The sequence below is a fragment of the Tabrizicola oligotrophica genome (assembly GCF_011008935.1).
Classification (GTDB): Bacteria; Pseudomonadota; Alphaproteobacteria; order Rhodobacterales; family Rhodobacteraceae; genus Tabrizicola_A; species Tabrizicola_A oligotrophica.
The window spans coordinates 164927-220680 of the sequence record NZ_JAAIVJ010000006.1 but is presented as its reverse complement, the minus strand read 5'-3'; the positions used below and the strand labels follow the sequence as shown (position 1 = coordinate 220680).

The window sequence follows — 55754 nt, the reverse complement described above, 5'->3', positions numbered from 1 at the left end:
GATCATTGCCGTGATCGGCGGTGAAGATTGCCAGATCGTCGGGCCGCAACCGGGCGAGAAAACCGCCAGCCCGGCTGTCGAACCACTCCAGCGCCCGGGCATAGCCAGACACATCACGCGGATGGCCATACAGGCTGTCGAACTCGACAAAGTTGGCAAAGATCAAGGAAACCTCCTCCGCCTCGGCCGCCAGCCGGTCGAGATGATCGAAAAGGTCAAGATCGCTCTTGCCCTTCCACAGCTTGCCAATGCCCCGCATCGAAAAGATGTCGCCGATCTTGCCGATGGCGTGGGTTGCCCGCCCGGCGCCCGCCACCCAGTCCAGCAGCGTCGGCGCCGGCGGCGCGATGGCGAAATCGCGGCGGTTCGCCGTGCGCTTGAAATTGCCGGGGCCGCCGGTGAAGGGCCGCGCGATCACCCGCCCGACCTTCATCGCATGCAGATGCGGCGCCAGATCGGCGCAGAGTGTCAGCAGGCGATCCAGCCCGAAGGCTTCCTCATGGGCGGCAATCTGGAACACACTGTCGGCGCTTGTATAGCAGATCGGCCAGCCGGTCCGCAGATGTTCCTCGCAATGCTCGGCGATGATCGGCACGCCCGAGGCATGGCAATTGCCAAGGATTCCCGCCGTTCCGGCGAGTTTGCACACCAGTGCAACCAGATCCTCGGGGAAGGCCGGGATGGTGTCGGGGAAATAGGTCCAGTCCCAGGGCACCGGCACGCCGGCCAGTTCCCAATGCCCCGAGGGCGTGTCCTTGCCGCGGCTCACCTCGGTTGCCGCGCCCCAGCGGCCCTGCGGCACGGCGCCAAGCCCCGGCGCCGCCACGCCCGAAGCCAGCTCGATCGCCGCCCCCAATCCAAGGGCGTCAAGGTTCGGCAGGCGCAAGGGGCCGGTGCGCCCGGTCTCGGCCCGGCCCTCGGCGCAGGCCAAGGCAATATGGCCCAGCGTATTGGCGCCCGCGTCGCCAAAGGCAGCGGCATCCGGCGCACCGCCGCACCCCACGGAATCCATGACGATCAGAAAAGCGCGCGCCATCAGGTGATCCTTTTCAACACCAGCGGCGGCTCGGCCACCGGCGACGGTCCCAGCCCATAGGCCGCCTGCACCAGGGCGATCGCCTCGTCGGCCTGCGCCTCGGTCGCGGCGTGCACCATGCACAAGGGATCGCCCCTGCCGATTTCATCGCCGATCCCGGCAAGATCCGACAGGCCCACGGCGGGGTTCACGCGGTCGCCCTCGCGCTGGCGGCCACCGCCAAGGCCGACGACGGCCAGCCCCAGCGCTTGCCCGTCGATGGTGGTGACAAAACCCGCCGCCGGGCAGGGTACGTCGCGGATCACGGTTGCCGCGGGCAGCCGGTCGGGCCAGCGGTCGACGAAATCGGCAGGCCCGCCCTGTGCGGTGATCATCCGGCCGAACCATTCCGCCGCCCGCCCCGAGCGCATCACCTCTTCCACCCGCCGCGTGCCATCCTCGGCGCTGTCCGCAAGCCCGGCCAGCACCAGCGCCTCGCCGCCCAGAAGCGCCGTCACGTCGAACAGTGCGGCGTTGACCGAAGTGCCGGTCAACGTCTCCATCACCTCGATCACCTCCAACGCGTTGCCCGCCGCCGTGGCCAGCGGTTGCGTCATGTCGGTAATCAGCGCGCTGGTCTTGCAGCCCGCGCCCTTGGCCGTCGCCACCAGCGACACCGCGAGCGCCTCGGCGTCCTCCGGTGTCTTCATGAAGGCGCCCGAGCCGCATTTCACATCCAGAACAAGAGCTTCCAGCCCAGCCGCCAGTTTCTTCGACAGGATGGAGGCCGTGATGAGGTCGATCGACTCCACCGTCCCCGACACATCGCGGATCGCGTAAAGCCGCCGGTCGGCCGGGGCAATTTCGGCGCTGGCCGAAACGATGGCACAGCGGATGTCTTTCAGCTGGGCGCGCAACTGGCCTTCGGACAGCCCGGTGCGAAAGCCGGGAATGGCCTCCAGCTTGTCCAGCGTGCCGCCGGTATGGCCCAGCCCCCGGCCGGAAATCATCGGCACATAGGCGCCGCAGGCCGCCAGCGCCGGGGCCAGCAGCAGCGAGACGCAGTCGCCGATCCCGCCCGTCGAATGCTTGTCCAGGACCGGCCCCGGCATGTCCCAGTGCAGCACCTTGCCGCTGTCGCGCATGCCCGTCGTCAGCGCCACCCGCCCCGCCTCGCCGATGCCTTTCAGCAGCACCGCCATTGCAAAGGCCCCGGCTTGGGCATCCGTCACCGTGCCATCCGCCAACCCCGCCGCGAACCAGCGCAGCGCCTCGGGCGCCGGCGGCTTGCCGTCGCGGATGGCAGCGATGATGCTGCGGGCGTCCATCTCAGGCGCGGTCCATATGGGCCATGGTGAATACCCCGGGCAAAAGCTGCGCCACAGTCACGGTCCTTTCCTTGCCGTCGGTCGTGGCCATGGTGACGCGCACGTCCTGATCGGCAAATTCGGCGATCTTCTGCCGGCAGCCGCCGCAGCAGGGCACCGGCTCGGGGCTGTCGGCGACGACATAGATCTCGGCAATCCGCGTGTCGCCCGCCGCACACATCGCGGCAATCGCCCCGGCCTCGGCGCAGGTGCCTTCGGGATAGGCCACGTTTTCGACATTGCAGCCGACATGCACCGCGCCCGAGGTGCTGCGCAGCGCCGCGCCGACCTTGAAGCGTGAATAGGGCGCATAGGCCCGCTCGCGCACCGCCATCGCTGCCTGTCTCAGCTCCATCGCACCCTCCATCGTTTGCGGAATGCTAGACCCGCCCCGCCCCATGGCGCAAGCTGGCCAAGATCAGACCATATGAAGACCAAGGCCAAATGCCGCTGCCAATTCCCGGCGATTTGCGGCAGATTGCGAAAACTCTTGCGGCAATCCGCAGGTTGGCGGAGTTCAAAAACCGGTTTAACGGTAAACAAAATGCTTTCGGGAGGGGATTGAATGGAAGAGACACGGGCCGAGAATCTGCGTCAGGCGGCGCTGGACTATCACGAGTTCCCGAAACCCGGCAAACTCGAGATCCGCGCCACCAAGCCTCTGGCCAATGGCCGCGACCTCGCCCGCGCCTATTCCCCCGGCGTCGCCGAGGCCTGCCTTGAAATCAAGGCCGACCCGGCCACCGCCTCGCGCTACACCGCGCGCGGCAACATGGTGGGGGTCGTGACCAATGGCACCGCGGTTCTGGGCCTTGGAAACATTGGCGCTCTGGCCTCCAAGCCGGTGATGGAAGGCAAGGCGGTGCTGTTCAAGAAATTCGCCAACATCGACTGTTTCGACATCGAGTTGAACGAGCCCGACCCGGTGAAGCTGGCCGAGATCGTCTGCGCGCTGGAGCCGACCTTCGGCGCGATCAACCTTGAGGACATCAAGGCGCCGGATTGTTTCATCGTTGAACAAATCTGCCGCGAGCGGATGAAGATCCCGGTGTTCCATGATGACCAGCACGGCACCGCGATTGTCGTCGGCGCCGCCGCCACCAATGCGCTACATGTCGCGGGCAAGGCCTTTGCCGAGATCAAGGTGGTCTCGACCGGTGGCGGCGCGGCGGGGATTGCCTGCCTCAACATGCTCTTGAAACTGGGCGTGCGGCGCGAGAACGTCTGGCTTTGCGACCTTGCCGGCCTTGTCTACCATGGCCGGACCGAGCAGATGACCGACCAGAAGGCGGAATATGCCCAAGGCCACGCCCCGGCCGCGCTGGATCAGGTGATCGAAGGCGCGGATCTCTTCCTTGGCCTGTCCGGCCCCGGCGTGCTGACGCCCGAAATGGTGGCCAAGATGGCCCCGCGCCCCATCGTCTTTGCCCTTGCCAACCCGACGCCGGAAATCCTGCCCGACGCGGTGCGCGCCGTCAGCCCCGAGGCAATCATCGCCACCGGGCGCAGCGATTTCCCCAATCAGGTCAACAACGTCCTCTGCTTCCCGTTCATCTTCCGCGGGGCGCTGGACGTCGGCGCCACCCAGATCAACGACGCGATGCAACTGGCCTGCATCGAGGGCATCGCCGCGCTGGCCCGCGCCACCACCAGCGCCGAGGCAGCCGCAGCCTACAAGGGCGAGCAACTGACCTTCGGCGCACAATACCTGATCCCGAAACCGTTCGATCCCCGGCTGATCGGCGTCGTCGCCAGCGCGGTTGCCAAGGCGGCGATGGAAACCGGCGTCGCCACCCGGCCCATCGCCGACCTTGACGCCTATCGCAAGAAGCTTGACGGCTCGGTGTTCAAGTCGGCGCTGATGATGCGCCCGGTCTTCGAGGCCGCCCGCAAGGCCACGCGCCGCATCATCTTTGCCGAGGGCGAGGATGAGCGCGTCTTGCGCGCCGCCAATGCGATGCTGGAGGAGACCACCGACAAGCCGATCCTGATCGGCCGCCCCGACGTGATCGCCACCCGCTGCGAGCGCGCCGGCCTGCCGATCCGCCCCGACCGCGATTTCGAAATCATCAACCCGCAGCATGACGCGCGCTACCGCGACTACTGGCAGACCTATCACGAGCTGATGGAACGGCGCGGCGTGACGCCCGACACCGCCCGCGCCGTGCTGCGCACCAACACCACCGCGATTGCCGCCATCGCCGTGCATCGCGGCGATGCCGACAGCCTGATCTGCGGCACCTTCGGCCAGTATCTGTGGCACCTGAAATATGTCCGCGAGGTGCTGGCGCGCGGCGGCTTGCGCCCGCATGGTGCGCTTTCGCTGATGATTCAGGAAGACGGCCCGCTGTTCATCGCCGACACCGCCGTCAATCCGGTGCCGACGCCCGAGCAGATCGTGGAAACCACCATCGGCGCGGTGCGCCATGCCAAGCGCTTTGGCGTGCGGCCCAAGGTGGCGCTGTGCAGCCATTCCTCCTTCGGCAACCTCGACAGCGATTCCGGCCGGCGGATGCGGGCGGCGATGGAGATTCTGGACAGCCGCGAGGTGGATTTCACCTACGAGGGCGAGATGAACGTCGATGCCGCGCTCGACCCCGAGTTGCGCGGCCGCATCTTCCCGCATACCCGCATGGAAGGCGCGGCCAATATCCTGATCTTCGCCTTCACCGATGCCGCCTCGACCGCGCGCAACATGCTGCGGATGAAGGCGGGGGGCCTTGAGGTCGGGCCGATCCTGATGGGCATGGGCAACAGGGCGCATGTGGTGACCCCCTCGATCACCGCACGCGGCCTTCTGAACATGTCGGCCATCGCCGGCACGCCGGTCTCGCATTACGGCTGATCTTCGCAAATCCGGCCGGCGGGGTTTGCAAACTCTGCCGGCTTTCGCTGCATCCTTCAAATCTGGCGGCAGTTTGCAAAACTTTGCCGCCGATTTCCGCCGATTTATGCAAACTTTTTGTCGCAGGCGCGACGCAAAACTTGCCCGACTCAACCGGCATTGCGTAACACTCGCGCAGACCCTGGGAGGAGGTATACCATGGGATACCGTGATATCTATGACGGCTGGAAGGCCGATCCCGAAGCCTATTGGCTCAAGGCCGCGGCCGAGATCGACTGGGCCGTGCCGCCGACCAAGGCGCTGAACGATACCCGTGCGCCGCTTTACGAATGGTTCACCGACGCCCGGGTCAACACCTGCTGGAACGCCGTCGACCGCCATGTCGAGGCCGGGCGGGGCGACCAGCTCGCCATCATCCATGACAGCCCGGTCACCCGCACCAAGCACGCCATCACCTACCGCGAATTGCAGACCCGCGTGGCCAGCCTTGCCGGCGCGCTGCGCGCCAAGGGCGTCGAAAAGGGCGACCGCGTCATCATCTACATGCCGATGGTGCCCGAGGCGCTGGAGGCGATGCTGGCCTGCGCCCGGCTGGGTGCCATTCACTCGGTGGTGTTCGGCGGCTTTGCGGCCAATGAACTTGCCGTGCGGATCGACGACTGCACCCCGAAGGCGATCATCGCCGCCTCCTGCGGCATCGAGCCGAGCCGCGTGGTGCATTACAAGCCCCTGCTTGACGCCGCCATCGACATGGCCAGCCACAAGCCCGAGTTCTGCGTGATCCTCCAGCGCGAACAGGAAGTGGCCAGCCTGATCCCCGGCCGCGATGTGGCCTGGCACACCTTCCAGTTCGGGGTGGAGCCGGCGGACTGCGTGCCGGTCGAGGGCAATCACCCGGCCTATATCCTCTATACCTCCGGCACGACCGGCGCGCCGAAGGGCGTGGTGCGCCCGACCGCGGGGCATCTCGTCGCGCTGAACTGGACCATGCGGGCGATCTACAATTGCGGGCATGGCGATGTGTTCTGGGCCGCCTCGGACGTGGGCTGGGTCGTCGGCCACAGCTATATCTGCTACGCCCCGCTGATCGCCGGCTGCACCACCATCGTCTTTGAAGGCAAGCCGGTTGGCACCCCCGACGCCGGCACCTTCTGGCGGGTGATCGCCGAACACAAGGTGCGCAGCTTCTTCACCGCCCCGACTGCCATCCGCGCCGTCAAGCGCGAGGACCCCGAGGGCACGCTGGTGGGCGACTATGACCTGTCGAACCTGCAGGCCCTGTTCCTCGCCGGCGAACGCGCCGACCCCGACACGATCCTCTGGGCGCAGCGCCATCTGAAGGTACCGGTGATCGACCACTGGTGGCAGACCGAAACCGGCTATGCCATTGCCGCGAACCCCTTCGGGATCGAGCCGCTGCCGGTCAAGATCGGCTCGCCTTCGGTCGCCATGCCGGGCTTTGACGTGCAGGTGCTGGACGAGGGCGGCCATCCGGTTGCCCCCGGCACGCTGGGCGCCATCGCCATCAAGCTGCCGCTGCCCCCCGGCACCCTGCCAACGCTGTGGAACGCCGAGGAGCGGTTCAGGAAAAGCTACCTCGCCCATTTCCCCGGCTATTATGAGACCGGCGATGCGGGCTATGTCGACGCGGACGGCTATCTCTACATCATGGCGCGCACCGATGACGTCATCAACGTCGCCGGCCACCGGCTGTCGACCGGCGCGATGGAGGAGGTTCTGGCCAGCCACAAGGATGTGGCGGAATGCGCCGTCATCGGCGTGGCCGATGATCTGAAGGGCCAGTCGCCGCTGGGTTTCCTCTGCCTGAACAAGGGCACCAACCGGCCGCATGCCGAAGTGGTCAAGGAATGTATCAAGCTGATGCGCGACCAGATCGGCCCCGTCGCCGATTTCAAGCGCGCCGTGGTAGTGGACCGGCTGCCGAAAACCCGCTCGGGCAAGATCCTGCGCGGCACCATGGTCAAGATCGCCGACGGGCAGGACTGGAAGATGCCCGCCACCATCGACGATCCCGCCATTCTGGACGAGATCACCGAGGCGCTGAAATCGCTCGGGCTGGCGGGCGGCATTTGAGCCGCGGCAATGTAAAAGGCTGACTGGACAATGGCGTGGCTTGGGGTAACCTTGCCACGTCATGCGCACGATATGTCCCGACTGCAAACCGGCCTGCGGCACTCCCCGCGCCTGCGGCCGGGATTTGCGTGGCCCCGGCATCAGGAGGCACTCATGATCGGTGGTAAGGCCCGATCTGCGCCCGCCCCTGACGATGACGGCCTGACCTTGGCGCTTCTGGGCCATGACCTTCGGGCCGCCTTGTCGGAAATGCGGGTCGGACTGCATTTTCTGAACGGGCTTGGGCTGCCGGATCAGGTGAGAGAACCTGTCGAGCGCTGCCGCGCAGTGGGCGAGCATCTGTCGCGTCTGATCGACCAGTCGATCATGGCCTGCCTTGGCGAAGCGCCGCCCGGGATGACCAGCCCGGCAAGGGTGGAAACGGAGGGTTTTCTGGAGTCGCTGCGGCAACGCTGGACCAGCCTTGCCGCCGAAACCGGGCACCGCTTTGTACTGGTTGCGGCGGGCGACCTGCCCGAGAGCTTCTTCATCGACCGCACCGCCCTTGAACGGGCACTGAAGAACCTTGTCGGCAACGCGCTGACCCACGCGCCACCGGGTCAGGTCACCCTGACCTTCAAGATCAGCGGCGGCGATCTGCTGCTGATTGCGGTCGAGGACGACGGCCCCGGCTTTCCCTCCGCCCATCTCGGCGCGATAGAGCGCGATTTCACCCTGCCGCCCGAAGCCCGCCGTCCCGGCGGCGGCCTTGGCCTGCAGTCGGTCCGCCACCTGATAACTGCGATGGGCGGCCGTTGCTCTGCGCGCAACAAGCTGACGGGGGGGGCCGAGGTCAGGATTTGCCTGCCGCTGGCAACGGCCCCTGCCGCAAGGCACGACGACCTGCGGCTCGCCGTACAGGCCCCGCTGCTGGCGCTGCCGCCCGATCTGAGCGGAACCCGACTGCTTCTTGCCGATGACAGCGGATCGACCCGTGACCTGGTGGGGGCGCTGGCGCAAAGCATCGGGGCTACCATCGACAGCGTCGACAACGGGCGGGCCGCGATTGACCGCCTGCGCCGCGCGCCCTTGCCGGATGTTCTCATTCTGGATGACGAAATGCCCGGCGCGACAGGGGTCGAGGTGCTGACCTGGCTGCGCGCGCAATGCGGAGGCCTGGGAGTGCTGCCGGTGCTTGCCCTGACCAGCCACATCAGCGCGCACGAGATCGCCCGGCTGACCCGGGCTGGCGCGACGGAAATCCTGTCAAAGCCGGTCCTCTGCCCGCTGGAACTGGGTCGCGCCCTGCGCCGGGCGCAGCGGCAGGACGCCGCCGCAACGCCTGCCGGCTGCCCCGTCCGTCACGACGAATGGCAGGCGCTGGAGCGGCTGGTGCAGCTGGCCGGGCCAGACGCCGCGCCAGACCTGCTTCAAAGGTTGCAGGAAGACCTTTCCGCCGCCGGCCGCGGGTTGTCGGTCGCGGCCACCGGCGATGATCTTCCGGCGATCCGCGCCCATAGCCATGTGGTCATTGCCCTTGCCGGCACTGCCGGCTGCACCGCGCTGCACGAAAAGGCGGTGGCGCTGAACGGCATGGCGCACGACCGCCAGCCGATGGACCGCATTGCCGCCGTTGCCCTGGGACTTGAAGCGGACATCGTCGGCCTGGTTGACCGCGTGGGCCGGCTGGCGCGTCAGTTGACCGGCGCCGCAGGGACGGACAGCCCATGACCGCAACCGCCGCACCCACCCGCCGCCCGCCTTTGCTGCTGATCGAGGACACCCTGTCGCTGCAGATGGTCTATCGCGCGGTTCTGCAGGGCGCGAATCAGGATGTCCTGACCGCCTCCACTGCCGCCGAAGGCCTGAAGCTGTTCACCGAAAGCGGCGCGACGACCGTTCTGCTTGATCTGGTGCTGCCCGACCGCGACGGGCTGAACCTGATGCAGGACATGTTGCAACTGCGCCCGACAACCAATGTCATCGTCATGACCGCCCATGGCTCGGTCAACAAGGCGGTGGAAGCGATGCGGGCGGGCGCGCATGAGTTTCTGGTCAAACCCTTCGATGAGACCCGTTTGCTGGCGGCCATAGCCAACGCGCGGGGCGCCCCCCCCGCCGGCGCCAAACGCCGGACGCCGATGCAAGCCACGCCACCCGACCTGCCCCCCGCCGCGACATCTGCCGCCGCCGCCGGCTTCATCGGCTCGTCGGACGCCATGCGGCGCATCCACCAGATGATCGGCTCGGTTGCCCGCTCCATGGCCACCGTTTTCATCACCGGCGAAAGCGGCACCGGCAAGGAACTGTGCGCGCTGGCCGTCCATGCCGCCTCGCCGCGCGCCTCCGGTCCCTTCATCGCGCTGAATTGTGGCGCGATTCCGCAGGACTTGCTGGAATCCGAGGTGTTCGGCCATATGAAGGGCAGCTTCACCGGGGCAATTTCCGACAAGCCGGGCGCGGCGGCGGCGGCCGATGGCGGCACGCTGTTTCTGGATGAAATCTGCGAGATGGCTCCGCCCCTGCAGACCAAACTGCTGCGCTTCCTGCAGACCTCGACCGTGGTGCCCGTGGGGGCCACCAAGCCGCGCAAGGTCAATGTCCGCATCGTCTGCGCCACCAATCGCGACCCGCTGGAGGCCGTGCGGCGCGGCGAGTTCCGCGAAGATCTCTACTACCGGCTCTTTGTCGTGCCCTTGCACATGCCCCCCCTGCGCGAGCGCGGCGATGATGTGCTGGAGATCGCCGAAACCGCCCTCGCGCGCTTTGCCAGCGAAGAGGGCAAGCGGTTCGACGGCCTCAGCCCCGAGGTGCGCACGCTGTTTCGCGCGCTGCGCTGGCCCGGCAACGTGCGGCAGGTTCTGAACGTCATCCGCAACATCGTCGTGCTGAATGACGGCGGCCCGGTCATGCCCGAGATGCTGCCCGAGACGCTGGCACAATCGAATGACCCGACGCCAAGCCAGCCGCTTGCACTGGCCCCCGCGCGGCCGCCAACCGCCCTTGAGGACCTGATCGGCCTGCCGCTGGCCGAAATCGAGCGGCGGGTGATCGAAGAAACCCTTGCCCGCCACGGCGGTTCGGTGCCGCGGGCCGCGCGCGTTCTGGAGGTGTCGCCCTCGACGCTTTACCGTAAGATCGAAGGCTGGACCAGAAGCTAGGCCGTCAGGAACACCCGGACCGCCGCCTCGAATTCACGCGGGCGGTCGGCGTGCAGCCAGTGCCCTGCCCCCGGCAGTTTGGCAAAGCGGGCCTTGGGGAACTGGGCGCGGATTGCATCGCGATGTTCGGGCAGGACGTAATGGCTTTCCGCCCCGGTCAGGAACAGCGCCGGCTTGTCGAATACCCCCGGCGTGCCGGGCCAGCCGACGATCTTGTCCATCTCGGCCTCCAGCACATCCAGATTGAGCCGCCAGCGCGGCCCGCCCTCGGCCTTCAGATCCAGCGATTGCAGGAAAAAGGCGCGCAGGCCGGGATCTTCGACAAGGTCCGAGAAACGGCGATCGGCCTCGCCCCGCGTCGTGACCCCGGCCAGATCCAGCGCGCGCATGGCCTGGGCATGCCGGCTCTGGTCGTGGGCATAGGCCACCGGCGCGATGTCGGCCACCACTAGCCGACGCAGCAAATGGCCTTCGGTCAGCGCCAGCTGCATGCTGGTCTTGCCGCCCATCGAATGCCCCAGAAGATCGACCGGCCCGCCAAGCCCGGCGATGACCTTGGCCAGATCGGCTGCCATTTCCGGGTAGGACTGGCTGTCCGCCCATGGTGAGTTGCCGTGGTTGCGCATGTCGACGACGATCACGTCGCGGATGTCGGCAAGCCGGCGGGCAATCACCCCCCAATTTCGCCCCGAGCCATAAAGCCCATGGGCAATGACCAGCGGCGGGGCGTCACTCGGGGTTTCGGCGCGGTGCAGGATCGTGGCAAGCATGGCACGGGTTCTAGCCGCCCCGGTCCCAAAGAGCCAGAGCCGTTGCGTCGCGGCGGGGTCGGCCCTATTGCTGACCCAAGCAAGGAGCCTCTGATGAGCGCGATTTCCATCCAGCAGATGTCGGACCGCATCGCGGCCTTGATGGAAGACCGCCTTGGCGCGCGCGGCACCGGGCTTGCGGCCAAGCTTGCCAGCCGCGGCAGCCGCCTGCCGCGCAAGGTGCGCAAGGCGGCGCAGGATCTCGCCCGTGAAGCCGAGAAGGCGCAGAACCCCAAGCTTCTGTTGCAGGTCGACCATGACGCGCTGGCGCAGAACTACGACCTGTGCCTGCACCACCTGACGCGGCTGAAGCCCCGGTCGGGCTGGCTGGCCGGCATGTGGGCCTCGATCGTCCTGTCGCTGCTGGCTGTGGTGCTGGTGGTTCTGGCGCTGCTGCGCTGGCGGGGGTTTCTCTAGGCTCTGTCCGGCCGGTCCCATGAAAAAGCGCGGCCCCGAAAGGCCGCGCTTTGCATTGCCCGCAAATCCGGGCACGCGTCAGGCAAGCTGCGCGGCAACCTCGTCGGACATGTCGAAGTTGTGGGTGACGGTCTGCACGTCGTCATCCTCTTCCAGCATGTCGATCAGCCGCATCAGCTTTTGCGCCGTGTCGAGATCAACCTCGGTCCGGGTCTGCGGCTTGAAGATGATCTTCGCTTCCTCGGACTCGCCCAGCGCCTTTTCCAGCGCGTCGGACACGTCCGACAGGCTTTCCACCGAGCAATAAATCCAGTGGCCTTCCTCATCGGATTCCACGTCATCGGCGCCCGCATCCAGCGCCGCCATCATCACGTCATCGGCGCTGCCGGCCTTGGCCGGATAGGAAATCTCGCCCACGCGGTCAAAGCCGTGCGACACCGAGCCGGTCTGCCCCAGATTGCCGCCGCATTTCGAGAAATAGCTGCGCACGTTCGAGGCGGTGCGGTTCAGGTTGTCGGTCATCGCCTCGACAATGATCGCAATGCCGTTGACGCCATAGCCCTCATAGCGGATCTCGGTGTAATCCGCCGCATCGCCGCCCGAGGATTTCTTGATCGCGCGGTCGATCACGTCCTTCGGCATCGAAACCGCCTTGGCCGCCTTCACGGCCAGACGCAGGCGCGGGTTCTTTTCGGGATCAGGGTCGCCCATCTTGGCGGCGACAGTGATTTCCTTCGACAGCTTGGAAAACATCTTCGAGCGCAGCTTGTCCTGCTTGCCCTTGCGATGCTGGATGTTTGCCCATTTGGAATGGCCAGCCATGACCTGAAACTCCGGTAATCTCGGTGATGGGGCCGTCTACACCACCGAGCCCCCCGGCGGCAACCCCCACCGGGGCAGCGTAGGGTGGGCGGTTCTGCCCGCAAGGGCAGGTTCGCCCACCACCCGGTCAGGGGTAAAGCGGCCAGAAAACCGGGATCAGCGCCGAACACAAAATCCAGGTGATGAGGTTCAAGGGCACGCCGACCTTGGTGAAGTCGAGGAACTTGTAGCCCCCCGGCCCGTAGACCATCATGTTGGTCTGATAGCCGATCGGAGTGGCAAACGCCAAGGTGGCCGAAAACATCACCGCCACCACGAAGGGCCGGGGGTCCGCCCCCAAAGCCTGCGCCAGTTCAATCGCAATCGGGGTGAAGATTACCGCCACTGCATTGTTCGACAGGAATTCGGTCAGGATCAGCCCGATCAGATAGATCAGCAGGATGGTGGCAAAAGGCGACAGGCCATCCATCCACGGCCGAACCGCCGTGACGATCATCTCCACCGCGCCCGAGCGGTCCAACCCCTCGCCCACCGCCAGCATGGCGAGAATCATCGCCAGCAGGCTGCCGTCGACAAACTCCAGCGCCTCGTCGCTGTCGATGCAGCGGGTGACAAGGATGGTGGTCACCGCAAGGAAAGCCAGCACCAGAATAGGCGCCAGATCGAGCGAGGACAGCACCACCACCGCCAGCAGTGCGCCAATGGCAATCGGGGCCTTGCCGCGACGATAGGCCCGGGTTTTCGGATGGCTGACATCAACCATGTCCATTTCGTCCGACAGCCGCTTGATGTCTTCGATCCGGCCTTCCAGCAAGAGCGTGTCGCCGACCTGAACCACCAGCTCATCCAGCTGGCGGCCGATGTTCTGGCTGCGCCGATGGGCGGCCAGAACATAAACCCCATAGCGCCGCCGAAGCCGCATTTCGCCCAGGGCGCGGCCGATCATGTGGCAACCGGGGGTGATAAGCACCTCGACCGTTTCGGTTTCCACCGACGACAGCTTGTCGACCACCCGCATGTCGGTGCGGCTCTGCATGCCCAGAAGCTCGGTCATCTCGGTGCGCAGCACGACGCGGTCGCCCGACTCCAGCGTCACCGCCTGCAAATCCCGGCGCAGCGACAGATCGCCCCGCAGCACGTCGATCACCCGCACGCCCGAGCGTTTGAACTGCTGCACCTCCAGAACCGGAGTACCGATCAGCACCGAATCTTCCGGGATGGCAACCTCGGTGAAGTATTTCATCCGCTTGCGGTCGCCCAGAAGCGTCGCCATCGACTCGCGCACCGGCAACAGGTGGCGGCCGATGGTGGCCATGTAAAGCCCGCCCACCAGCGTCACGGTGATGCCCAGGGGCGCAATTTCGAACAGCGAGAAATGCGCCATGCCGGCATCGGCGGCCACGCCGTCCACCAAAAGGTTGGTCGAGGTGCCGATGATCGTGATCATGCCACCCAGAACCGTCATGTGGCTGAGCGGGATCAGGAATTTCGACGCCGCCGTGTTCAGCCGCGCCGCGATCTGGATGACGACCGGGATCATTACCGCGACAAGCGGCGTGTTGTTCATGAAGGCCGAAGCCACAGCGACAAAGCCGAACAGCACGATCACCGTGGTCTTGGGCCGGTTGCCGACATGGGATTCGGCCATGCCGATCAGCATCTCCACCGATCCCGTGCGCACCAGTCCGCCCATCACCATGAACATCAGCACGATGGTCCAGGGCGCGGGGTTCGACAGCACACCCACCGCCTCCTTGACCGGCAAAAGGCCCAACAGGACCATCGCCGCCGCCCCGGCAATCGCCGTCACTTCCACCGCAAAGGTTTCGCGGACGAAAAGAACGAACATCAAGGCCATGATGGCCAGTGCCACGAAGGGCGCGAGATCTGCACTGATGGCCAATCCGAACATGCTGTCCTTCCCCGTTTTGCCGCCGTTCTAAGGCAAAGCGCGGGAAAAGAGAAGAATATTCTCTACCAACTTTGTCGAGTTAAGCCGATCCCCGCTCGCGCGGGTTGACCAGCATCAGACCGCCCAGCATCAACCCGGCCGCAGCCCAGACCCAGGGGCTGAAGCTTTCACCCAGCAGAACCATGGCCCAGACAATCCCCGAAGCGGTGGTGAAATAGGCCGATTGCGAGGCAAAGACCGAACCGGCGCGGGCGGCGAGCCAGACGAAGCTGGCGTAAAGCAGCGCATGCAGCGCCGATGACCCGATCAGCGCCCACTCGGCGCGACCGGGCGGCATGGGCATCGGAAACCAGTGCCCCAGGGCCAGCATGATCGGCCCGCAAAAGACCAGCCCCGCCAGCGAGGCCCCGAACATCGCCTGAATGGCATCCAGCCCACCCGTGCCGCGCGCCGCGACATAGGTGTTTTCCAAGGCGTAGAACAACGGCCCGATCATGGCGACGGGCAGGAAGGCCACCATGGCACGCTCGGGCAGGCTGGCCTGCGGCAGGGCGATCAGCAGAACTCCGGAAAGCCCCAGCACGATGCCGACGATCCGCCGCATCGAAAACCGGTCCATGCCCAAGGCCAGCGCAATCGGGAAGGCAATGAGCGGAATGGTGGCGATGATGATCGACATGATGCCCGCCGGCAGCCGCGCGACCGACAGGTAGAAGGTATAGTTCGGAATGAGCGTGCCAAGAAAGGCAACCACCACATAAAACTCCAGCGCGCGCCGGGTCATCGGCAGGCGCTTGCCGCGCAGCACAGTCAGCACGCCCAGTACCGCGACGCAGACCACCAGCTGCCAGAAGATCAGCCCGAACGGCGCATGCCCGGTCGAGGCGGCGATCTTGCCCAAAGGCTGGGTCGAGCCCCAGCCAATCCCGATCAGCGCCAGAATCGCGGCATAACCGGTGCGAGAGGGCTGACCGACCGACAGCATCATGGCCCGATGGCCTCCAGCCGCCCGCCCTGCCGCACCGGCACGATGCGCAGCGCCTTGCCGGTGCGGTCATCAGTCTCGACATAGACGCCCGACAAGGTGGCAGGACCGGCCGCAGGCTCGAACCGGGACGAGGCCATGCCGGTGATGAACCGGCGCAAGGGCTCCAACTTCTCCATGCCGATGACCGAGTTGTAATCGCCGCACATCCCGGCATCGGTGAGATAAGCGGTGCCGCCGGGCAGGATCATGTGATCGGCGGTCGGCACATGGGTATGGGTGCCGACGACAAGGCTGGCCTGCCCATCGCACCAATGACCCATCGCCATTTTCTCCGAGGTCGCCTCGGCATGAACGTCGACGATGGCGGCCTGCACGGTCGCGCCGATGCGGTGGGTCTTGAGGATGGTTTCAATCGCCGAAAACGGGTCATCGAAGGGCCGCTTCATGAACACCTGCCCCAGCACCTGCACCACCAGCACCTTGCGGCCCGAGGTGGCGTCAAAGATCTTCACCCCGCGCCCCGGCGCCACCTTGGAAAAGTTCAGCGGCCGGATGATGCGGGTGTCGGCTTCGCAATATTGCAGCATGTCCTTCTGGTCGAAGGCATGGTCGCCGAGCGTGATGCAATCGGCCCCGGCCTGAAACAGCAGCCGGGCATGTTCGGCGGTCAGCCCCGCGCCTTGGCTCGCATTCTCGCCATTGACCACGACGAAATCCAGCCCCCAGCGCGTGCGCAGGGCCGGCAGCATTTCGGTAACGACCGCGCGACCGGCGCGGCCCATGACATCGCCAAGGAACATCAGTTTCATGGGGTGCAGCCTTAGGCCGCCCCCGCGCTGCGCGCAAGTCTGCCCCCGACGCTCCTCGTCGGTCTTCGACCGCACGTCGCGGCCCTCATATGACGAGCGGTCGAAGACCGACGAGGAGTTGCGGTTGACGCGGGCCTTTGCCACTCTGCCCGGATGGCCCTTCCCCCCGCCCTAGTCCAGTGGTTCGCCGCCCAAGGCTGGCAGCTTCACCCGCATCAGCAGGCCATGCTGGCCCGGCGGGCGGCGAGGTCGACTCTCCTGATCGCACCGACGGGCGGCGGCAAGACGCTGGCGGGCTTCCTGCCCTCGTTGGCCGAACTGGCCGCCGGCCATGCCGGGCTGCACACGCTCTACATCTCGCCGCTGAAGGCGCTGGCGGCAAACATCCGCCGCAACCTGCGCCGCCCGGTCGAGGGCGCCGGGCTGCCGATCCGCATCGAGGACCGCACCGGCGACACCAGCCAGACTCAACGCCGCCGCCAGCGCGCCGACCCGCCGCATATCCTGCTGACCACACCCGAAAGTCTGGCGCTTCTGCTCAGCTACGAGGACGCGCCGCGCATCTTCAACGGCCTGCAACGGGTGGTGGTGGACGAGTTGCATGCACTGGCCGAATCGAAGCGCGGCGACCAGTTGATGCTGGCCCTTGCCCGCCTGCAAACCCTTGCCCCCGGCCTGCGCCGCGTCGGTCTTTCGGCCACTGTCGAAGACCCGCCCGCCTTGGCTGCCTATCTGGGGGCGGGCACCGAGATCGTGCTGGCCGACACCGGCCCCGACCCCGAGATTGCCATGCTGGACACCGCCATCCCGCCGCCCTGGGCCGGTGGTGGCGGGCGCCATGCGATCCCGGAAATCCTGAACCAGATCACCCGTCACCAGACCACGCTGATCTTTCACAACACCCGGGCGCAGGCGGAAATCTTCTTTCACCACCTTTGGCTCGCCAACACCGGGGATCTGCCGATCGGCATCCACCACGGCAGCCTCAGCCGCGAGCAGCGCGAGCGGGTCGAGGCCGCGATGGTCTCGGGCGCGCTTCGGGCGGTGGTCTGCACCGGCAGCCTTGATCTGGGCATCGACTGGGGCGCGGTGGATCTGGTCATTCAGGTTGGCGCGCCAAAGAACATCAAGCGGCTGGTGCAGCGCATTGGCCGCGCCAATCACCGCTACAACGCGCCCTCCAAGGCGCTGCTGGTGCCCGCCAACCGCTTTGAGGTGGTGGAATGCCAGGCCGCGCTGGAGGCCGCCCGCGACCACGCCCTGGACGGCGAGCCGCGCGGGCCGGGGCCGCGCGATGTCTTGTGCCAGCATATCCTTGCCACCGCCTGCGCCGGGCCGTTCGATGCCGATGCGCTTTTCGCCGAGGTCGTCACCGCCGGCCCCTATGCCACCCTGACGCGCGCGGACTTCGACGACTGCCTGACTTTCACCGCCACCGGCGGCTATGCCCTGCGCGCCTATGACCGCTGGCAAAGACTGATGCCCAAGGCGGGGAAATGGACGCTGCGCGACCCGCGCGCGGCGGCGGTGATCCGGCAGAACCTTGGCACCATCGTCGACACCGAGACACTCAAGGTGCGCCTCGGTCGGTTCGGCACCGCGCTCGGCGAGGTGGAAGAAGCCTTCGCAGCCAGCCTGACACCGGGCGACACCTTCCTGATCGGTGGTCAGATCGTGCGCTATGACGGCCTGCACGAGATGACCGTCGAGGTCAGCCGCTCACCCGGGCGCGATCCGAAGGTCGCTGTGTTTTCCGGCACAAAATTCGCCACCTCCACCGTGCTGGCGGACCGGATTCTTGACATTTTCGCGCAAGGACGCTGGCCCGACCTGCCCCGCCACACCGCCGAATGGCTGGCGCATCAGGCCGAGGTGTCTCAGCTGCCGCAGCCCGGCCGGCTGCTGGTGGAAAGCTTCCCGCAGGACGGCCGCGAACATCTGTGCGTCTATGGCTTTGCCGGCCGCAACGCCCAGCAGACGCTTGGGCTTCTGGTGACCAAACGCATGGAGGCGGCGGGTCTTGCCCCCTTGGGCTTCGTCGCCACCGACTATGCCACGCTGATCTGGGGGCTGGAGCCGGTGCTGGACGCCGACCCGCTTCTGCAATTGCAGGGGCTGCGCGACGGGCTGGAGGGCTGGCTTTCCGGCAATGCCGTGATGAAACGCACCTTCCGCAACGTGGCGATCATCGCCGGCCTGATCGAGCGCAGCCATCAGGGCCGGCGCAAGTCAGGGCGGCAGGCGACGTTTTCCTCCGACATCCTGTATGACACGCTGGCCCGCCACGACCCCGAGCACCTGCTTTTGCGCCTGACGCGGGACGAGGCGATGCGCGGGCTGATCGACTTTTCCCGGCTGGAAGGCATGCTCGCCCGCATCGAGGGCCGCATCGACACGCGGCGCCTGCCCCGTGTAACCCCCCTTGCCGCGCCGCTGTTTCTGGAGCCGGGCAAGGTGCCGGTCGAGGGCAAGGGCCGCGAGTGGCTGGCCGAAGACGCCGCCCGCGCACTGTTGCGCGCCGCGGGTCTGGATTGAATTTCCCGAACGCGCTTGGCATGAAGCCGCATGACCTACGCCTTCCCCCTTGGCCACGCCCGTCTGACCGCCCTGCCCTCGGGTGCGCTGCATTGGCCGGACGAGCGGCTTCTCTGCGTCTCGGACCTGCATTTCGGCAAATCCGAACGGCTGGCCCGCCGCGGTGGCGCACTGTTGCCGCCCTATGAAACCCGGGCGACGCTGCTGCGGCTGGAGGCCGATCTTGACGCCACCGGCGCGCGGGCCGTCATCTGCCTCGGCGACAGTTTCGACGATCTGGCGGCGGCGGAGGGGCTGGACGAGACGGACCGGCTCTGGCTGCTCCGGCTGATGGCGGGGCGGGACTGGGTCTGGATCGAGGGCAACCATGACGCCGGGCCAACCGATCTGGGCGGCAGCCATCTGGCCGAGCTGCACCGCGCCGGGCTTGCCTTTCGCCATGTCGGCGGCGGCGCCGGACCGGAGGTTTCGGGCCATTATCACCCCAAGGCCCGTCTGGCGGGCAAGGCGCACCGCGCGTTTCTGCTGGACGAAAACCGGCTGGTCCTGCCGGCCTATGGCACCTTCACCGGCGGGCTCTGGTGCGATGACCCGGCCCTTCAGGCCCTGATGGGCCCCGGCGCGCTGGCCATCGTGACCACACCCACGCGCTGCCTGCCCATCCCTATGCCGCGGCGGCCTTGATCGGCAGCAGATCCGCGACCGCGGCCTCGACCTTGTCGCGGTTGTTGCGGCTGACCGGAATCTGTTGGCCGGTTTTCAGATGCAGTGTCATCTTGCCGGCCACGCGGTCCAGCCGCGCGACCCCGGCCCATGCCACCCAATGCGACCGATGCACCTGCGCGCCGGCAACGCCATCGACCTCGGCCATGGCGTCGGAAAGCCGCATCAGCAGGCTTGTCGCCCCTGTGCTGGTCAGCACATCGACATAGTGGTCGCGCACGGAAATCGCCCAGATCTCTCCCCGTCTGTCCGCGTCAAGGCGGCGCGCAAGCCGGGGCTCGGCCCGGGGTTCCGGAACCGGCAAGGCAGGGTCGGGACCAGCGACAGGCGCCGCCTCGGGCACCTTGGCCGAGATCCGCAGGGCGCAGATCCCAAGGGACAGAGAGGCGACCAGCAGGAAGATTTCCACGGCGCTGTGCCGCGCGCTGAAGATCGGCGGGAACACCGTCCTGAACAGCAGAAACAGCGGCGGGCACAGCAAGAGGCAATTCAGCACCAGCGCCAGAAGCGACCCCTTGAGCGTGCCGCGCTGTGCAAGCGTGCCATGGACCAAGGCCCGTACCGCAGTTCCGACGACGACCGACAGGCCGATGATCGGGGACCAGAACAGCACGCGCTCGGAAACGGTCAAGGTGCCGTAGCTGCCAAACGGTCCGGCAATGGCGACGGCCATGGCAATCGTCAGCCACAGAACCCACGGTACGGCTGACCGAAGGTCCGACACAAACTCTCCGAGGAACGCCCCCATACACACCCCGAACTCAAAGCAACATTTTCGGACACCTATCCGACAATGTGCAACTGATCAATCGCTTCGCCCGGGGTTTGCAGGGGCGTTCCTTCTGGGGACGGCTGGCCTCAGGCGGTCAGGCCCTTCGGCTCCGGCAGGCCATTGGCGCGGCAGCACGAGGTCAGGGTATTGGCCAGCAGGCAGGCGATGGTCATCGGACCGACACCGCCCGGAACCGGGGTGATGGCGCCCGCAACCGCGGCGGCGCTTTCATAATGCACGTCGCCGACCAGCTTGGCCTTGCCGTCGCGCTCGATCCGGTTGATGCCGACGTCGATCACGGTGGCGCCCGGCTTGACCATATCGCCGGTGATCATCTCGGGCCGGCCCACGGCGGCAACCAGAATGTCGGCCCCGCGGCAGACCGCGGCCAGATCCTTGGTGCGGGAATGCGCGATGGTCACGGTGCAGCTGTCCCCCAGCAGCAGTTGCGCCATCGGCTTGCCGACGATGTTCGAGCGGCCCACCACGACGGCGTTCAGCCCCGCGAGCTTGCCGTGATGGTCGCGCAGCATCATCAGGCAACCCAGAGGCGTGCAGGGCACCATCGACTTCTGCCCGGTGCCCAGAAGCCCGACGTTCGAAATGTGAAAGCCGTCGACGTCCTTGGCGGGCGAGATGCGGTTGATGACCAGCTCGGAATTCAGATGAGCCGGCAGCGGCAACTGCACGAGAATGCCGTGAACTTTCGGATCGGCGTTCAGGCTGTCGATCAGCGCCAGCAGAGTCGCTTCCGAGGTCTCGGCGGGCAGGCGATGTTCGAAAGAGGCCATGCCAACTTCGATGGTCGAGGCGTGCTTGTTCTTGACATAGACCTTCGAGGCCGGGTCTTCGCCCACCAGAACCACGGCAAGACCGGGCTGGATGCCGTTTTCCTCGGCCAGCTTGGCGACATGTGCCGCCACCTGCGCCCGCACACCCGCCGCAAAAGCCTTGCCGTCAATCACCTTGGCCGTCATGTCATCTCTCCCTTACACCGCAGCCGCGAAAGCCGCGCGATAATGTTCCAATTGCATCCGGGTGGCCAGCACCGCGTTCTTCATCAGGATCGCCACCGTCACCGGGCCAACCCCGCCCGGCACCGGGGTAATCCAACCGGCCACCTGCGCGCAGCTGTCGAAATCGGCGTCACCCACCGTCTTGCCGCGGCCTTCTGAATCGTTCACCCGGTTGATGCCGATGTCGATGAGCGCGGCCCCCGGTTTCAGCATCGCGCCATTGACCAGCCCCGGCTTGCCCACCGCGACGAACACCGCATCCGCCGCGCGGGAATGCACCGCGACTTGCCGCGTCATGTGGTGGCAAACCGTAACGGTGGCGCCAAGGCCCATCATCAGGAAGGCGATAGGCTTGCCGACAATCTCGGAATGCCCAATGACACAGACGTCCAGCCCTTCCATCTTCAGAGGCAGGGTTTTCAGGATTTCGACCGCCGCCACCGCGGTACAGGGACCAAGCGTCAGGTCGTTGTAGACGATATTGCCGATGGACGAGGGGTGCATGCCCTCGACATCCTTCAGCGGATGCACCGCCTTTTGCAGCGCCTTGACCGGGATATGCGCCGGCAACGGGCGCTGGATGATGATGCCGTTGACACGCGGATCGGCGTTGAGGCCGGCAATCACGCCCTGCAACTGCTCCAGCGAAATGGTTTCGGCATAGTTGCGCGCCTCAAAGGCCACGCCGGCCGCTTCCGCCGATTTCTGCTGGTTGCGGACGTAAAGTTCGGCCGCCGCCACATCGCCCACCGAAATCGAGATCAGCCGCGGCGCCCAACCCGCGTCGGTCAGCGCCTGTGCCTCGGCCCGGGTTTCGTCGCGCATCCGCGCCGCGATGGCCTTGCCGTCGATGATCGTTGCCGTCATGTCACCCCGTCAGGGGCGCGCGGCCCCGAGTATCCGTTCCTCGCGCGCGATCGACCAGTCGATCAGCCGCCGCCAGAGGTCTTCGACCAGATCGGGGTCCAGCGCCTGCGCGGCAGCCTCGGCGCGCACCGAGGCGACCACCTCTTCCACCCGTTCGTCGATGCGGGCGGGCAGGCCGATCCCCTGTTTCAGCTCTACCGCGCGGTCGATATAGCCCGCGCGGGCCTTGAGTTGCGCCACGATCCCGGCATCCAGCGCGTCAATCGCCGCGCGCAGTTCCGTCATGTCGTGGCAGTCCTGCGGAGCCTTCATCGCCAGTCCTTCCATGCGTGGGGCGTGAGGTAGACCCTCACGCCCGGAAGTTCAAGGCAGCGAGGCCCGGATCAGAACAGGCCTTCGACGTGGCCTTCGTCATTGAGGCGGATCACTTCGGCCGACGGAACCTTGGGCAGGCCCGGCATGGTCATGATCTCGCCGCAGATGGCGACGATGAAGCCCGCGCCTGCCGAGAGCCGCACTTCGCGGACAGGCACGGTGTGACCGGTCGGCGCGCCGCGCACGGTCGGGTCGGTGGTGAAGGAATACTGGGTCTTGGCGACGCAGATTGGCAGGTTGCCGTAGCCCGCCGCTTCCCAGGCCTTCAGCTGATCGCGGATCGACTTGTCGGCGATCACGTCATCTGCATGGTAGATGCGCTTGGCGATGGTCTGCAGCTTCTGGAACAGCGGCATGTCATCGGGGTAGAGGGGCGCGAAGTTGGCCGCGCCCGATTCCGCCAGCGCCACGACCTTGTGGGCCAGATCCTCGATCCCGGCCGAGCCCATCGCCCAGTGCTTGCACAGGATCGCCTCGGCGCCCTGCTCGGCCACATAGGCCTTCACGGCAGCGATTTCGGCATCGGTGTCGCTGTAGAAGTGGTTGATGGCGACCACAACCGGCACGCCGAAGGATTTGACGTTGCCGATGTGGCGGCCAAGGTTCGGGCAGCCTTTCTTCACGGCTTCGACGTTTTCCGCACCCAGATCGGCCTTGGCGACGCCGCCGTTCATCTTCATGGCGCGGACGGTGGCGACGATCACGGCAGCGGCGGGCTTGAGGCCAGCCTTGCGGCACTTGATGTCGAAGAACTTCTCGGCGCCAAGGTCGGCACCGAAGCCGGCTTCGGTCACGACATATTCACCCAGCTTCAGCGCGGTCTTGGTGGCGATGACCGAGTTGCAGCCGTGGGCGATGTTGGCGAACGGGCCGCCGTGGACGAAGGCCGGGTTGTTTTCCAGCGTCTGCACCAGGTTCGGCTGCATCGCGTCCTTCAGCAGAACGGTCATAGCGCCGTCTGCCTTGATGTCGCGGGCATAGATCGGGGTCTTGGCGCGGGTATAGGCGACCACGATATCGCCCAGACGTTTCTGCAGGTCTTCCAGATCGTTCGACAGGCAGAGGATCGCCATGACTTCGGAAGCGACGGTGATGTCAAAGCCGGTCTGACGCGGGAAGCCGTTCGACACGCCGCCCAGGTTGACCACGATGTCGCGCAGCGCGCGGTCGTTCATGTCCATCACGCGGCGCCACACCACGCGGCGGGCGTCGATTTCCAGCTCGTTGCCCCAGTAGATGTGGTTGTCGATCATCGCCGACAGCAGGTTGTGAGCGCTGGTGATGGCGTGGAAGTCGCCGGTGAAGTGGAGGTTCATTTCCTCCATCGGCACGACCTGCGCCATGCCGCCGCCCGCAGCCCCGCCCTTCATGCCGAAGTTCGGGCCAAGCGAGGCTTCGCGGATGCAGATCACGGCCTTCTTGCCGATGCGGTTCAGACCGTCGCCCAGACCCACGGTGGTGGTGGTCTTGCCTTCGCCGGCCGGGGTGGGGTTGATTGCGGTGACGAGGATCAGCTTGCCATCCTTCTTGCCGGCGAGCGACTTGATGAACTCCTGGCTCACCTTGGCCTTGTCATGGCCGTAGGGAAGAAGGCTCTCGGAGGGGATGCCCAGCTTGGCCCCGATCTCCATGATGTTCTTCTTCTTGGCTTCGCGTGCAATCTCGATGTCGGTTTTGAAGGCCATTCTACTCTCCCAAGGGGGCGGACTATCCCGTTTCCGACGTGATAGCGGGCAACAATGGCTTTGGAAGGTGTTTTTCCGACCTGTCCCGCGCGATTTTCGCCAGCGCGCGTTTCCGATGGGAAATCCGCGGGCAGCGGCAGGGGAAAAGCGACACACCGGGCGGCCTGCGATCTTCGACGGGCATACCCAATCGAGGGGATTGGTCGGCAATGATTCCATGCTAGCGTTCGTGCGCTCCGGGTGGCCCCACGCCCTTTTTGACACGAGGTTTTCATGGCCGATGACATTTACACCATCGACGCTCTCGCCACAGGGAGCGAGACGATCACCATCACGGATGACGGAACGGGCAGCGACTGGCTGGTCTATAGCGGCTCCTACGCGAGCTATGCCGAAATCGACCTGAGCTGGTTCGTGGATTCCGGCATCAGCCAATCCGCCGAAGGGCTTTATTTCACTGTCACAGGCGGGCACCGGCTGGTGATCAACGGCCTGATCGAAAACGCCCGGGGAACCACCGCCGAGGACTGGATCAGCGGGAATGAGGCGGACAACCTGCTGTACGGCGATTTTGACGCGACGGGCGCGGGCGGCAATGACACCATCAACGGCGACGCCGGCCGGGACACGATCTATGGCGGGTCAGGCCTCGACTCGCTGGAGGGCAGCTATGACGATGACCTCCTTCATGGCGATGGCGGGGCAGACACCGTCTCGGGTGGCGCCGGCAACGATACGGTACTGGGCGGCGAAGGGGCGGATTGGCTATACGGCGGCGCAGATGCGCGCGATGTGGTGAGCTATGCCGATTCAACCGATGGCGTCTATATCGAGATCACCTATGGCTCCACGACCATCGCGACCTCGGGCTTTGCCGAAGGGGACCACCTGAACGGCTTTACCGATGCCATTGGCTCGGCCTATGGCGACAGGATTACCGACACCGTGGTCAACACCATCGCCTTTGGCTACAACGCCAACCGCTTTTACGGCGGTGGCGGTGCGGACCTGCTCAACATGGGCGGGGGGAATGACAGCGGCTACGGCGGCGATGGCCGGGATTCGGTCAATGGCGGAGTGGGCGATGACCTTCTGTTCGGTGGCGGCGGCAACGATGACGTCGACGGCGGCACCGGCGCCGACGTGGTTTACGGCGGCGATGGCTATAACCGGCTGATCGGCGGGGCGGGCCAGGACCGGGTGATCGGCGGCGGACTGCGCGAAACGCTTTACGGTGGCGCAGGCGACGATACGCTTCTGGCGGGTGGCGGCAACGATCTGCTGTTTGCCAATGAAGGCAACGACCGCGTTCTGGGCGGTGCCGGCGATGATCTCCTGTTCGGTCTGGCGGGAAAGGACACGCTGATCGGCGGCGCGGGGGCGGACGAATTCAGATTCATCAGTGCCACGGACGGCGGTTCGGATGCGGCCAGTCGTGACGTGGTGATGGATTTCAACCGGTCACAGGGCGACCATCTGGTCTTCAGCATCGCCGCCGCCAGCCTCGATTTCATCGGCCAGCAAAGCTTTACCGGTCAGGCCGGCGAGGTGCGGTTCATCGTCACCGCCCAGGGCACGCGCGCTTTCGCCGATCTGGATGGCGACCGGATCACCGATCAGGCGTTTGACGTGCTGGGAGTGTCGCTTCTGCAGGAAAGCGATTTCGTCCTGTAAGGCGGATTTCTTCCAGTCAGGCGCACCTGATCGCAAGACATTCCGCACATGACCAGCGGCTTGCCGGTGCTGAGCTTCCTTCAATCTGCATCGGATTGCCGGAAATCAGCCATGGCCGGCGCGGGCGGCGTCGAGATGCGCCCAGACCCGCTGGTCGGGGATATGCAGCCGGATCGTCTCGCCAAGGGTGAAGCTGCCCTCGCGCTCCACCCAGGCCGTGACGCCGCGGCGATGCTGGGCAGAAGGTTTGTAAAGCTTGCCAAAACCGGCATGCCGGTTCTCGATCGGTCGGGCGGGCAGCGTGCAGGGCCGGTTGTTCATGTCGACGACCAGCGTCGCCCCGTTCTCGCCCTGCAACCGCGACGAGGGCGGCAGGTGACTGAGATCGGGGATGCCCTCGATCACCATGGTCGCGCCGACCAGCGCCGGGTCCAGCGCCGCAAGGCCCATGGCGGCGGCAGTTTCGGCCAGTTCCTCAGCCGACAGGATGGTGAATTGCCGGGTGTTTCGGATCTCGGTATCGCGCGGATACTGGCCCAGCACCCGGCTGCAGGAGGCCCGGGTCAAACCGCCATGCGCCTCGCCCTCCGGCCCGGCAAAGCTGGCGCGCATGGTCGCAAGGCTTTCGCTTTCCAGCGCGGCGTCGCGGTCGGCCACGCGGCCCAGCCAGGTGATGCGGCCGGTGAATTGCGTCGGCTTCAGGGCGCTCATGGCATCTCCAGCACGAAAAAGGTACGGCGGAACGGAAAGACGACGCTACCATCGGCCTCCAGCGGATAGGCCGAGCCAAGCGCCTCGTCATAGGCGCTGGTGAAATGTTCCGCCTCGGCCTCGGTCAGCTTTTCCAGAAAGGGGCGCATGGCGGTCGCGCCGGTAAAGGCCCGGACGGGATGGCCCTGGCTTGTCGGGTCAAGGCTTTGCACATAATCGCTTTCCCAGGCCGTGACTTGCCCAAGCCGGCTCAGCATCCGGTGATAGTCGACCGCCGGCGCAACCGGCGGCCTGTACTGGCCAAAATCGAAGCGGTCAGGGAACATCGCTGCCGCGATGTCGCGCAGGAACCGGTGCGAGGGGGCAAGGAACTGCCGCGGCATCTGCACCGCCAGCACGCCGCCCGGCGCAAGGTAGCTTGCAAGGCGCGGCAAAAGGCGGCCGTGATCGGGCAGCCAATGCAGCACGGCGTTGGAAAAGATCAGCGCAGGCGCGGTCTCTGGCCGCCAGTGGGCAATGTCGGCCAGGGTTTTCGCGGCATAGCCCGCGGCCTTGTCCAGCATGGCCGGAGAGCTGTCCACGCCCAGCAGACTGCGCCCGGCAAAGCGCGCGGCCAGCGCCGGAGCCGCCGCGCCATCGCCGCAGCCAAGGTCAACCACCTCGCCCGCCGGCAGGTCTCCCACCTGGGCCATGAGGTCAAGCGCGGGGCGCAAGCGCAAACCCCGGAACCTTGCATAGGCTCCGGGGTTCCAGTCTTTTGCGCCTGCGCTCAAGCCAGCGGCTCCGGCGAGGGGTCGGGGGCCGCCTTCGGTTTGCGGGCCCGCGTCTTGGGGATCGAGACCACGCCATCGCCTCCGCCGGTCGCCGGCGGCGGTGCATCGTCGGCGTCAGGCGTCGGCTTCTCACCGGCGATGACGCGCTTGATCTCGTCGCCGGTCAGGGTCTCGTATTCCAGAAGCCCCTTGGCCAGCCGCTCGAATTCTGCGGATTTTTCAGTCAGGATGCGCAGCGCGGTGTCATAACCCTCGTCGATCAGACGCTTCACCTCGCCTTCGATCAGCTGTTTGGTTTCCGCCGAAACCGACAGCCCCGCCGTCTTGCCCTGATAGCCCTCATGCGCCTCGGCATAGTCGATGTTGCCGACCGCCTCGGACATGCCCCAGCGCAGCACCATGGCCCGGGCAAGCGCCGAGGCCTGCTGAATATCGCCCGACGGCCCGTTCGACACCGCCTCCTCGCCCCATTTGATGATCTCAGCGGCCTTGCCAGCCATGGTCATGGCGATCTTCTGCTTGCACTCGTCCTTGTGCCAGTTCAGCCGGTCGATCTCGGGCAGGGAAACCACCATGCCCAAGGCCCCGCCGCGCGGAATGATCGTGGCCTTGTAGACCGGATCGCATTTCGGCAACGCCATACCGACGATGGCGTGGCCGGCCTCGTGATAGGCGGTGTGTTCCTTCTGCTCCTGCGTCAGCACCAGCGAGCGGCGCTCGGCCCCCATCATCACCTTGTCCTTGGCGGCCTCGAAATCGGCCATGGCGACGAAACGACGGCCCAGACGCGCGGCAATTAGCGCCGCTTCGTTCACGAGGTTGGCCAGATCGGCGCCGGAAAAGCCCGGCGTGCCGCGCGCGATGACGCGCAGATCGACATCCGGCCCCGAAGGCACCTTGCGGGCATGTACCGACAGGATCTTTTCGCGGCCCTTGATGTCGGGGTTCGGCACATGGATCTGGCGGTCAAAGCGGCCGGGACGCAGAAGCGCCGGGTCCAGCACGTCCTTGCGGTTGGTGGCGGCCACAATGATGACGCCATCATTGGCCTCAAACCCGTCCATTTCCACCAGAAGCTGGTTCAAGGTCTGCTCGCGTTCGTCATTGCCGCCGCCCATGCCGACACCACGGGCGCGCCCCACCGCGTCGATCTCGTCGATGAAGACGATGCAGGGCGCGTTCTTCTTGGCCTGTTCGAACATGTCGCGCACACGGCTTGCGCCGACGCCGACGAACATTTCCACGAAATCCGAGCCGGAGATGGTGAAGAACGGCACGCCCGCCTCGCCGGCAATCGCCCGCGCCAGCAGCGTCTTGCCGGTGCCGGGCGGGCCGACCAGCAGCGCCCCTTTCGGAATCTTGCCGCCAAGGCGCGAGAATTTCTGCGGATTGCGCAGGAATTCGACGATTTCCTCAAGCTCTTCCTTGGCCTCGTCGATGCCGGCGACGTCGTCAAACGTCACCCGGCCCTGCTTTTCAGTGAGAAGCTTGGCCCGCGATTTGCCAAAGCCCATGGCCCCGCCACGCCCGCCGCCCTGCATCCGGTTCATGAAGAAGATCCAGATGCCGATCAGCACGATGAACGGCAGCCACAGCGAAATGAGCGACATGAAGCCGCTGGATTCCTGCGCCTCGGCCTTCACTTCGACGCCCTTTTCGATCAACCGCTCGGTCAACCTGGGATCTTCCGGGGCAACCGTGGCAAAACGGTTGCCATCCGTGGCGGTGGCCACGACCCGCTCGCCATCAATCGTGACGGAGGCAACCTCGCCCTTGTCGACGCGCTGCACGAATTCCGAATAGGACACCGAGCGCGAGGCGGTCGTGGTCTGGCTGCCACCGAAGGCATTGAAGAGCGCCAGGATCAGGAGAAAGAGCGCGACCCAGAAGGCGATGTTTCGTGCGTTACCCACGAATAAACTCCAAGTTCGAGGCCGGTCCGCCCGCGTCTGCCAATCAAGGCATGCGGGCAGCACCGGCGGATATTCCTAAGATAGAGATAAGTTCACCGGGTTCAATGCGATAAGATGAACTCGGCGAAGGGTTGTGGCAGACGCGCCGTGTACCCCGCCCCGACCCCCGCCAAGGGCGCGGCCACAAGCGTCTCACCGACCCAAAGTGCAGGTGTCGTCGCCAGCACCGCCGCCGGGCCGTGGTGGCGCCACTCGGGGCACAGCCGCAAACCTTTTGCGCCCAGCGGGCCAAGGGTCGCGCCCTGCACCGCAGGCCCCTGCAGCGTCCAGCGCCCGTCCCAGATCCCGGCCTGCGCCACCGTGCCACCCACCGCCCGCCCCTCGCGCGCCATAGTCAGGCGGTCCTTGGCCCAGAAGAACCGAACCCCGCCCAGCGTCGCCTCCTGCCTTCCGGCCAGCCGCGCCCGCAGCCGGTCAAGCTGGGCTTCGCGCGGGGGGTGAGACGCGCCTGCAATCCAGCGCAGCGCGCCGATCAGCAGGCGGCGGTGCAGATCGTCCGTCAGACCGTCCAGCACCTCGCCATCAACCTGAAGGCTGCCCGCCAGCTCGCCGACATGCCTGCGGGCGATGTCGGCAACGCTTGCCTGCAGGGCCTGCCGTGACATGGCGAGGTTGCGCACGCTGTGCGCGATGGTCCCAGCGTCCAGCCCGAGCGGGGCCAGCGCCGCCAGCGTCTTGCGGGTCCGTGCGCGGGCATAGCGATCATCCTCATTCGTCGGATCGTCCACCCAGCCGATGCCCTCAGCCGCCAGATAAGACCGCAGCGCCGCGCGCATCACCTGCAAGAGCGGACGGTGAAACCGGATGCCCTGCGCCTGAAACTGCGGACGCAGCCCTGACAGCCCATCCAGCCCCGCCGCGCGCGCAAGCGTCATCAGGAAGGTTTCCGCCTGATCGTCGGCAGTGTGGCCGAGCAGGATATCGGTCACCCCCCGACCCCGCGCCCAAGCGGCCATCAGGTCGATGCGGGCCTGCCGGGCCTGCGCCATCAGATTGCCGGTTGGCGCGGGGCCATGCCAACGAAGGGTCTGATGCGACACGCCATTCGCGGCACAGAACGCCGCGACCTGCGCGGCCTCTGCAGCACTTTCCGGCCGCAGGCCATGGTCCACGGTGAGCGCAAGGACGTGCTGCGGAAAGACTCGCAGCGCAAGGTGCAAGAGCGCCATGGAATCGCCGCCGCCGGAGACAGCGACACCAATCCTGCCCGGGGGCCCGTCGGGAAAGGTCGCGGAAAGCGCGGTCAGAAGCCCGGCCTCTGGCACGCCGTCCGATGGGGTCACTGACAGCCCAGACCCTGCCGGGCCAGATCGGCATTGGTGGCATGGATCGTGCCGGGGAAGCGGTTCGGCACCTCGGCCAGCGTCACGCAGGCATCGGGCACCTGCCCGAGATCACCCAGCGCCTGCCCCAGCTTCAGCAGGGATTCGGCGGCAAAGTTGCCATCGGGCTTGCCCGAGAAGGCATCGAGATAGGCCCGCGCCGCGCCGGCCTTGTCGCCAAGCTGGCCCAAAGCCTCGCCGCGCAGGAACGCGGCTTCCTGGCTCAGTGGCCCGCCAGGATAGGATTGCGCAAAGGTCGCAAAGAGGTCCGCGGCGGTGCGAAAGTCACCGGTGCCGAGCACCTCCTTGGCCCGGTCAAAGTCGGCCTGCTCGCCCATGGCCAGTTCCGGGCCGGCCTCGCCGGCCGGGGCCGGTTCGGCGCCGATCACCGGCTCGACCGGGGCCGGGGCGGCACCCGCATCGCCGCCAAGGGTCGGGGTTTCCGGCAGGTTCGCCGGATCGCAGCCCTCGGTCACTTCGCACAGCCGGTATTCCATGTCGCCGATGCGGTTGGTGCCGTCGGTCACCACCCGGTTCAGGCGCAACTCGATCTCCTCGGCCCGCGAGGTCAGGCGCATCAGCTCGGCCTCGATGGTGTCCAGCCGCTGCAGCGTGTCACCGCCGCCAAGCGTGACCCCCGAAGCCCCGGAGGCCACGGTTTCGGCCTTCAGCGCGTTGAACTCGGCCATGAGCTGGCCGAGTTCGGTCTTGATGTCGGCCAGCGTCTGCGCCTTGTCCTGCGCATGGGCAGGGACGGCCAGAAAGGCGGCGGAGAGAACCAGCCAACGCAACATCGGATCAGGCCCCCGAACCCATCGACAACACCGTCACCGCGCGGCGGTTGCGGCTGTAGCAGGCTTCTTCCGAGCAGACCTCAAGCGGGCGTTCCTTGCCGTAGGAGATGGTCTTCATCCGGCCGGCGGCCACGCCCTGGCTGCCCAGGAACTGCTGCACGGCGGCGGCGCGGCGGGCGCCGAGCGCAAGGTTGTACTCGCGGGTGCCCTGCTCGTCGGCGTGGCCTTCGATGATGATGGCATAGTCGCTGTTCGTCGCCAGCCACTGCGCCTGGCCCTGCAGGATGACGCGGGCCTCGGGCGACAGGGTGGACTGGTCGACGGCGAACAGCACGCGGTCGCCGACACTCTGGTTGAAATAGGCAATCGAGCGCGGATCGTTCGGGTCGCCCAGCCCGGTGGTGTCGACAAAGCCGCCGGCATTGGCGCCGGGGCCGCCCGCGCCGTAGCGGTCGGGGTTGTTGCAGGCCGCCAGGCCAAGGGCCGCGACAAGGAGGAGGGCTTTGGGCATCAGGGTCATGGGGTTGTCCTTATGGATCTGGGTTTGCTCGATTTGCGGCGATGTTAGCAGGTTCTTTTCCGGCTGGGAATCAGGTGCGTTCACTTGGCAGGGCCCCGCTCATCGGCCCCGCAGGGGCAACGATGAGCCTCAGGGCAGAAGCGGCGACCAGGCCGGGTCCGAGGCCGGGCCATCGGTCGTCACCGGCTTCAGGTTGCGGCCCGAGATGTCGACCGAGAACAGCTGCGCCTGCCCGCCCGCGCCGGCGCTTTCGCGGGTGAACATCACCACGCGGCCATTCGGCGCCCAGGTCGGGCCTTCGTCAAGGAACGAGGCGGTCAAGAGCCGCTCTTCGCTGCCATCGGTGCGCATCACGCCGATGTGGAAGCGGCCCTCGTTCTGCTTGGTGAAAGCGATCATGTCGCCGCGCGGCGACCAGACCGGCGTGCCATAGCGGCCCTTGCCGCCCGACACCCGCACCGCCTCGCCACCGCCGGCCGACATCACATATATCTGCGGCCCGCCCGAGCGGTCGCTTTCGAACACGATCTGGCTGCCATCGGGGCTGAACGAGGGCGCGGTCTCGATCGAGGGCGCATTGGTCAGTTGCCGCAAGCCGCCACCACCGACGTCCATCGCGTAGATGTCGGTATTGCCGCCCTGTTCAAGGCTGAACACCACGGTGCCACCATCGGGCGAGAAACGGGGCGCGAAGGTCATGGTGCCGGGAACCTCGCCCAGCGAGCGGGTTTCAAGGCTGCCGACATCCATCAGGTAGATCTGCGGAAAGCCCGAGGCATAGGAGGTGAACAGGATCTTGTCACCACTCGGCGAAAAGCGTGGCGCCAGCACGATCGAGGACGAGTCGGTCAGATAGGCGACATTGGCGCCGTCATAATCCATCACCCCCAGCCGCTTTTGGCGCTGGTTCTTCGGACCGCTTTCGGCAACGTAAACCACGCGGCTGTCGAAATAGGGGCCCTCGCCGGTGATCCGGCTGTAGACCGCATCGGCCACCTTGTGCGCCATGCGCCGCCAGCTGTCGGGGGTGCCGGCGAATTGCAGCCCCTCGCCAAGGGGCTGGCCGGTGAACACGTCGAACAGGCGGAACTTGACCACGATCCGGTCGCCCGAGGCCTGCACCGCGCCGACGATCAGCGCCTGCGCGTTGATCGCCTGCCAGTCATTATAGGCGATGGGCGCATCGAAGGCGGTCACACCCGAGATATGCGCCTCGGCCGGGATTTCGCGGAAAAGCCCGGTGCCGGCCAGATCGGCCGCCACGACGCGGCTGATGTTGCTGGCATAGTCTCCCGCCCCGCCCTCGTCGACAAAGGTCGGGATGGCGAAGGGCATCGGCTCGATCACCGGGCTGTCGATGACGATGTTCAGCTCGGCCATGGCCGGCGCGGCCACCAGACCGGCGACCCCGATCATCAGGGCAGCGGAAAGGGATTTCAAAGCGGTCATGTCTCGTCCTCGTTTGTCACGGGGTTTTTTCGGATCTGCTCTCGTCTGCCATTCTGCCCGCAGGCCGGGCGGGATGGCAGGGGGAATTTTGCGCGGCGGTCCACCATCTCAGCGCAGCCTCATGCCCGAGGCGTCGAAGGTCAGGTTCATCACGTTCCATTCGCCGTATTTCGCCGGGTCAAGCTGATAGCCGGGCTTGCCGCCACAGCCCTTGACACCACGCACCACGGCGCGCTTGGCCGCCTCAAAGGCCTGCTGGGCTGCCGCCTCATCGCCACCCTCAAAGCCCGTCATCTCGATGGAGGGGCCGATGGGCGTGCCGTCCTCGTTCATCTCGACCCGCATCACCAGCTTCACGCGCTGCGCAGCGGAGGAAAGGCTGCCGATGTTCCAGCACGAATTGATCGCCACCCGCACGCCATCCTTCTCGCCTGCCGTCATCGGCGGGCCTTCGGGCAGGCTGGCGTCGGCGTTGCTCGATGTCTCGGTGGCCGCCGCTTCGGCCAGAGCCGCCGCAATCGCCTCGGCCTCGGCATCGGACTGCTCGACGGGCTCCTCGGCCGGGGCTTCTTCGGTCGCCTGCGCCTCCGGCTCAGTGGTCTCATCGGCCTGCACCTGCCGTTCGGGCCGCGATTGCGGCCGGCGTGAGGCGGTCGGTGCCAGTTCGGGCGCATCGGATTCGGTGGCGTCGGGCGCGACTATGGCGGCGCTTTCCTCAGGCGCGGCGGCCGGTTCGGTGGTTTCCACCACCTCGGCCTCGGGCGCGGCCTGATCGGAGACCTCGGGCGTCGCCTCGTCGGCCACTTCGGGCGTGTCCTCGGGGCTTTCAACCGGTACGTCGGTGATGCGCTGCGCCGGGCGGGGCTTCGGCTTCACCGTGCTTTCCGGCACCGGAATCGGCTGTTCTTCCTCGGCCACCTGCGGCGCGGGTTCAGGCACCGGCAAGGGCTGGACCTCGGGCGCGACCGGCACCTCCTCGGGCAGCACCTCTTCCATCGGCACCGGCTCGGCAGGTGCGTCCGGCTCGGGCGCGGGTTCGGGTTCCGGCAGCGGCTCTGCCTCGGGCAAGGTGGTGTCGATCGGCTCGGGCGCCTCGACGGCGGGCGGCTCTTCCGAGGGCGCGGCCTCGAGGTCAGGCTTCGGGGCCGAGGCCATCATCGCCTGATACTCGCCCTCGGTCAGCAGCGAGACCTCGGCGACCTCCATCGGCGGCATGTCCTTGGGCGCGAACAGCCAGTCGCCCATGATCGCCCAGAGGATCACCCCAAGGTGACCCACAGCGGAAATGGTCGTGGCCTTGTCCAGCTTGCCCAAATTCATCGCCGGGCCTCAGTTGCCGTCCATCGACGGGCCGCCGGCATCGGTCACCAGACCGATGTTGTTGAACCCGCCCGCATTCAGCGCCCCCATGACCTGGGCCACCCGCTCATAGGCCAGCGCCCCGTCGGCGCGCAGGAACACCTTGTCGGAGGTGCGTTCGGCGGCAATGGCCGCGAGCTTCGGAATGAGATCGACATCCGAGACTTCGGTCGATTGCAACATGATCAGCCCGTCGGCGGTGATCGAGATGGTCAGCGGTTCCTCTTCCTCGTTCGGCATGGCGTTCGCCGCCGTATCCGGCAACTCGATCGGCACACCGACCGTCAGCATTGGTGCCGCCACCATGAAGATGATGAGCAGAACCAGCATCACGTCCACGAAAGGCGTGACGTTGATCTCGCTCATCGCGGTCGAATGGCCGCGGCGGCGGCCGCGCCGGCCACCCCCGCCCGATTTTTTCATGACCCCGGCGCCCATCGGTCAGGCGTCCAGCTGGCGCGACAGGATGGTGGCGAATTCGTCGGCAAAGGCCTCGTAATTGCCAAGGATATGCTCGCTGTCCGAATTCAGCTTGTTGTAGAACACCACCGCCGGGATAGCGGCGATCAGGCCGATGCCAGTGGCCAGAAGCGCCTCGGCAATGCCGGGGGCGACGACGGCCAGGTTGGTATTCTGGCTGATGGCGATCTGTTCGAAGCTGTGCTTGATGCCCCAGATCGTGCCGAAAAGCCCGATGAACGGCGCGGTGGAACCGGTGGTGGCCAGAAAGCTCAGCCCCTTGTTCAGCAGTTCGCTTTCGCGCGAAATTGCCACGTCCATCGCCCGGTCGATCCGCGCCTGCGCCCCGGCGATCAGCCCGCCGTCCTGCCGGTGGCTGCGCCGCCATTCCAGCATGCCGGCCGAAAAGATCTTCTCGGATGCCCCCTGCGGGTCGCCGCCGATCTTCTCGAACAGCTCGTCCAGAGGTTCGCCCGACCAGAAGGCGCGGTCGAACACCGAAGCCTCGCCCCGAGCGGTGCGGAACAGCAGGTGTTTCCTGATGATGATCGCCCATGACCAGAAGGACATGATCATCAGCCCGATCATCACGAATTTCACCGTGATCGTCGCGCGTGCAAATAGGGCGAACATGGAGAAATCAATCTCCGCCGCCATTCCGATGGCTTCCGTTTCCATTACGCCTGCTCTTTTGATGCGGGTCTACGCCCGCCTGATACAGCTGATTCTAGCAATATTTGAGGGGGATTGCCAACACATCTGCGTCAATGGCGGGAACTCGCCGGAATTGTCGCGCCAGACTGGCTGGGTGTCGGGAATGGCCCGCTCAATGGCGCATCGGTGCCAGCGCGCCGCGCACCTCGGCCGGAATGCGCGCCGCCTGACCGCCCTCGTGCAGGCAGACCAGCGTGACGGCGGCGGTAAAGAGGCGCTCTTCACCGCGCCAGACTTCCTGCCGAAGTTCGATCCGTGCCCCGCCCAGCGCCAGAAGCTCGGTCGTGACCTGCAACGCGTCGTCGAACTTCGCCGGTTTCAGATAATCGGCCTCCAGCCGGCGCACCGCAAAGACGATGCCCCGCCCCGCCTTCAGCGCCGCCTGATCCACCCCGCGCGCCCGCACCCATTCGCTGCGCGCCCGCTCGATGAATTTCAGGTAATTGGCGTAATAGACAATGCCGGCAAGGTCGGTGTCTTCGTAATAGACGCGGATGGGGTGGCTGTGGGCGGCGAGCTTGGCGGTCATGGGCGCTCCTTTGCGGTCAAGGCTAGTTTGGCCGCACGGGAACGTCCACCCTTGCGGCGGCGCCCCTGCATTCCGACATCTTGGGCGCAAAGGAGTATCCCCATGATCCGTGCCCTGCTTGCCACCACCCTTTTCGCCCTGCCCGCCCAAGCCGAGGAGATCGGCCGCGTCGGCGTCGACTGGGTCGGCAATGATATCATCATCGAAGCCATCGCCGACCCCAAGGTGCAGGGCGTGACCTGCCATGTCGCCTATTTCGACCGCTCGATCTATGATCGGCTGACGCAGGGCAACTGGTTCGAGGATCCCTCCTATTCGGCGGTCGATTGCGTGCAGACCGGCCCGGTGGTGCCGGGCGCCATCGACAAGGGGCCGGAGGGCGAGACGGTGTTCTCCGAACGTCAGTCGCTGATCCTGAAATCGCTGAAGGTGACGCGGATCTATGACGAGAAGAACCGTGCGCTGATCTACCTTGCCCATGCCAATGAGGTGACGCAAGGCTCGGGCAAGATGTCGATCTCGGTCATTCCCCTGCCGTGATCCGGGCCAGTTCCGCCGCGTTCTCGGACAGCGCCGCCATGCCTTTGGGCGTCAGACCGTAAATGCCCTTGGCCTGCCGCTCGAACCAGCCATAATGATCATCGCGCATCAAGGTGGTGGCGCGGGCCGTTCCGGTGGCGCGGGCCACCTCGGCCCCTTTCATCGCGCCCCCCGCCAGCGCCTTTGCGCAGCGCAAGGCATCCTGCCGATAGGCCGTCATCCGCGTGACGCCGGTGCTGCCGCCCTGATTGGGATCGCCGACCCGGCGCTGAAACTCGCGCAGCAGCCGGCCGGCGCGGGCGGGATTGCGGCGCGGCTGATAGGGGCCGGGGTCAAGATGCGCCTCCACCCCCTGCCCCGGGCTGACGGCCAGAAGCCCAAGGCCAAGACGCCGGCACAGCGCGACAATATCCTTGTAGCGCGCCGGCCACCCCTTTTTCGGCGCGGGGACGGCGAGATAGACCGTGTCAAACAGCGCCTGCCGCGCCACACCCTGCAACACCAGCGCCAGCGAGAAGGAAAGCTTCATCTCGACAATCACCGGCGGCTCATCCCCCCGCACCGCCATCAGATCGCAAGCGCCGATCTCGGCCTTGACCTCATAGCCCTGCGCCTGAAGAAAGGCCTTCAGGTCCGGGTAAAGGTCGGCCTCCTTCACAGCCGCGCCGCCAGCCGGTAGGCATGCGACGGGTCACTGGCAACGGCGGGCAGCACCTTGTCATAGGCGGCGCGGATCACTGCGGCGATGTCGGGCCGCAGGATCACCGCCTCGCCCGCCCGGCCGAGGGGCGAAGTCGTGGCAAAGGCCTCCTCGCCCCAGAGCAGGATCACCTGCACCGCCTCGTTCAGCGCCAGTGTCTCCGCCGGCATCTCCGACAGCGCCGCATCCATGCGCAGGAACACGAAGGCCGCCTTGATCGCACCCGTCGCGTCGAACCGGAAGGCGCGATACTGGTTTGCCCCGCTTGCCGCCAGCCGGGCGCAGAGTGGCGCAAGGTCGGGGATCAGCCGCTCAAGGTTCGGCACCTGCGGCAGCTCCGCCCAGTCGCGGAAGAAGAACACCATCAGGTTCGCCCCGAGTTCCGGGTCGGTCTCGGCCATCCGGTGCCCGGCCAGCGTCACCACCGCCTCGACTGCGCCCTTGACCACCGCAAGCGTGGCGTCGTCGACGCCAAAGACCACCGGCACGATCGGCCGGCTCCAGCGGGCGAAAAGATAGCTCCCGTCCTTGCGGGTAAACAGCCGCTGCACCTGATCGGGGGTCATGCCCTACTCCTTCAACCAGCGGCCCCACTTCTCCTCGAACGCCGCGCCAAGGTCGATGCCGCGAAGGGCGGCAAACATCAAGAGGAGGCCGAAAACATTTGCGCCGCTCCTTCGCAAGGCGAAGGAGCGGCAGGTCTTGTTTCTCGCCTCTGGCCTGCGGCCAACCGGCTCGGCGGTCTTTGGATATTTGAACCACGTTGAAGCCTTCAATGTGGACCAAATATCCGCGGGGGTGAGGCGCGCGGGCGCCGAGGGGGGTGAAGCCCCCCTGCCGTCCCGAGCCGGTTGGCCGCAGGCCAGAGGCGAGACCCAGATTGCGGCGCAAGCCGCTCCGTCTTCTAGCCGTCAAACAGATCGCTCTGGCTCGGGGCTTTCGGTGCGGCAAGGCCCAGATGCGCCCAGGCCTTGGCCCCCAGCATCCGCCCCCTCGGGGTGCGCAGGATCAGGCCCTGTTGCAGAAGATAGGGCTCGATCACCTCCTCGATGGCATCGCGCGCTTCGGACAGCGCGGCGGCGATGGTTTCCACCCCCACCGGGCCGCCGCCGTAATTCTCGGCCAGAAGCGACAGATAGCGCCGGTCGCCGCCGTCAAGGCCCAGATGATCCACCCCGAGCCGCGTCAGCGCCCGGTCGGCGATGGCGCGGGTCAGCCGGCCGTTGCCCTCGACCGTCACGAAATCCACCACGCGCCGCAACAGCCGCCCGGCAATCCGTGGCGTGCCGCGGGCGCGGCGGGCGATCTCGCGGGTGCCTTCCGGCTCGCTCGTGATCCCCATCAACCGGGCGCCGCGCGCCACGATCAGGTCCAGCTCGTCCTCGGTGTAGAAATTCAGCCGGGTCGGAATGCCGAAGCGGTCGCGCAGGGGCGTAGTCAGAAGGCCAAGCCGCGTCGTGGCGCCGACCAGCGTGAACGGTTGCAGGTCGATCCGCACCGTGCGCGCCGCCGGGCCTTCGCCGATGACGAGATCCAGCGCGAAATCCTCCATCGCCGGGTAAAGCACCTCCTCGACCACCGGCGACAGGCGGTGAATCTCGTCGATGAACAGCACATCGCGCGGCTCGAGATTGGTCAGGATCGCCGCCAGATCGCCGGGCTTGGCCAGCACCGGACCCGAGGTCATGCGGAACCCCACCCCCAGCTCGCGCGCCATGATCTGCGCCAGCGTGGTCTTGCCCAGACCGGGGGGGCCGTGAAACAGCGTGTGGTCCATCGATTCCCCACGCATGCGCGCCGACTGGATGAACACCGCCAGATTGGCCCGCGCCTCGGCCTGACCGACGAATTCCTCCAAGGCCTGCGGACGCAGCGCGCGGTCCAGATCCTCGGGCAATTTCTCGGGGCGCAGGGTGGGATCAGAGGTCATGCCTTACGCCTTCGGGGCCAGAAGCTTCAGACTGGCGCGGATCAGGGTCGCCGTGTCGGCCTCGGGGTTTTCGCCGGCGATGGTCGCCACCGCCTGCGCCGCATCTCCCTGCCCGTAACCAAGGTTCATCAGCGCCGACAGGGCATCAGCCGTAAACGCCGCGCGCGACGGACCGGCGTTTGCTGCATTGGCGGCCTTCCTCACCGGAGCCGCCGGCGTGAAAGGCTCCAATACCGTGTCATCCGCCTGCGCCGTCACCGCAAGGCTGGCGCCCATGGCCATCACCGACCCGGCCTTGGCCTTCAGCTCCAGAATGATCCGCTGCGCCAGCTTCGGCCCGACGCCCGGCGCGGCCTGAATCGCGCGCTGATCGCCAAGGGTAATCGCCCGGCCGACGCCTTCGGCCCCCAGCGTGCCAAGAATTGCCATCGAAGCCTTGGCCCCCACCCCCTGCACTGTCATCAAGAGCTTGTGCCACTCTTTCTCCAGCATGGTCGGAAAGCCGAAAAGCTGCAGCAGGTCCTCGCGCACCAGAAGCTCGGTATACAGGCTGACCGCCTCACCCAGACCCGGCAGGCCCGCCAGCGTGCGGTCGGACACGTGCACGACATAGCCCACACCGCGCACGTCGATCAGCACTGTGTCGCCGCCGCGCCAGTCGAGCCGCCCCGAAATCTTGCCGATCATCCCGCCGCCCTTTTCAATGCCGCCTGCAACCGGCCTGCGCTTTGCAGATGATGCGCATGGCAGATCGCAATCGCCAAGGCATCCGCGGCATCCGGCCCGGCGATTTTCACACCGGGCAGATGCAGGCGCACCATGTGATCGACCTGATCCTTGGCGGCATGGCCGACGCCGACGATGGATTTCTTCACCGCATTCGGGGCATATTCGCCGACCGTCAGCCCGAACTGCGCCGGAACCAAAAGCGCGATGCCGCGCGCCTGACCGAGTTTCAGCGTCGCCACTGCGTCCTTGTTGACGAAAGTATGCTCCACCGCCGCCGCGTCCGGAGCATGGGCGCGCAGCACCTCGGTCAGTTGGGTGTGCAAGCTGACCAGCCGTTGCGCCAGATCGCCCTCGCCTTCGCCCGGGGCGGAATGGCAGATACCATTGGCAACATGGCTGAGACGCGCGCCCGCGACGTCGATGATTCCCCAGCCAAGATTCCTGAGCCCCGGGTCGATTCCCAACACCCGCATGCCCGCCCCCCGTTTTTCGTGTTTTTTCCCGATTAGCACGAAAAGAGAACATCCGCCAAGTGAATTGCAGGCCTGGCGCTTTGTAACAGGTTTGTTATGCAAACGCAGAAACTCGACGGGGCACGCCACAAAAGCGACATTTCCGTCGGTATCAGCGCGCCAGCTCGCAGAAATGCGGCAAAATTGGGGCAAAAAGCCATGCGCGGCACGCATTGCGGCCATGCCGGAAGTCCCATTGCTTCGCACCTGCAGCATGACTATTTTCCTGCCATCGAAGGCAAACAGATGCCTTGCATATGAGCAGTTTGTGAAAGGATACCCGCTATGGCCGCCTATGAGACGTCCCGCGCGGCGCCGTTTGGCGCCATCGCCATTTTCCGTTTCGTTCAGTCGCTGAACGACAAGACCGCCGCCCTTGCTGCCTGGAATGACGCCCGCGTCACCCGCAAGGCACTGGGCAAGTTGTCGGACCGCGAGCTTGAAGATATCGGTCTGTGCCGGGGCGACATCGAGACGATCGGCCGCTGAGCCACGTCTGCGCAGGAATGCACAAAGCCGCCGCCCGGATGCCGGGCGGCGGCTTTTGCTTTCCTGATCCCTGCCTGTGGACCCTGCCTCGAAACTGGCGCACCGCACCTTGCGCCAGAACAATTCAACTCTTGATTGCGACGACGGCCTCGCCGATCTTGTCGGCGACATAGGCGGTGACGGGATCGACCTGCATCAGCCAGCCGCCAAGACGGTCAAACCCTTCTCCCGCCGACAGGGCGGCAACGCGGGCGTCGTAGACCGCAGAGCCCACGCTGTGCAGGATGGCGCCTTTCAGACCGATGGCCGCAAGGGCGACAAAGACGAAGGGCATGACGCGCACCCGGCGGCGGGCCTTGCGGCGGCCATAGGTGATGGATCGACCAAGGGTGCCGGGGGCTTCGTGCCCATAGCCTTCGGCTTGCGCTTTCTCGAAACTCGCAACCCGGCTATAGAAGTCGACCAAATTCGTATCGTACATGATACCGGCTCCACGCATTACGCCCCCACAGGGTATTCGTGATGCGATCAGATTGTGTCAAAATCTGGGCAGGGAAGCCGGTTAAGCCTTGGATTTGACAGAAACAATTCAGTTCCGTTTCAGCACCAATGCCGACCACTCGCCCAGATCCTCGCGCGAAACCGGGGTGAAGCCGGCCGCGACATAGGCTGCCGTCACCGCCTCGGCCTGAACCGCAAGCAGGCCGGACAGGATCACCAGCCCGCCCGCCGCGCAATGCTGCGCCATGTCGGGGGCCAGTTCGATCAGCGGACCTTTCAGGATATTGGCGAAGATCAGGTCAAAGGGGCCGGCCTCATGCAGGCGCGGATGGGCAAAGCCGGCTGCCTCAAGGCATTCGATCCGGCCTTCCAGCCCGTTGATCGACACATTGGCCTCGGAAACATCAACCGCCACCTCGTCGATGTCCGAGGCAATCACCAGCGCATCCGGCAGCACGGCAGCGGCAGCAATCGCCAGCACAGCAGTTCCCGCGCCGATGTCGGCCACCTTTGCAGGGCGCAGCCCCTCGGCAAAAAGCCGGTCGAAGGCGCGCAGGCAGCCCAGCGTCGTGCCGTGATGGCCGGTGCCGAAGGCCACCGTCGCCTCGATCTGCAAGGCCACCCGACCGGGATCGGCGGGAACCTTGTCGGCATCATGGCTGCCATAGACGAAGAACCGCCCGGCCTCGACCGGTGCCAGCTCGCGCCGGACATGGGCGACCCAGTCGACATCGGGCACTTCGGAGATGACAAAGGGCCGGGCCCCGGCCTTTGCCGCCAGCGCATTGATCGTCGCGGTGTCGGGGGCCTCCGAGAAATAGGCACCGACCTCCCAAAGGCCGGAGCCATCCTCGATCTCGAAAGCGCCGACGCCATAGGGCGCGGGGTCCAGAGTTTCCATCGTCCCGGCCAGGGCGCGGGCCATGCCCTCGCCCGGCAGCGTGGTCAGCGCCGACCAGGTGTGCTGCGACACGCTCGTCACCTCAAAGGCCGCCGCGCCAAAGGCCTCGGCCAGAACCGCCAGCATCACCTCGTTCGGCGGCAGCGAAAACGTCGCCGCCACCTGCACCAGTCCGGCCATGCCCTCGACATCATAGCAATCGGCGGTCAGCGCCGGCGGCTGCATCCGCTCCAGCGCCTCGGCCAGCGCGAAAGCCGCCTCATCGCCTTCCAGCGTGGTTTGCGCGATGAACATGGGCATGGGGGCCTCCGGAGTTGTCTCCGGCGGGCTTAGGCCCTCGGCCCAGCCCGGTCAAGCAGTCAGCCCGATCGGGCAAGTGACGCCGGTGCCGCCCAAGCCGCAATAGCCCTGCGGGTTCTTGGCCAGATATTGCTGGTGATAATCCTCGGCATAGTAGAACACCGGTGCCGGCAGGATTTCGGTGGTGATCGCCCCGTGACCAGCGGCCCGCAAACGCCCGGCATAGATTGCCTTCGACGCCTCGGCCGCGGCGGCCTGTTCGGGCGTATAGGTGTAGATCCCCGAGCGATAGGTCGAGCCCGTATCATTGCCCTGCCGCATGCCTTGCGTCGGGTCATGGTTTTCCCAGAACAGCTGCAACAACGCCTCATAAGAGGTGACAGCCGGGTCATAGATCACCCGCACCACCTCGTTATGGCCCGTCAGCTGGGTGCAGGTTTCTTTGTAGGTCGGGTTCGGCGTGATGCCGCCGGCATAGCCGACCATGGTCAGCCAGACGCCAGGAGCCTGCCAGAACTTGCGCTCGACACCCCAGAAGCAGCCCATGCCGAACATCGCCTCGGCCATGCCCGCCGGCACCGCGGATTTCAGGTCGATCCCCGACAGAAAATGCGGCTCGGTCACGGGCATCGGCTCGGGGCGGCCGGGAAGGGCGTCTTCGGGGCGGACCATCTGCATCTTGGCGCGGTCGATAAAGAACATCGGGCATCTCCTGTTTCTGTTGCCTGATATAGGGCAAAACAAAATCCTTCGAAGGATTTTGGCAAATTTCTTCGCAAGAAATTTGGGCTGCCCCGGCAGCCCCGGAGTTTTGCCAAAGCTCCGGAGCGATTTCTGCGGCAGAAATCGACTAGTAGAAACTCTGCGGGTCGATGTCGATGGCCAGCCGCAGGTTGGCCGGCAGCTTCATCTGCCCCACCCACTCCGCCAGCGCCGCCTGCAAGGGCGCGGTCTTGTCGGCCCTGACCAAGAGCCGCACCCGGTGCCGTCCGCGCACGCGGGCAATCGGCGCCGGGGCCGGGCCGAACACCTGCGCACCGACGCGGCGCAACGGCTCGTCCCGCCGCGCCAGTTCGGCCCCGAAGTCAAAGACTTGTCCCACGTCGGGCGAGGACAGGATGATCCCCGCCATCCGCCCGTAAGGCGGCACCCCCGCCGCGCGGCGTTCGGCGGCTTCGGCCTTCCAGAACGCCTCCTCGTCGCCGCCCAGAATCGCGCGAATGACGGGGTGTTCCGGCTGGTGGGTCTGCAAAAAGGCCTCGCCCGGCTTGTCCGCCCGCCCCGCCCGGCCCGCCACCTGCCGCATCAGTTGGAACGTCCGCTCCGCCGCCCGCAAGTCCGAACCCTGCAGGCCAAGATCGGCGTCGATGACGCCGACCAGCGTCAGCAGCGGGAAATTGTGCCCCTTGGCGACGATCTGCGTGCCGATGATGATGTCGGCGCCGCCTTCGGCAATATTGACCACCGCCTCTTTCAAGGCCCGCGCCGAGCCGAACAGGTCCGACGACAGCACCGCCAGCCGCGCTTCGGGGAAGCGCGCCGTCACCTCCTCGGCCAGCCGCTCTACCCCCGGGCCGACGGCGGCCATGCGCCCCTCCACCCCGCAGGCGGGGCAGGCCACCGGCACGGGCTTTGTCGCGCCGCATTGGTGGCAGACGAGGCGCTTGAGGAACCGATGTTCTACCATCCGCGCGTCGCAATCATCGCAGCCGACCTGATGCCCGCAGGCCCGGCAGAGCGTGATCGGCGCATAGCCCCGGCGGTTCAGGAACAGCAGGCTCTGCTCGCCCTTGGCCACACGCGCCTGCACTTCGGCCGCCAGCTTGGCCGAAATCCAGCGGTCAGAGGGCAGGGTTTCGCCCCGCATGTCGATGGCCTTCATCGGCGGCAATTCCGCCGCACCAAAGCGCGCGCCCAGATCGACCCGGCCATATTTCCCGGCCTCGACATTGGCCCATGTCTCAAGACAGGGCGTCGCCGACGCGAGCACGACAGGACATCCAAGGATGCTGGCCCGCAGCACGGCCATGTCGCGGGCGTTGTAGATTACGCCCTCCTCCTGCTTGTAGGAGGTGTCATGCTCCTCATCGACCACGATCAGCCCCAGATCGCGGAACGGCAGGAACAGCGCCGAGCGCGCGCCGACCACGAATTGCGCGCCGCCCTGGCCGACCATCTTCCACAGCCGGCGGCGTTCGGTCATCGTCACGCCGGAATGCCATTCGGCCGGACGGGTGCCGAAGCGGGCCTCGACACGCGAGAGGAAATCCGCCGTCAAGGCGATTTCCGGCAACAGAACCAGCGCCTGTTGCCCGGCGCGCAGACATTCGGCCACCGCCTCAAGATAGACCTCGGTCTTGCCCGAGCCGGTGACGCCCTTGAGCAGCGTCGCCGCAAAGCCGCCGCCGATCTGCGCCACCAGGGCATCCGCTGCCGCCACCTGATCGCCCATCAGATGACTGGCAATCTTCGGCTGCATCGGCGGATAGGGCAGATCGCGCGGAGTGTCCTCCTCGGCAATCACCCCGAGCTTGACCAGACCTTTCACCACCGATGCCCCGCAGGCCGCCTCCTCGGCCAGCTCGCCCAGCGTCACCGGCGCCTGCCCAAAGCGTCTGAGCGCCTCGACCACCCGGAACCGCGCTTCGGTCAGCTGGTTCGGCACCGGCCCGGCCAGCCGGTAGACCTTGCGCATCGACACCGCGTCGCCCAAACCCGGCGCGCGGGTGGCAAGGCGCAGCATGGCGGCAAGGGGCGTCAGCGTGTAGTCGGCGGCGCGGGTGAGGAAACCGCGCAACTCGGCCCGCATCGGCGCAGCGTCCAGCACCCGACCAACCGGGCGGATGCGCGCGGGATCAAACCTGCCCTCACCCGGCCCCCAGACCACCCCCAGCACCCGGCGCGAACCCAGCGGCACCTCGACGAAATCGCCGTCGCCGCAGCCGCCCTCGGGCGCCTTGTAGTCCAGAACGCGGCCCAAAGGCTCGGTGGTCAGAACCCCCACCAGCTCACCCGCCGCGTAAACCCGTTCGCCCGAAACCGCTGCTGTCATCTGCTCTTTGCCTTGCCCCCCATATGGGGTAAACCCCGCCCCAAGCCCCCGCAACCCATACCGGAAGGACCGTGCCATGAAATTCTTTGTCGATACCGCCGATGTCGATGCCATCCGCGAACTCCATGACCTTGGCATGGTGGACGGGGTCACCACCAACCCCTCGCTGATCCTGAAATCGGGCCGCGACATTCTGGAAGTCACCAAGGAAATCTGCTCCTTCGTCGAAGGTCCGGTCTCGGCCGAAGTCGTGGCGCTGAAGGCCGACGAGATGATCGCCGAAGGCCGCAAGCTGGCCGAGATCGCCCCGAACATCGCCGTCAAGGTGCCGCTGACCTGGGACGGGCTGAAAACCTGCAAGGTGCTGTCGGACGAGGGCAAGATGGTGAACGTCACCCTGTGTTTCAGCGCCAATCAGGCGCTGCTGGCCGCCAAGGCCGGCGCCACCTTCATCTCGCCCTTCATCGGGCGTCTCGATGACATCAACCTTGACGGGCTGGAGCTGATTTCCGACATCCGGCAGGTTTATGACAACTACGGCTTCGACACTCAGATCCTTGCCGCCTCGATCCGCACCGCCAACCATGTCACCCAATGCGCGCTGATCGGCGCCGACGTGATGACCGCGCCGCCCGCCGTCATCAAGGGGCTGGCCAATCATGTGCTGACCGACAAGGGGTTGGAGCAGTTCATGAAGGACTGGGCCAAGACCGGCCAGAAGATCCTGTAAGACGGTCCGGCAGCCGCCGGTGCAACCTTCGGCCGGGCGGACGCGCGCAGTCCGCCCGGCCATTTGCGCCACTCTGAACGGCAAGACCGCAGGCGCGCGGCGCACGCTGTCAAAATGCTGGAGCCTTCAGCCTGTTCCATGCTAGAAGGTTGAAAAATGTAAAGCCCGCTTGTCGAGCGGCGGGTGTTGGGGCCGGGACGGATGATGGATCAGGACATGCGGGACCGCATTCTTGCGGAACCCGAAACGCTTCTGGAAGACCGCGACGTGATGAACGCGCTCATCGGCGCGAACGAGCGGCTGATGGGCTCAAACATCGTCGATCTGCGCGGCATTGCGATGGAGCGGCTGGAGAACCGGCTGGACCGGCTGGAAGACACCCACCGCACCGTGATTGCCGCCGCCTATGAGAACCTCGCCGGCACCAATCAGGTGCATCGCGCGATCCTGCAGATGCTCGACCCGCTCAGCTTCGAGGACTTCCTGAAGACCATGGCCCATGACGTGGCGCAGACCCTGCGGGTCGATTGCGTGCGGCTGGTGCTGGAATCGGTGCAGGAGGCCGAAGATCCGACGATCCGCAAGCTGGGCGACGTGCTGTATGTCGCCGCCCCCGGCTTTGTCAGCGATTACCTGACCGGCGGGCGCAATGTGCCCCAGCGCCCGGTGGTGCTGCGGCAGGTGCAGCCGCAATCGGACGCGATCTATGGCGAACGCGCGGGCTGGATCCGCTCCGAGGCGTTGATGAAGCTTGATTTCGGCAAGGGCCGGCTGCCCGGCATGCTGGTCCTTGGCGCCGAAGACCCGCACCAGTTCAAGCCGACCCATGGCACCGACCTGCTGGCCTTCTTCGCCGGCATCTTCGAACGCACCATGCGGCGCTGGCTGTCATGAGCTCGGGCGGGCTGGCAATCTCTGCCGCCCAGCGCGCCGCGCTTTCCCGCTGGCTGGACCACCTGCGCGCCCTGAAAGGCGCGGCCGAGAACACGCTTGCCGCCTATGGCCGTGACGTCGGCCAGTTCCTTGATTTCCTGAGCCAGCATCACGGCGGGCAAGAGGGGCTGGCAGCCCTGACAGCACTGGGTCAGCCCGACCTGCGCGCCTTCATGGCCGCGATGCGCGACCGGGAGATCTCGCCCCGGTCCATGGCACGCAAGCTGTCGGCGGTGAAGAACTTCCTCGCCTTCGTCGCCGATCAGGAGGGCACCGACGCCACCGCCGCCCTGTCGGCCCGTGGCCCGAAATTCCAGCGCAAACTGCCGCGCCCGCTGGCCGAGGAGGCGGCGCGCGACATCATTCAGGTGGTCGGCGATCAGGCGCGCGAGGACTGGATTGCCGCGCGGGACATGGCGATCGTGACGCTGCTGTACGGCTCGGGCCTGCGGATTTCCGAGGCCCTCGGTCTGACGGGCGCGGCCCACCCCCTGCCCGAGATGCTGCGCATCACCGGCAAGGGCGGCAAGGAGCGGCTGGTGCCGACGCTGCCGGCCGCGCAGCACGCGGTGGCCCGCTATGCTACGCTCTGCCCGATGGACCTGCACAAGGACGCCCCGCTGTTTCGCGGCGCCCGCGGCGGCCCCTTGAACCCGCGCCTTGTGCAGAAGGTCATGGAGCAAGCCCGCCTGCAGATGGGCCTGCCCGCCACGGCAACGCCGCACGCCCTGCGCCACAGCTTTGCCACGCATCTGCTGGCGGCCGGCGGCGATCTGCGCGCCATTCAGGAACTTCTGGGTCATGCCTCGCTGTCGACGACGCAGGCCTATACCGCTGTCGATGCTGCCCGGCTGATGGAAGTCTACGAAAAGGCCCATCCAAGGGCCTGATCGGAACCCGTGGCGGTTGACTTGAGACCGATATCCGCCAAAAAGACCCTATGCACATCAAGATCAAAGCCCTCTCCGTCCATCTCCTGACTGCCACCGGGGCGGTGCTGTCGATGTTTGCGATGCTCGCCGCGGTGGAGGGCAACTGGCAGACCATGTTCCTGTGGCTGGTGCTGGCGCTTTTTGTCGACGGCATCGACGGCCCGCTGGCGCGGCGCTACGACACGCCCAAGAACTTCCCGATCTATGACGGGGTGCTGATGGACCTGATCGTGGACTATCTGACCTATGTCTTCATCCCGGCCTATGCGCTGTTCAAGTCGGGCATGCTGACCGGCTGGACCGGCTGGCTGGCGATCATCGCAATCTGCTATGGCTCGGTCATCTACTTCGCCGACACCCGGATGAAGACCAAGGACAAGAGCTTTTCCGGCTTTCCGGCCTGCTGGAACATGGTGGTGCTGGTGCTGTTCGCCATCGCACCCTCGCAGAACGTCATTCTGGCGGTCGTGGTGCTGCTGACGGTCGGCATGTTCCTGCCGCTGAAATTCGTCCACCCCACCCGGACCATGCGCTGGCGCGATGTGACCTTGCCGGTGTCGATCGCCTGGGTGCTGTTCGCGGGCTGGGCCGCCTGGGTGAATTTTGCCGAGGGCACCTGGGCGCATTGGGGCCTTGTGGCGACTTCGCTTTATCTGGTGGTCGCGGGCATGGCGCAACAGATCGTTCCCGAACGCCCGCGCCGGATTTCCTGACGCCGTCCCGCTCGGTCGCCTGCGGCGTCTCATCGGCGCCTTAAAGCCGCGTCAGCATCACGCCCCCGACAATGACCAGCGCGGCCAGCGCCTTGCCCCTTGTCATCCGCTCGCCAAAGGCCAGCCAGCCGATCAGCACGGCAAAGAGGATCGAAGTTTCCCGCAAGGCCGCCACCACTGCGATCGGCGCGATGGTCATGGCCCAGACGCTGACCGCATAAGCGCCGTAGGACGCCGCGGCGGCGATCATCCCGATGCCCCAGGCCCGCCCCTGCCGCGGCAGCACATCGAACCCCTTCCAGGCCAGCATGCCGACGGCAAAGAACACCCCGTCCACCACAAAGACCCAGGCGATATAGGCCACCGCATCGCCCGCCACCCGCGCGCCCTGCCCGTCGATCAGCGTATAGCACGCCGTCGCACAGGCGGAGCCCAGGGCATAGGGGATCAGCCGGCGGTTCTCGCCGCTGGCAAAGACCCCCTGCGCCATCAGGAGAATCCCCGCCCCCAGCACCGCAATCCCGGCGAATTCCATGGGCGAGATGACATCGGGCAGGAAAAAGGGCGACGCCAGGCCGACCACCAACGGCGCCGAGCCGCGGGCGATGGGATAGACACGGCTCAGATCGCCGCGCTCATAGGCATAGGTCAGGAAGAGCTTGTAGAAGAAATGCGCACACCCCGCCCCCAGGACCCAGGGGGCGACCTGCCAGTCGAGAGGCGGCATGGCCAGCGCCACCGCCAGCCCGATGGGAACCTCGCCAATCGACAGGATCACCATCGCCCCCATGCGCGAGGCGCCGACCTTCAGCAGAGAATTCCACAAGGCATGCAGAAAAGCCGCGCCAAGGACGGCCATCATGACCCAAATGCTCAATTCCCGCCCCTGTGCGCTGCTGTCGTCAAACCGTTACAAACAGCGACCGTCCCTCGCAAGAACCTTCCCCCGGGCGGATCGCGTTTCTCCGTGGCGAAAACCCTCCGCCGGGGGTGCCCGCCGGTGTCGCATGGCCTTTCCCGTGCTGGCAATGCGGTCAAGGCGGCGGCGCGGCGGATCAGATCAACAGCCCGGCCGCGCCCTCGTGGCGCAGCAGCCAGACCTTGGTTTCCACCCCTCCCCGTGCGGAAAACCCGCCAAGCCCTTTGGCGCCAAGCACCCTGTGGCAGGGGATGATGATCGGCAAGGGGTTCGCACCACAGGCCTGGCCCACCGACTGCGCCGGGGCGCCGACCCTGGCGGCGATCTCGCCATAGGTCAGGGTCTCGCCAAAGGGGATCGCGGCCATGGCGCGGCGCACCTGTTCGTGCAGGCCCGTGCCCCAGTCAAGCGGCAGATCGAACTGCTGCAGGCGGCCCGCGAAATAGGCTGCAAGCTGGGCGGAGGCCTCGGCCAGAAGCGGAGTCGGCGCCGCCCCGGAAGGCGGCAACTCTGCCCAGGAAAGCCCGGTCAGCCTGTCCCCGGACTGCCAAAGCGTGAGACGTCCCAGCGCGGTGTCAATGCCAAGGCTTGCCTCGATCCTGCTCCTCTCAATCATGCTCCCGCCCCGCGGATGTTTGGCAGTTTCGTCGATTGCACGCCCAAGGGCGCAAAGGCCTCGCGCAACATCGCTGCCATGCCCTCGATCGCAGACGAGGTGCCGCGCGGGTTGCGCCGCAGGATCACGCGGGCATAATCGACGATGGGGAAGCCATCCTCGGCCGTCAACTCCCGGCAGCCCGTCGGGATGGTGGAGCGTGACAGCGGCGCCACCGCCATGCCGTTCTGCACCGCCACCCGGAACCCCCCCGCCATGTCGCACGACCAGGCCGGACGCCAATCGATGCGCTGGCGCGTCAGGCCGGCCTCTGCGAATTCCCGGCTCCAGGCGGATTTGAAATAGACCGCCACCGGCACCGGATGGCGCAGGTGCTGCTGATGCGCCACCGACGTCACCCAGACCGTCGGGTCAATGCACAGAACCTCGCCTTCCTGCACATAGTCCCAGTCGTAGATCACCGCGAGGTCGATCTCGTCGGCCTCCAGCGCCCGGATCTGGGCGCTGGAATGGTCGACCCGCACCGAAACCTGCACCCCTTCGTGACGCTCGTCAAAGGCCGCCAGCGCGCGCGGCAAAACTGTGCCGGAGTATTCATCCGGGATGCCAACCCGCACCGGTCCGACCAGCGGCTTTTCCCGCAGCGCAATCGCCGCCTGATCCAGCAGCGCCACCACCTTGCGGGCATAGGGCAAAAGCTGCTCTCCGCGCGGCGTCAGTTCCACCCCGCGCGCCTGCCGGGTGAACAGCGGCTGGCCAAGGCTTTCCTCCAGCCGCTTGATCTGCAGCGAAACCGCCGATTGCGTGCGATAAAGCCGCGCTGCCGCGACCGTGACCGAGCCGGCATCCGCCACGGCCAGAAAGCTGCGCATCAGATCGCTGTCGAGCGGGATCGACATATCGCACCCATGAGGATTTCATATGTCAGGGATGAAACCTATTCGTTTGTGAAATGTCAATGAACGGCGCATATGAATGGGACAAGCAAAGGAGTCCGCCATGTTCACCAATATCCTCACCCAGATCCAAACCCGCCGCTCGACCAAGTTCCTGCTTGATCGCTCGGACGACCGGTTGCTGGCGGATATCGGCCTGACGCGGGCCGATCTTGAAACCATGCATCTGGGTCTCGGCCCGCGCGAGGCCCGCCACAAGGTTTGGAGCTTCCCGGCCCTGCCGTTCCGTCTGCGTCTCCCTGCCTGAACGGGCAGTTCCTGCCGCGGGGGGCCTTCCCAGTGCCCCCCGCGGCTTTTTCCCGCCGTCGAGAAGCCAAAAGCGCGCCCGTCAAGGCGCGCTTTGTCGTTATTGTCTTGCTCCGCTGACCCTTGGAAACGGGCAGCCGCCCGCCGCCAGCGCCTCACCCCAGGGCGTCGTTGCAGCGCTTGCAGGTGTGGGCGTGCTTGTGGCTGCCGACATCGGGCAGGATCTGCCAGCAGCGCTGGCATTTCTCGCCCTCGGCGGTTTCGAACACCACGGCCACACCCGGCACTTCGGGCAGGCGGAAGGCCTCGGCCGGGGCCGGATCGCCGCTCAGGGAAATCGCGCTGGTGATGCAGAGATCGGCGAAGTTGACCGATTTCAGCGCCGCCAGCAGGGCCTTGTCCTCGACATGCACCACAGGCGCGGCCTCCAGGCTGGCGCCGATCACCTTGGCGGTGCGCTGCACCTCCAGGGCGCCCGTCACCACGCGGCGGGCGGCGCGGATGCCCTCCCATTTCGCGGCCAGCGCCTCGTCGCGCCAAATGCTTGGCGTATCGGGGAAATCTTCCAGATGCACCGAAGTGTCGTCGCCCGGATTGCGGCAGAGCCAGACCTCTTCCATCGTAAAGGCGAGGATCGGGGCCAGCCATTTGGTCAGGCGGTGGAACAGGATATCCAGCACCGTCCGCGCCGCCCGGCGGCGGAGGGACGCAGGCGCGTCGCAGTAAAGACTGTCTTTACGGATGTCGAAGTAGACTGCCGACAGATCGGTGGTCGCAAAGGTAAACAGCTTCTGGAACACGCCCTGGAAATCATACTTGGCATAGCCCTGGCGCACCTCTGCGTCCAGTTCGGCCAAGCGGTGCAGCACCCAACGCTCCAGCTCCGGCATGTCTTCCGGGGCGACCTTCTCCGCCGCATCAAAACCCGCAAGATTGCCCAGAAGGAAGCGCATGGTGTTGCGCAGCCGGCGATAGCTGTCGGCCACGCCTTTCAGGATTTCCTTCCCGATGCGCAGGTCCACCGTGTAATCCGACTGCGCCACCCAAAGCCGCAGGATGTCGGCGCCGTATTCGTCGATAACCTGTTGCGGCGCCACGGTATTTCCAAGGGACTTGGACATTTTCATGCCCTTCTCGTCCAGCGTGAACCCATGGGTCAGCACACCGCGATACGGGGCCCGCCCCTTGGTGCCGCAGGCCTGCAGCATCGAGGAATGGAACCAGCCGCGGTGCTGGTCGGTGCCTTCAAGGTAAAGGTCGGCCAGCCCGTCCTCGGTGCCGTCCGCGCGGTCGCGCAGCACGAAGGCGTGGGTCGAGCCAGAATCGAACCAGACGTCCAGCACGTCGAAGATCTGGCGGTAGGCCGCCGGGTCAACGATGCCTGCCAGCACCTTTTCCTTGAAGCCGGCCACATACCAGACGTCCGCCCCCTCGGCCTCGAACGCCGCCTTGATGCGGGCGTTCACTTCGGGGTTGCGCAGCAGGAAATCGGCATCGGTGGGTTTTGCACCCACCTTGGTAAAGCAGGTCAGCGGCACGCCCCAGGCGCGCTGGCGCGACAGCACCCAATCGGGCCGCGCCTCGATCATCGAATGCAGGCGGTTGCGCCCCGAGACCGGCGTGAACTCGACCAGCTGGTTGATCGAATGCAGCGCGCGGGCGCGGATGGTGTCGCCATAGGCGCCCTGACCGTCGTCGATCCTGGCGTCGATGGCGGCGAACCATTGCGGCGTGTTGCGGTAGATCACCGGCGCCTTGGAGCGCCAGCTATGCGGGTAGGAATGCTTGAGCTTGCCCTTGGCAAACAGCGCGCCCACCCCGGCCAGCGCCTTGATATTGCTGACATTCGCCGGGCCTTCCTTGCCATCTGGCAAGATGATGTGCTGGCCGCCGAACACGGGCAGATCGGCACGATAGCTGCCGTCGGCTTCGACGTTGTAGGTCATCGGCAGGCGGAACTTGACGCCCATCTGATAGTCGTCATCGCCATGGCTCGGCGCGGTGTGGACAAAGCCGGTGCCGGCGTCTTCGGTGACATGATCGCCCGGCAGCATGGGAACGTCATAATTCCACTCGCCGTTCTCGGCCAGACCGCGATAGGGATGGGCCAGCGTCAGCCCCTCCAGCTCTTGCGCCGATACCGCCCGAACCTTCTCGAAGGCCTCGACCTTGCCGGCCTTCATGACCTCGTCCGCCAGCCTGTCCGCCAGGATCACCGTCTCGCCCGGCGCACCGGCGGCAGCTTCGGACAGGGCGGTGACGCGGTAAAGCCCATAGGCGATGGCCGGGCCGAAGGATACTGCCCGGTTCTGCGGAATCGTCCAGGGCGTCGTGGTCCAGATCACCACACAGGAGTTTTCCAACTCACGCGCAAACTGGGTCTTGCCGCCGCTTACAACGGGCATTTCATCACCAACCCCGTTGATCCAATTCGGAAGGTTGGTTGCATGGGTTACCTTAAACCGCACCCAGACCATATGGCTGGTGTGGTCGTGATACTCCACCTCGGCCTCGGCCAGCGCGGTCTTTTCCACCGGCGACCACATCACGGGTTTCGAGCCCTGATACAGCGTGCCGTTCATCAGGAACTTCATGAACTCATCGGCAATCACCGCCTCGGCATGGTAATCCATGGTGAGATAGGGCTTTTCCCACTTGCCGGTGACGCCCAGCCGCTTGAACTCGGACCGCTGCACGTCGATCCAGCCCTCGGCGAACTTGCGGCATTCCTGCCGGAAGGCCACGACATCAACGTCGTCCTTGTTCAGGCCCTTGGCGCGGTACTGCTCCTCGATCTTCCACTCGATCGGCAACCCGTGGCAATCCCAGCCCGGCACATAGCGGGCGTCGCGGCCCATCATCTGCTGGCTGCGCACCACCATGTCCTTGAGGATCTTGTTCAGCGCATGGCCGATGTGCAGATGGCCGTTGGCATAGGGCGGGCCGTCATGCAGCGTGAAATCGCGGCGCTTCTGCCCATCCGGCCCGGTCTTGGCCCGCAGCCGGTCATAGACGCCGATCCGCTCCCAGCGGGCCAGCCAGTCCGGTTCGCGCTGGGGCAGGCCCGCGCGCATCGGGAACTCGGTTTCGGGCAGGAAGACGGTGGTGCGATAGTCGGCAGTCTGATCGTCGGTCTTGGGCGTGTCGGCGCACATCGGATGCGGTCCTTGAAAGCGGAGATTTCGGTCATGGGGGCGGGCAGATGCCGCCAGATTCCCGGCATCCGATCAGGACGCCGGGCCGATAATTCGGTGAAGGGGCACGGATATGCGGCTCATGGCCCGCCTTATAGGGTTGGGCGGGGCCAAGGTCAAAGGGGTGCGAAGGGGGGGGTGCGACGAAGGCACGCCTTGCGAGGCAGCCTGCGGGCGGGCAAGACTGGCGATCACCATGACCAACGCCCTGCCTCCGCGCTTTCCGATCACCGCCGCCGAGATCGACCTTGTGGTGGCCGAGTTCTATGCCGCCCTCCGCCACCACCCCGGCCTTGGCCCGGTGTTTTCGGTACATGTGACCGACTGGCCCGCACATGAGGCAAAGATCGCCCGGTTCTGGCGCAACGCGATCCTGATGGAGCGCAGCTATGA

The 55754-nt window shown here is 66.1% G+C and carries 53 protein-coding genes (2 of these 53 running past the window's edge); 16 read left to right on the top strand and 37 right to left on the bottom strand.

Going from position 1 to position 55754, the window contains the following annotated elements:
• The 3 genes in view from G4Z14_RS12075 to G4Z14_RS12065 are tightly spaced (at most 1 nt apart) and all read right to left on the bottom strand, a layout consistent with a single transcriptional unit that may run on beyond the window.
• Positions 1 to 1036, bottom strand: partial view of a phosphopentomutase gene (locus tag G4Z14_RS12075; RefSeq protein ID WP_164626034.1) — the 5' portion only. Its footprint begins 161 nt before the window's first position; only the first 1036 of its 1197 coding nucleotides appear in the window; its start codon is at positions 1034 to 1036; its stop codon lies off the left edge, out of view.
• Positions 1036 to 2343, bottom strand: coding sequence for a thymidine phosphorylase (locus G4Z14_RS12070; RefSeq protein WP_164626032.1), 1308 nt, complete (start codon positions 2341 to 2343; stop codon positions 1036 to 1038). Before G4Z14_RS12070 ends, G4Z14_RS12075 begins: the two co-directional genes overlap by 1 nt.
• A gap of 1 nt (position 2344) precedes the next feature.
• The gene (locus G4Z14_RS12065; RefSeq protein ID WP_164626030.1) at positions 2345 to 2737 is read right to left on the bottom strand and encodes a cytidine deaminase; all 393 of its coding nucleotides are present in this window, start codon (positions 2735 to 2737) and stop codon (positions 2345 to 2347) included.
• 210 nt (positions 2738 to 2947) lie between these two features.
• Between G4Z14_RS12065 and G4Z14_RS12060 the strand changes: the two genes are divergently transcribed.
• The 4 genes from G4Z14_RS12060 (at position 2948) to G4Z14_RS12045 (ending at position 10461) form a co-directional block, all read left to right on the top strand.
• A complete protein-coding gene (locus tag G4Z14_RS12060; protein ID WP_164626028.1) occupies positions 2948 to 5227 on the top strand; it encodes an NADP-dependent malic enzyme in 2280 nt (759 codons plus the stop codon).
• A gap of 198 nt (positions 5228 to 5425) precedes the next feature.
• Positions 5426 to 7321 (top strand): propionate-CoA ligase PrpE, encoded by a 1896-nt coding sequence (gene prpE, locus G4Z14_RS12055; RefSeq protein WP_164626026.1) that lies wholly within the window; start codon positions 5426 to 5428, stop codon positions 7319 to 7321.
• Between the two features lie 153 nt (positions 7322 to 7474).
• Positions 7475 to 9031 (top strand): ATP-binding response regulator, encoded by a 1557-nt coding sequence (locus G4Z14_RS12050; RefSeq protein ID WP_164626024.1) that lies wholly within the window; start codon positions 7475 to 7477, stop codon positions 9029 to 9031.
• Positions 9028 to 10461, top strand: coding sequence for a sigma-54-dependent transcriptional regulator (locus G4Z14_RS12045; protein ID WP_164626022.1), 1434 nt, complete (start codon positions 9028 to 9030; stop codon positions 10459 to 10461). The genes G4Z14_RS12050 and G4Z14_RS12045 overlap by 4 nt, the downstream gene beginning before the upstream one ends.
• Here the strand turns inward: G4Z14_RS12045 and G4Z14_RS12040 are convergent.
• Positions 10458 to 11231 carry an alpha/beta fold hydrolase gene (locus G4Z14_RS12040; protein ID WP_164626020.1) on the bottom strand — a complete coding sequence of 258 codons (774 nt, stop codon included), beginning with the start codon at positions 11229 to 11231 and terminating at the stop codon, positions 10458 to 10460. The two genes, G4Z14_RS12045 and G4Z14_RS12040, sit on opposite strands and share 4 nt — an antisense overlap.
• A 93-nt stretch (positions 11232 to 11324) precedes the next feature.
• On the opposite strand from G4Z14_RS12040, the gene G4Z14_RS12035 reads away from it, so the two are divergent.
• Positions 11325 to 11687, top strand: a complete 363-nt coding sequence (locus G4Z14_RS12035) for a hypothetical protein (protein WP_164626019.1) — start codon at positions 11325 to 11327, stop codon at positions 11685 to 11687.
• A 78-nt stretch (positions 11688 to 11765) separates the two neighbouring features.
• Here the strand turns inward: G4Z14_RS12035 and G4Z14_RS12030 are convergent, their stop codons facing one another.
• From G4Z14_RS12030 to G4Z14_RS12015, 4 genes are all read right to left on the bottom strand, one after another.
• Entirely contained in the window at positions 11766 to 12509 is a 744-nt protein-coding gene (locus G4Z14_RS12030; RefSeq protein WP_164626017.1) for a YebC/PmpR family DNA-binding transcriptional regulator, read from the bottom strand.
• A 127-nt stretch (positions 12510 to 12636) separates the two neighbouring features.
• Positions 12637 to 14421 (bottom strand): SLC13 family permease, encoded by a 1785-nt coding sequence (locus G4Z14_RS12025; RefSeq protein ID WP_164626015.1) that lies wholly within the window; start codon positions 14419 to 14421, stop codon positions 12637 to 12639.
• A 79-nt stretch (positions 14422 to 14500) separates the two neighbouring features.
• Positions 14501 to 15409, bottom strand: a complete 909-nt coding sequence (locus tag G4Z14_RS12020; RefSeq protein ID WP_227751689.1) for a DMT family transporter — start codon at positions 15407 to 15409, stop codon at positions 14501 to 14503.
• On the bottom strand, positions 15406 to 16218 hold the full coding sequence (locus G4Z14_RS12015) for a TIGR00282 family metallophosphoesterase (RefSeq protein ID WP_164626098.1): 813 nt from the start codon (positions 16216 to 16218) through the stop codon (positions 15406 to 15408). Before G4Z14_RS12015 ends, G4Z14_RS12020 begins: the two co-directional genes overlap by 4 nt.
• 153 nt (positions 16219 to 16371) lie before the next feature.
• Between G4Z14_RS12015 and G4Z14_RS12010 the strand changes: the two genes are divergently transcribed.
• Together G4Z14_RS12010 and pdeM are read left to right on the top strand one after the other, a co-directional pair.
• Entirely contained in the window at positions 16372 to 18753 is a 2382-nt protein-coding gene (locus G4Z14_RS12010; RefSeq protein WP_164626013.1) for a ligase-associated DNA damage response DEXH box helicase, read from the top strand.
• Positions 18754 to 18783: 30 nt separating this feature from the next.
• The gene (pdeM, locus tag G4Z14_RS12005) at positions 18784 to 19437 is read left to right on the top strand and encodes a ligase-associated DNA damage response endonuclease PdeM (RefSeq protein ID WP_164626011.1); all 654 of its coding nucleotides are present in this window, start codon (positions 18784 to 18786) and stop codon (positions 19435 to 19437) included.
• Here pdeM and G4Z14_RS12000 read toward each other — a convergent pair.
• From G4Z14_RS12000 to G4Z14_RS11980, 5 genes are all read right to left on the bottom strand, one after another.
• A complete protein-coding gene (locus G4Z14_RS12000) occupies positions 19418 to 20200 on the bottom strand; it encodes a LytTR family DNA-binding domain-containing protein (protein ID WP_164626009.1) in 783 nt (260 codons plus the stop codon). The genes pdeM and G4Z14_RS12000 overlap by 20 nt on opposite strands.
• 134 nt (positions 20201 to 20334) lie before the next feature.
• Positions 20335 to 21225: a bifunctional methylenetetrahydrofolate dehydrogenase/methenyltetrahydrofolate cyclohydrolase FolD gene (gene folD, locus G4Z14_RS11995; protein ID WP_164626007.1), complete on the bottom strand. Its 891-nt coding sequence runs from the start codon at positions 21223 to 21225 to the stop codon at positions 20335 to 20337.
• Positions 21226 to 21237: 12 nt separating this feature from the next.
• Complete coding sequence (locus G4Z14_RS11990; RefSeq protein WP_164626005.1) at positions 21238 to 22131, bottom strand: bifunctional 5,10-methylenetetrahydrofolate dehydrogenase/5,10-methenyltetrahydrofolate cyclohydrolase; 894 nt, start codon at positions 22129 to 22131, stop codon at positions 21238 to 21240.
• Positions 22132 to 22140: 9 nt separating this feature from the next.
• Entirely contained in the window at positions 22141 to 22443 is a 303-nt protein-coding gene (locus tag G4Z14_RS11985; RefSeq protein WP_164626097.1) for a chorismate mutase, read from the bottom strand.
• Positions 22444 to 22514: 71 nt separating this feature from the next.
• On the bottom strand, positions 22515 to 24191 hold the full coding sequence (locus G4Z14_RS11980; RefSeq protein WP_164626003.1) for a formate--tetrahydrofolate ligase: 1677 nt from the start codon (positions 24189 to 24191) through the stop codon (positions 22515 to 22517).
• Positions 24192 to 24464: 273 nt separating this feature from the next.
• Between G4Z14_RS11980 and G4Z14_RS11975 the strand changes: the two genes are divergently transcribed.
• On the top strand, positions 24465 to 25865 hold the full coding sequence (locus G4Z14_RS11975) for a calcium-binding protein (protein ID WP_164626001.1): 1401 nt from the start codon (positions 24465 to 24467) through the stop codon (positions 25863 to 25865).
• 105 nt (positions 25866 to 25970) lie between these two features.
• Here G4Z14_RS11975 and G4Z14_RS11970 read toward each other — a convergent pair whose 3' ends face one another.
• The 11 genes from G4Z14_RS11970 to ybgC all read right to left on the bottom strand — a co-directional run bounded on the left by G4Z14_RS11970 (position 25971) and on the right by ybgC (position 36468).
• A complete protein-coding gene (locus tag G4Z14_RS11970; RefSeq protein WP_164625999.1) occupies positions 25971 to 26576 on the bottom strand; it encodes an MOSC domain-containing protein in 606 nt (201 codons plus the stop codon).
• On the bottom strand, positions 26573 to 27349 hold the full coding sequence (locus G4Z14_RS11965; protein WP_164625997.1) for a methyltransferase domain-containing protein: 777 nt from the start codon (positions 27347 to 27349) through the stop codon (positions 26573 to 26575). The genes G4Z14_RS11970 and G4Z14_RS11965 overlap by 4 nt, the downstream gene beginning before the upstream one ends.
• Positions 27346 to 29262: an ATP-dependent zinc metalloprotease FtsH gene (ftsH, locus tag G4Z14_RS11960; RefSeq protein WP_164625995.1), complete on the bottom strand. Its 1917-nt coding sequence runs from the start codon at positions 29260 to 29262 to the stop codon at positions 27346 to 27348. Before ftsH ends, G4Z14_RS11965 begins: the two co-directional genes overlap by 4 nt.
• A gap of 101 nt (positions 29263 to 29363) precedes the next feature.
• Entirely contained in the window at positions 29364 to 30605 is a 1242-nt protein-coding gene (tilS, locus tag G4Z14_RS11955) for a tRNA lysidine(34) synthetase TilS (RefSeq protein ID WP_164625993.1), read from the bottom strand.
• A complete protein-coding gene (gene ybgF / locus G4Z14_RS11950) occupies positions 30602 to 31438 on the bottom strand; it encodes a tol-pal system protein YbgF (protein WP_164625983.1) in 837 nt (278 codons plus the stop codon). Before ybgF ends, tilS begins: the two co-directional genes overlap by 4 nt.
• A gap of 4 nt (positions 31439 to 31442) precedes the next feature.
• On the bottom strand, positions 31443 to 31958 hold the full coding sequence (gene pal, locus G4Z14_RS11945) for a peptidoglycan-associated lipoprotein Pal (protein WP_164625981.1): 516 nt from the start codon (positions 31956 to 31958) through the stop codon (positions 31443 to 31445).
• Between the two features lie 129 nt (positions 31959 to 32087).
• A complete protein-coding gene (tolB, locus tag G4Z14_RS11940) occupies positions 32088 to 33407 on the bottom strand; it encodes a Tol-Pal system beta propeller repeat protein TolB (RefSeq protein ID WP_164625979.1) in 1320 nt (439 codons plus the stop codon).
• A 108-nt stretch (positions 33408 to 33515) separates the two neighbouring features.
• Positions 33516 to 34727 (bottom strand): cell envelope biogenesis protein TolA, encoded by a 1212-nt coding sequence (locus G4Z14_RS11935; protein ID WP_164625977.1) that lies wholly within the window; start codon positions 34725 to 34727, stop codon positions 33516 to 33518.
• A 9-nt stretch (positions 34728 to 34736) separates the two neighbouring features.
• Positions 34737 to 35204, bottom strand: a complete 468-nt coding sequence (gene tolR, locus G4Z14_RS11930; protein ID WP_164625975.1) for a protein TolR — start codon at positions 35202 to 35204, stop codon at positions 34737 to 34739.
• 3 nt (positions 35205 to 35207) lie between these two features.
• A complete protein-coding gene (gene tolQ / locus G4Z14_RS11925) occupies positions 35208 to 35903 on the bottom strand; it encodes a protein TolQ (RefSeq protein WP_164625973.1) in 696 nt (231 codons plus the stop codon).
• A 148-nt stretch (positions 35904 to 36051) separates the two neighbouring features.
• Entirely contained in the window at positions 36052 to 36468 is a 417-nt protein-coding gene (gene ybgC, locus G4Z14_RS11920) for a tol-pal system-associated acyl-CoA thioesterase (protein WP_164625971.1), read from the bottom strand.
• Positions 36469 to 36570: 102 nt separating this feature from the next.
• On the opposite strand from ybgC, the gene G4Z14_RS11915 reads away from it, so the two are divergent.
• Positions 36571 to 37008 (top strand): CreA family protein, encoded by a 438-nt coding sequence (locus tag G4Z14_RS11915; protein ID WP_164625969.1) that lies wholly within the window; start codon positions 36571 to 36573, stop codon positions 37006 to 37008.
• Here the strand turns inward: G4Z14_RS11915 and G4Z14_RS11910 are convergent.
• The 5 genes from G4Z14_RS11910 to ruvC all read right to left on the bottom strand — a co-directional run bounded on the left by G4Z14_RS11910 (position 36992) and on the right by ruvC (position 40840).
• On the bottom strand, positions 36992 to 37666 hold the full coding sequence (locus tag G4Z14_RS11910) for a DUF2161 domain-containing phosphodiesterase (protein ID WP_321573032.1): 675 nt from the start codon (positions 37664 to 37666) through the stop codon (positions 36992 to 36994). The two genes, G4Z14_RS11915 and G4Z14_RS11910, sit on opposite strands and share 17 nt — an antisense overlap.
• Positions 37663 to 38274, bottom strand: coding sequence for a hypothetical protein (locus G4Z14_RS11905; RefSeq protein WP_164625967.1), 612 nt, complete (start codon positions 38272 to 38274; stop codon positions 37663 to 37665). Before G4Z14_RS11905 ends, G4Z14_RS11910 begins: the two co-directional genes overlap by 4 nt.
• Positions 38275 to 38612: 338 nt before the next feature.
• Positions 38613 to 39638: a Holliday junction branch migration DNA helicase RuvB gene (ruvB, locus tag G4Z14_RS11900; protein ID WP_164625964.1), complete on the bottom strand. Its 1026-nt coding sequence runs from the start codon at positions 39636 to 39638 to the stop codon at positions 38613 to 38615.
• A 3-nt stretch (positions 39639 to 39641) separates the two neighbouring features.
• Entirely contained in the window at positions 39642 to 40325 is a 684-nt protein-coding gene (gene ruvA / locus G4Z14_RS11895) for a Holliday junction branch migration protein RuvA (RefSeq protein WP_164625962.1), read from the bottom strand.
• Positions 40322 to 40840: a crossover junction endodeoxyribonuclease RuvC gene (gene ruvC / locus G4Z14_RS11890; RefSeq protein ID WP_164626093.1), complete on the bottom strand. Its 519-nt coding sequence runs from the start codon at positions 40838 to 40840 to the stop codon at positions 40322 to 40324. Before ruvC ends, ruvA begins: the two co-directional genes overlap by 4 nt.
• A 324-nt stretch (positions 40841 to 41164) precedes the next feature.
• Between ruvC and G4Z14_RS11885 the strand changes: the two genes are divergently transcribed.
• Entirely contained in the window at positions 41165 to 41368 is a 204-nt protein-coding gene (locus tag G4Z14_RS11885; RefSeq protein WP_164625960.1) for a DUF1127 domain-containing protein, read from the top strand.
• Between the two features lie 124 nt (positions 41369 to 41492).
• Here G4Z14_RS11885 and G4Z14_RS11880 read toward each other — a convergent pair whose 3' ends face one another.
• The 4 genes from G4Z14_RS11880 to G4Z14_RS11865 form a co-directional block, all read right to left on the bottom strand.
• Entirely contained in the window at positions 41493 to 41849 is a 357-nt protein-coding gene (locus G4Z14_RS11880; protein ID WP_164625958.1) for a hypothetical protein, read from the bottom strand.
• A 108-nt stretch (positions 41850 to 41957) separates the two neighbouring features.
• Complete coding sequence (locus G4Z14_RS11875; RefSeq protein ID WP_227751699.1) at positions 41958 to 42794, bottom strand: 50S ribosomal protein L11 methyltransferase; 837 nt, start codon at positions 42792 to 42794, stop codon at positions 41958 to 41960.
• A 327-nt stretch (positions 42795 to 43121) separates the two neighbouring features.
• Positions 43122 to 43772 (bottom strand): peptide-methionine (S)-S-oxide reductase MsrA, encoded by a 651-nt coding sequence (gene msrA / locus G4Z14_RS11870; RefSeq protein ID WP_164625956.1) that lies wholly within the window; start codon positions 43770 to 43772, stop codon positions 43122 to 43124.
• Positions 43773 to 43920: 148 nt separating this feature from the next.
• On the bottom strand, positions 43921 to 46122 hold the full coding sequence (locus G4Z14_RS11865) for a primosomal protein N' (protein ID WP_164625955.1): 2202 nt from the start codon (positions 46120 to 46122) through the stop codon (positions 43921 to 43923).
• 76 nt (positions 46123 to 46198) lie between these two features.
• Between G4Z14_RS11865 and fsa the strand changes: the two genes are divergently transcribed.
• The 4 genes from fsa to G4Z14_RS11845 all read left to right on the top strand — a co-directional run bounded on the left by fsa (position 46199) and on the right by G4Z14_RS11845 (position 49430).
• On the top strand, positions 46199 to 46852 hold the full coding sequence (gene fsa / locus G4Z14_RS11860) for a fructose-6-phosphate aldolase (protein ID WP_164625953.1): 654 nt from the start codon (positions 46199 to 46201) through the stop codon (positions 46850 to 46852).
• A gap of 201 nt (positions 46853 to 47053) precedes the next feature.
• A complete protein-coding gene (locus G4Z14_RS11855) occupies positions 47054 to 47746 on the top strand; it encodes a DUF484 family protein (protein WP_164625951.1) in 693 nt (230 codons plus the stop codon).
• On the top strand, positions 47743 to 48675 hold the full coding sequence (locus G4Z14_RS11850) for a tyrosine recombinase XerC (RefSeq protein ID WP_164625949.1): 933 nt from the start codon (positions 47743 to 47745) through the stop codon (positions 48673 to 48675). Before G4Z14_RS11855 ends, G4Z14_RS11850 begins: the two co-directional genes overlap by 4 nt.
• A 50-nt stretch (positions 48676 to 48725) precedes the next feature.
• Complete coding sequence (locus G4Z14_RS11845; protein WP_164625948.1) at positions 48726 to 49430, top strand: CDP-alcohol phosphatidyltransferase family protein; 705 nt, start codon at positions 48726 to 48728, stop codon at positions 49428 to 49430.
• Between the two features lie 40 nt (positions 49431 to 49470).
• Here the strand turns inward: G4Z14_RS11845 and G4Z14_RS11840 are convergent, their stop codons facing one another.
• From G4Z14_RS11840 to G4Z14_RS11830, 3 genes are all read right to left on the bottom strand, one after another.
• Positions 49471 to 50307 (bottom strand): DMT family transporter, encoded by an 837-nt coding sequence (locus G4Z14_RS11840; RefSeq protein ID WP_164625946.1) that lies wholly within the window; start codon positions 50305 to 50307, stop codon positions 49471 to 49473.
• A 178-nt stretch (positions 50308 to 50485) separates the two neighbouring features.
• Positions 50486 to 50965, bottom strand: coding sequence for a methylated-DNA--[protein]-cysteine S-methyltransferase (locus G4Z14_RS11835; protein WP_164625944.1), 480 nt, complete (start codon positions 50963 to 50965; stop codon positions 50486 to 50488).
• Positions 50962 to 51864, bottom strand: a complete 903-nt coding sequence (locus tag G4Z14_RS11830) for a LysR family transcriptional regulator (protein WP_164625942.1) — start codon at positions 51862 to 51864, stop codon at positions 50962 to 50964. The genes G4Z14_RS11835 and G4Z14_RS11830 overlap by 4 nt, the downstream gene beginning before the upstream one ends.
• A gap of 100 nt (positions 51865 to 51964) precedes the next feature.
• Between G4Z14_RS11830 and G4Z14_RS11825 the strand changes: the two genes are divergently transcribed.
• Positions 51965 to 52168 carry a DUF1127 domain-containing protein gene (locus G4Z14_RS11825; protein WP_164625940.1) on the top strand — a complete coding sequence of 68 codons (204 nt, stop codon included), beginning with the start codon at positions 51965 to 51967 and terminating at the stop codon, positions 52166 to 52168.
• A gap of 154 nt (positions 52169 to 52322) precedes the next feature.
• On the opposite strand, the gene ileS is transcribed toward G4Z14_RS11825, so the two are convergent.
• On the bottom strand, positions 52323 to 55322 hold the full coding sequence (gene ileS / locus G4Z14_RS11820; RefSeq protein ID WP_164625938.1) for an isoleucine--tRNA ligase: 3000 nt from the start codon (positions 55320 to 55322) through the stop codon (positions 52323 to 52325).
• A gap of 235 nt (positions 55323 to 55557) precedes the next feature.
• Between ileS and G4Z14_RS11815 the strand changes: the two genes are divergently transcribed.
• Positions 55558 to 55754: the 5' portion of a group III truncated hemoglobin gene (locus G4Z14_RS11815; protein ID WP_164625936.1), read on the top strand. It continues 199 nt past the right edge of the window; the window shows 197 of its 396 coding nt (coding positions 1–197); its start codon is at positions 55558 to 55560; its stop codon lies beyond the right edge, outside the window.

What these genes read in the sequence shown, in the direction of transcription:
- G4Z14_RS12070 (WP_164626032.1), bottom strand. Translation starts at nt 2,343, where the DNA reads ATGGACGCCCGCAGCATCATCGCTGCCATCCGCGACGGCAAGCCGCCG.
- G4Z14_RS12065 (WP_164626030.1), bottom strand. Translation starts at nt 2,737, where the DNA reads ATGGAGCTGAGACAGGCAGCGATGGCGGTGCGCGAGCGGGCCTATGCG.
- G4Z14_RS12060 (WP_164626028.1), top strand. Translation starts at nt 2,948, where the DNA reads ATGGAAGAGACACGGGCCGAGAATCTGCGTCAGGCGGCGCTGGACTAT.
- prpE (WP_164626026.1), top strand. Translation starts at nt 5,426, where the DNA reads ATGGGATACCGTGATATCTATGACGGCTGGAAGGCCGATCCCGAAGCC.
- G4Z14_RS12050 (WP_164626024.1), top strand. Translation starts at nt 7,475, where the DNA reads ATGATCGGTGGTAAGGCCCGATCTGCGCCCGCCCCTGACGATGACGGC.
- G4Z14_RS12045 (WP_164626022.1), top strand. Translation starts at nt 9,028, where the DNA reads ATGACCGCAACCGCCGCACCCACCCGCCGCCCGCCTTTGCTGCTGATC.
- G4Z14_RS12040 (WP_164626020.1), bottom strand. Translation starts at nt 11,231, where the DNA reads ATGCTTGCCACGATCCTGCACCGCGCCGAAACCCCGAGTGACGCCCCG.
- G4Z14_RS12035 (WP_164626019.1), top strand. Translation starts at nt 11,325, where the DNA reads ATGAGCGCGATTTCCATCCAGCAGATGTCGGACCGCATCGCGGCCTTG.
- G4Z14_RS12030 (WP_164626017.1), bottom strand. Translation starts at nt 12,509, where the DNA reads ATGGCTGGCCATTCCAAATGGGCAAACATCCAGCATCGCAAGGGCAAG.
- G4Z14_RS12025 (WP_164626015.1), bottom strand. Translation starts at nt 14,421, where the DNA reads ATGTTCGGATTGGCCATCAGTGCAGATCTCGCGCCCTTCGTGGCACTG.
- G4Z14_RS12020 (WP_227751689.1), bottom strand. Translation starts at nt 15,409, where the DNA reads ATGATGCTGTCGGTCGGTCAGCCCTCTCGCACCGGTTATGCCGCGATT.
- G4Z14_RS12015 (WP_164626098.1), bottom strand. Translation starts at nt 16,218, where the DNA reads ATGAAACTGATGTTCCTTGGCGATGTCATGGGCCGCGCCGGTCGCGCG.
- G4Z14_RS12010 (WP_164626013.1), top strand. Translation starts at nt 16,372, where the DNA reads ATGGCCCTTCCCCCCGCCCTAGTCCAGTGGTTCGCCGCCCAAGGCTGG.
- pdeM (WP_164626011.1), top strand. Translation starts at nt 18,784, where the DNA reads ATGACCTACGCCTTCCCCCTTGGCCACGCCCGTCTGACCGCCCTGCCC.
- folD (WP_164626007.1), bottom strand. Translation starts at nt 21,225, where the DNA reads ATGACGGCCAAGGTGATTGACGGCAAGGCTTTTGCGGCGGGTGTGCGG.
- G4Z14_RS11990 (WP_164626005.1), bottom strand. Translation starts at nt 22,131, where the DNA reads ATGACGGCAACGATCATCGACGGCAAGGCCATCGCGGCGCGGATGCGC.
- G4Z14_RS11985 (WP_164626097.1), bottom strand. Translation starts at nt 22,443, where the DNA reads ATGAAGGCTCCGCAGGACTGCCACGACATGACGGAACTGCGCGCGGCG.
- G4Z14_RS11980 (WP_164626003.1), bottom strand. Translation starts at nt 24,191, where the DNA reads ATGGCCTTCAAAACCGACATCGAGATTGCACGCGAAGCCAAGAAGAAG.
- G4Z14_RS11975 (WP_164626001.1), top strand. Translation starts at nt 24,465, where the DNA reads ATGGCCGATGACATTTACACCATCGACGCTCTCGCCACAGGGAGCGAG.
- G4Z14_RS11970 (WP_164625999.1), bottom strand. Translation starts at nt 26,576, where the DNA reads ATGAGCGCCCTGAAGCCGACGCAATTCACCGGCCGCATCACCTGGCTG.
- ybgF (WP_164625983.1), bottom strand. Translation starts at nt 31,438, where the DNA reads ATGTTGCGTTGGCTGGTTCTCTCCGCCGCCTTTCTGGCCGTCCCTGCC.
- pal (WP_164625981.1), bottom strand. Translation starts at nt 31,958, where the DNA reads ATGACCCTGATGCCCAAAGCCCTCCTCCTTGTCGCGGCCCTTGGCCTG.
- tolB (WP_164625979.1), bottom strand. Translation starts at nt 33,407, where the DNA reads ATGACCGCTTTGAAATCCCTTTCCGCTGCCCTGATGATCGGGGTCGCC.
- G4Z14_RS11935 (WP_164625977.1), bottom strand. Translation starts at nt 34,727, where the DNA reads ATGAATTTGGGCAAGCTGGACAAGGCCACGACCATTTCCGCTGTGGGT.
- tolR (WP_164625975.1), bottom strand. Translation starts at nt 35,204, where the DNA reads ATGGGCGCCGGGGTCATGAAAAAATCGGGCGGGGGTGGCCGGCGCGGC.
- tolQ (WP_164625973.1), bottom strand. Translation starts at nt 35,903, where the DNA reads ATGGAAACGGAAGCCATCGGAATGGCGGCGGAGATTGATTTCTCCATG.
- ybgC (WP_164625971.1), bottom strand. Translation starts at nt 36,468, where the DNA reads ATGACCGCCAAGCTCGCCGCCCACAGCCACCCCATCCGCGTCTATTAC.
- G4Z14_RS11915 (WP_164625969.1), top strand. Translation starts at nt 36,571, where the DNA reads ATGATCCGTGCCCTGCTTGCCACCACCCTTTTCGCCCTGCCCGCCCAA.
- G4Z14_RS11905 (WP_164625967.1), bottom strand. Translation starts at nt 38,274, where the DNA reads ATGACCCCCGATCAGGTGCAGCGGCTGTTTACCCGCAAGGACGGGAGC.
- ruvB (WP_164625964.1), bottom strand. Translation starts at nt 39,638, where the DNA reads ATGACCTCTGATCCCACCCTGCGCCCCGAGAAATTGCCCGAGGATCTG.
- ruvA (WP_164625962.1), bottom strand. Translation starts at nt 40,325, where the DNA reads ATGATCGGCAAGATTTCGGGGCGGCTCGACTGGCGCGGCGGCGACACA.
- ruvC (WP_164626093.1), bottom strand. Translation starts at nt 40,840, where the DNA reads ATGCGGGTGTTGGGAATCGACCCGGGGCTCAGGAATCTTGGCTGGGGA.
- G4Z14_RS11885 (WP_164625960.1), top strand. Translation starts at nt 41,165, where the DNA reads ATGGCCGCCTATGAGACGTCCCGCGCGGCGCCGTTTGGCGCCATCGCC.
- G4Z14_RS11880 (WP_164625958.1), bottom strand. Translation starts at nt 41,849, where the DNA reads ATGTACGATACGAATTTGGTCGACTTCTATAGCCGGGTTGCGAGTTTC.
- G4Z14_RS11875 (WP_227751699.1), bottom strand. Translation starts at nt 42,794, where the DNA reads ATGGCCCGCGCCCTGGCCGGGACGATGGAAACTCTGGACCCCGCGCCC.
- msrA (WP_164625956.1), bottom strand. Translation starts at nt 43,772, where the DNA reads ATGTTCTTTATCGACCGCGCCAAGATGCAGATGGTCCGCCCCGAAGAC.
- G4Z14_RS11865 (WP_164625955.1), bottom strand. Translation starts at nt 46,122, where the DNA reads ATGACAGCAGCGGTTTCGGGCGAACGGGTTTACGCGGCGGGTGAGCTG.
- fsa (WP_164625953.1), top strand. Translation starts at nt 46,199, where the DNA reads ATGAAATTCTTTGTCGATACCGCCGATGTCGATGCCATCCGCGAACTC.
- G4Z14_RS11855 (WP_164625951.1), top strand. Translation starts at nt 47,054, where the DNA reads ATGATGGATCAGGACATGCGGGACCGCATTCTTGCGGAACCCGAAACG.
- G4Z14_RS11850 (WP_164625949.1), top strand. Translation starts at nt 47,743, where the DNA reads ATGAGCTCGGGCGGGCTGGCAATCTCTGCCGCCCAGCGCGCCGCGCTT.
- G4Z14_RS11845 (WP_164625948.1), top strand. Translation starts at nt 48,726, where the DNA reads ATGCACATCAAGATCAAAGCCCTCTCCGTCCATCTCCTGACTGCCACC.
- G4Z14_RS11835 (WP_164625944.1), bottom strand. Translation starts at nt 50,965, where the DNA reads ATGATTGAGAGGAGCAGGATCGAGGCAAGCCTTGGCATTGACACCGCG.
- G4Z14_RS11830 (WP_164625942.1), bottom strand. Translation starts at nt 51,864, where the DNA reads ATGTCGATCCCGCTCGACAGCGATCTGATGCGCAGCTTTCTGGCCGTG.
- G4Z14_RS11825 (WP_164625940.1), top strand. Translation starts at nt 51,965, where the DNA reads ATGTTCACCAATATCCTCACCCAGATCCAAACCCGCCGCTCGACCAAG.
- ileS (WP_164625938.1), bottom strand. Translation starts at nt 55,322, where the DNA reads ATGTGCGCCGACACGCCCAAGACCGACGATCAGACTGCCGACTATCGC.